The organism is Nocardia sp. NPDC050630, from assembly GCF_044457245.1.
Classification (GTDB): Bacteria; Actinomycetota; Actinomycetes; order Mycobacteriales; family Mycobacteriaceae; genus Nocardia.
On the sequence record NZ_JBITGN010000003.1, the window covers coordinates 22,523 to 80,193 of the forward strand.

General features: G+C 65.1%; 39 protein-coding genes, 1 tRNA gene and 3 pseudogenes. 29 read left to right on the forward strand and 14 right to left on the reverse strand.

The genetic code is table 11. The annotated features are described in order from the left end of the window. Positions 1–199: 199 nt before the first annotated feature. Positions 200–808, reverse strand: a complete 609-nt coding sequence (locus ACIBG0_RS10460; protein WP_397031298.1) for a TetR/AcrR family transcriptional regulator — start codon at positions 806–808, stop codon at positions 200–202. Positions 809–934: 126 nt separating this feature from the next. On the opposite strand from ACIBG0_RS10460, the gene ACIBG0_RS10465 reads away from it, so the two are divergent. The 5 genes from ACIBG0_RS10465 (at position 935) to ACIBG0_RS10485 (ending at position 5,631) form a co-directional block, all read left to right on the forward strand. After that, the gene (locus tag ACIBG0_RS10465; RefSeq protein WP_397031300.1) at positions 935–2,050 is read left to right on the forward strand and encodes a hypothetical protein; all 1,116 of its coding nucleotides are present in this window, start codon (positions 935–937) and stop codon (positions 2,048–2,050) included. Continuing rightward, a complete protein-coding gene (locus tag ACIBG0_RS10470; RefSeq protein WP_397031302.1) occupies positions 2,050–3,078 on the forward strand; it encodes a phosphotransferase family protein in 1,029 nt (342 codons plus the stop codon). The genes ACIBG0_RS10465 and ACIBG0_RS10470 overlap by 1 nt, the downstream gene beginning before the upstream one ends. 54 nt (positions 3,079–3,132) lie before the next feature. Further along, complete coding sequence (locus ACIBG0_RS10475) at positions 3,133–3,732, forward strand: TetR/AcrR family transcriptional regulator (RefSeq protein ID WP_397031304.1); 600 nt, start codon at positions 3,133–3,135, stop codon at positions 3,730–3,732. Next, positions 3,729–4,742, forward strand: coding sequence for a TIGR03617 family F420-dependent LLM class oxidoreductase (locus ACIBG0_RS10480; RefSeq protein ID WP_397031306.1), 1,014 nt, complete (start codon positions 3,729–3,731; stop codon positions 4,740–4,742). The genes ACIBG0_RS10475 and ACIBG0_RS10480 overlap by 4 nt, the downstream gene beginning before the upstream one ends. Positions 4,743–4,818: 76 nt before the next feature. Then, positions 4,819–5,631, forward strand: a complete 813-nt coding sequence (locus ACIBG0_RS10485) for an enoyl-CoA hydratase/isomerase family protein (RefSeq protein WP_397031308.1) — start codon at positions 4,819–4,821, stop codon at positions 5,629–5,631. A 19-nt stretch (positions 5,632–5,650) separates the two neighbouring features. Here the strand turns inward: ACIBG0_RS10485 and ACIBG0_RS10490 are convergent, their stop codons facing one another. Next, the gene (locus tag ACIBG0_RS10490; protein ID WP_397031311.1) at positions 5,651–6,106 is read right to left on the reverse strand and encodes a MarR family winged helix-turn-helix transcriptional regulator; all 456 of its coding nucleotides are present in this window, start codon (positions 6,104–6,106) and stop codon (positions 5,651–5,653) included. A gap of 120 nt (positions 6,107–6,226) precedes the next feature. Here ACIBG0_RS10490 and ACIBG0_RS10495 point away from each other — a divergent pair, with 120 nt between their 5' ends. The 3 genes and pseudogenes from ACIBG0_RS10495 (at position 6,227) to ACIBG0_RS10505 (ending at position 7,447) form a co-directional block, all read left to right on the forward strand. Further along, positions 6,227–6,697 carry a PPOX class F420-dependent oxidoreductase gene (locus ACIBG0_RS10495; protein WP_397031313.1) on the forward strand — a complete coding sequence of 157 codons (471 nt, stop codon included), beginning with the start codon at positions 6,227–6,229 and terminating at the stop codon, positions 6,695–6,697. A 163-nt stretch (positions 6,698–6,860) separates the two neighbouring features. Continuing rightward, positions 6,861–7,206: pseudogene (locus tag ACIBG0_RS10500) on the forward strand (transposase); the annotation flags it as partial. 115 nt (positions 7,207–7,321) lie between these two features. After that, positions 7,322–7,447, forward strand: a complete 126-nt coding sequence (locus tag ACIBG0_RS10505) for a hypothetical protein (RefSeq protein ID WP_397031315.1) — start codon at positions 7,322–7,324, stop codon at positions 7,445–7,447. A gap of 717 nt (positions 7,448–8,164) precedes the next feature. On the opposite strand, the gene ACIBG0_RS10510 is transcribed toward ACIBG0_RS10505, so the two are convergent. Further along, positions 8,165–8,734, reverse strand: a complete 570-nt coding sequence (locus ACIBG0_RS10510) for a hypothetical protein (protein ID WP_397031317.1) — start codon at positions 8,732–8,734, stop codon at positions 8,165–8,167. A 602-nt stretch (positions 8,735–9,336) separates the two neighbouring features. Between ACIBG0_RS10510 and ACIBG0_RS10515 the strand changes: the two genes are divergently transcribed. Both ACIBG0_RS10515 and ACIBG0_RS10520 read left to right on the forward strand, forming a co-directional pair. Next, positions 9,337–10,053 carry a hypothetical protein gene (locus ACIBG0_RS10515; protein ID WP_397031319.1) on the forward strand — a complete coding sequence of 239 codons (717 nt, stop codon included), beginning with the start codon at positions 9,337–9,339 and terminating at the stop codon, positions 10,051–10,053. A 171-nt stretch (positions 10,054–10,224) separates the two neighbouring features. After that, positions 10,225–11,025, forward strand: a complete 801-nt coding sequence (locus ACIBG0_RS10520) for a hypothetical protein (RefSeq protein ID WP_397031321.1) — start codon at positions 10,225–10,227, stop codon at positions 11,023–11,025. A 652-nt stretch (positions 11,026–11,677) separates the two neighbouring features. Here ACIBG0_RS10520 and ACIBG0_RS10525 read toward each other — a convergent pair. Both ACIBG0_RS10525 and ACIBG0_RS10530 read right to left on the reverse strand, forming a co-directional pair. After that, entirely contained in the window at positions 11,678–13,033 is a 1,356-nt protein-coding gene (locus ACIBG0_RS10525; RefSeq protein ID WP_397031323.1) for a hypothetical protein, read from the reverse strand. Positions 13,034–13,222: 189 nt separating this feature from the next. Continuing rightward, a complete protein-coding gene (locus tag ACIBG0_RS10530; protein ID WP_397031325.1) occupies positions 13,223–13,567 on the reverse strand; it encodes a GntR family transcriptional regulator in 345 nt (114 codons plus the stop codon). Positions 13,568–13,772: 205 nt separating this feature from the next. Between ACIBG0_RS10530 and ACIBG0_RS10535 the strand changes: the two genes are divergently transcribed. The 8 genes from ACIBG0_RS10535 (at position 13,773) to ACIBG0_RS10570 (ending at position 19,266) form a co-directional block, all read left to right on the forward strand. Continuing rightward, a complete protein-coding gene (locus tag ACIBG0_RS10535; protein ID WP_397031327.1) occupies positions 13,773–14,042 on the forward strand; it encodes a hypothetical protein in 270 nt (89 codons plus the stop codon). After that, positions 14,039–14,566, forward strand: coding sequence for a hypothetical protein (locus tag ACIBG0_RS10540; protein WP_397031328.1), 528 nt, complete (start codon positions 14,039–14,041; stop codon positions 14,564–14,566). Before ACIBG0_RS10535 ends, ACIBG0_RS10540 begins: the two co-directional genes overlap by 4 nt. Beyond that, positions 14,563–15,312 (forward strand): hypothetical protein, encoded by a 750-nt coding sequence (locus tag ACIBG0_RS10545; protein ID WP_397031330.1) that lies wholly within the window; start codon positions 14,563–14,565, stop codon positions 15,310–15,312. Before ACIBG0_RS10540 ends, ACIBG0_RS10545 begins: the two co-directional genes overlap by 4 nt. A gap of 202 nt (positions 15,313–15,514) precedes the next feature. Continuing rightward, a complete protein-coding gene (locus ACIBG0_RS10550; protein ID WP_397031332.1) occupies positions 15,515–16,495 on the forward strand; it encodes a hypothetical protein in 981 nt (326 codons plus the stop codon). Beyond that, a complete protein-coding gene (locus ACIBG0_RS10555; RefSeq protein ID WP_397031333.1) occupies positions 16,492–16,869 on the forward strand; it encodes a hypothetical protein in 378 nt (125 codons plus the stop codon). The genes ACIBG0_RS10550 and ACIBG0_RS10555 overlap by 4 nt, the downstream gene beginning before the upstream one ends. Then, positions 16,866–17,591 (forward strand): hypothetical protein, encoded by a 726-nt coding sequence (locus ACIBG0_RS10560; RefSeq protein ID WP_397031335.1) that lies wholly within the window; start codon positions 16,866–16,868, stop codon positions 17,589–17,591. The genes ACIBG0_RS10555 and ACIBG0_RS10560 overlap by 4 nt, the downstream gene beginning before the upstream one ends. A 254-nt stretch (positions 17,592–17,845) precedes the next feature. Then, positions 17,846–18,052: a helix-turn-helix transcriptional regulator gene (locus ACIBG0_RS10565; protein ID WP_397031337.1), complete on the forward strand. Its 207-nt coding sequence runs from the start codon at positions 17,846–17,848 to the stop codon at positions 18,050–18,052. Between the two features lie 2 nt (positions 18,053–18,054). Further along, complete coding sequence (locus ACIBG0_RS10570; protein ID WP_397031339.1) at positions 18,055–19,266, forward strand: tyrosine-type recombinase/integrase; 1,212 nt, start codon at positions 18,055–18,057, stop codon at positions 19,264–19,266. A 15-nt stretch (positions 19,267–19,281) separates the two neighbouring features. Here the strand turns inward: ACIBG0_RS10570 and ACIBG0_RS10575 are convergent. From ACIBG0_RS10575 to ACIBG0_RS10590, 4 genes and pseudogenes are all read right to left on the reverse strand, one after another. Further along, positions 19,282–19,354, reverse strand: a tRNA-Arg gene (locus ACIBG0_RS10575). A 442-nt stretch (positions 19,355–19,796) separates the two neighbouring features. After that, positions 19,797–20,642: a DUF1542 domain-containing protein gene (locus tag ACIBG0_RS10580; protein WP_397031971.1), complete on the reverse strand. Its 846-nt coding sequence runs from the start codon at positions 20,640–20,642 to the stop codon at positions 19,797–19,799. A 174-nt stretch (positions 20,643–20,816) separates the two neighbouring features. Further along, positions 20,817–20,924 (reverse strand): annotated as a pseudogene (locus ACIBG0_RS10585) (hypothetical protein); the annotation flags it as partial. Continuing rightward, the gene (locus ACIBG0_RS10590; protein WP_397031973.1) at positions 20,921–21,154 is read right to left on the reverse strand and encodes an acyl-CoA dehydrogenase family protein; all 234 of its coding nucleotides are present in this window, start codon (positions 21,152–21,154) and stop codon (positions 20,921–20,923) included. The pseudogene ACIBG0_RS10585 and the gene ACIBG0_RS10590, both read right to left, overlap by 4 nt. 691 nt (positions 21,155–21,845) lie before the next feature. On the opposite strand from ACIBG0_RS10590, the gene ACIBG0_RS10595 reads away from it, so the two are divergent. The 4 genes from ACIBG0_RS10595 (at position 21,846) to ACIBG0_RS10610 (ending at position 25,970) form a co-directional block, all read left to right on the forward strand. After that, entirely contained in the window at positions 21,846–22,571 is a 726-nt protein-coding gene (locus ACIBG0_RS10595) for a ParA family protein (protein WP_397031341.1), read from the forward strand. Beyond that, positions 22,571–23,419: a hypothetical protein gene (locus ACIBG0_RS10600; RefSeq protein ID WP_397031343.1), complete on the forward strand. Its 849-nt coding sequence runs from the start codon at positions 22,571–22,573 to the stop codon at positions 23,417–23,419. The genes ACIBG0_RS10595 and ACIBG0_RS10600 overlap by 1 nt, the downstream gene beginning before the upstream one ends. Before the next feature lie 271 nt (positions 23,420–23,690). Continuing rightward, positions 23,691–25,466: an NlpC/P60 family protein gene (locus ACIBG0_RS10605; protein WP_397031345.1), complete on the forward strand. Its 1,776-nt coding sequence runs from the start codon at positions 23,691–23,693 to the stop codon at positions 25,464–25,466. A gap of 108 nt (positions 25,467–25,574) precedes the next feature. After that, positions 25,575–25,970, forward strand: a complete 396-nt coding sequence (locus tag ACIBG0_RS10610) for an ArsR/SmtB family transcription factor (RefSeq protein WP_397031347.1) — start codon at positions 25,575–25,577, stop codon at positions 25,968–25,970. Here ACIBG0_RS10610 and ACIBG0_RS10615 read toward each other — a convergent pair. Continuing rightward, entirely contained in the window at positions 25,952–26,308 is a 357-nt protein-coding gene (locus ACIBG0_RS10615) for a hypothetical protein (protein ID WP_397032024.1), read from the reverse strand. The two genes, ACIBG0_RS10610 and ACIBG0_RS10615, sit on opposite strands and share 19 nt — an antisense overlap. On the opposite strand from ACIBG0_RS10615, the gene ACIBG0_RS10620 reads away from it, so the two are divergent. Next, positions 26,189–27,211 carry a cation diffusion facilitator family transporter gene (locus ACIBG0_RS10620; RefSeq protein ID WP_397031349.1) on the forward strand — a complete coding sequence of 341 codons (1,023 nt, stop codon included), beginning with the start codon at positions 26,189–26,191 and terminating at the stop codon, positions 27,209–27,211. The two genes, ACIBG0_RS10615 and ACIBG0_RS10620, sit on opposite strands and share 120 nt — an antisense overlap. Before the next feature lie 219 nt (positions 27,212–27,430). Next, positions 27,431–29,068 (forward strand): long-chain fatty acid--CoA ligase, encoded by a 1,638-nt coding sequence (locus ACIBG0_RS10625; RefSeq protein ID WP_397031351.1) that lies wholly within the window; start codon positions 27,431–27,433, stop codon positions 29,066–29,068. A gap of 15 nt (positions 29,069–29,083) precedes the next feature. Here ACIBG0_RS10625 and ACIBG0_RS10630 read toward each other — a convergent pair whose 3' ends face one another. The 3 genes from ACIBG0_RS10630 to ACIBG0_RS10640 all read right to left on the reverse strand — a co-directional run bounded on the left by ACIBG0_RS10630 (position 29,084) and on the right by ACIBG0_RS10640 (position 31,488). Beyond that, positions 29,084–29,632 (reverse strand): hypothetical protein, encoded by a 549-nt coding sequence (locus tag ACIBG0_RS10630; RefSeq protein ID WP_397031352.1) that lies wholly within the window; start codon positions 29,630–29,632, stop codon positions 29,084–29,086. A gap of 353 nt (positions 29,633–29,985) precedes the next feature. Next, a complete protein-coding gene (locus ACIBG0_RS10635) occupies positions 29,986–30,378 on the reverse strand; it encodes an SCO5389 family protein (protein ID WP_062992881.1) in 393 nt (130 codons plus the stop codon). A 60-nt stretch (positions 30,379–30,438) separates the two neighbouring features. Then, positions 30,439–31,488: an NAD(P)H-dependent flavin oxidoreductase gene (locus ACIBG0_RS10640; protein WP_397031353.1), complete on the reverse strand. Its 1,050-nt coding sequence runs from the start codon at positions 31,486–31,488 to the stop codon at positions 30,439–30,441. A gap of 232 nt (positions 31,489–31,720) precedes the next feature. On the opposite strand from ACIBG0_RS10640, the gene ACIBG0_RS10645 reads away from it, so the two are divergent. The 5 genes and pseudogenes from ACIBG0_RS10645 (at position 31,721) to ACIBG0_RS10665 (ending at position 56,584) form a co-directional block, all read left to right on the forward strand. Next, entirely contained in the window at positions 31,721–32,548 is an 828-nt protein-coding gene (locus ACIBG0_RS10645) for a M23 family metallopeptidase (RefSeq protein ID WP_397031355.1), read from the forward strand. A 73-nt stretch (positions 32,549–32,621) separates the two neighbouring features. Beyond that, the gene (locus ACIBG0_RS10650) at positions 32,622–33,605 is read left to right on the forward strand and encodes a DNA-binding response regulator (protein WP_397031357.1); all 984 of its coding nucleotides are present in this window, start codon (positions 32,622–32,624) and stop codon (positions 33,603–33,605) included. A 247-nt stretch (positions 33,606–33,852) separates the two neighbouring features. Next, positions 33,853–41,136: an amino acid adenylation domain-containing protein gene (locus tag ACIBG0_RS10655; RefSeq protein ID WP_397031359.1), complete on the forward strand. Its 7,284-nt coding sequence runs from the start codon at positions 33,853–33,855 to the stop codon at positions 41,134–41,136. 125 nt (positions 41,137–41,261) lie between these two features. After that, positions 41,262–55,601 (forward strand): annotated as a pseudogene (locus tag ACIBG0_RS10660) (amino acid adenylation domain-containing protein); the annotation flags it as partial. Between the two features lie 203 nt (positions 55,602–55,804). Beyond that, entirely contained in the window at positions 55,805–56,584 is a 780-nt protein-coding gene (locus ACIBG0_RS10665) for a transposase (RefSeq protein ID WP_397031361.1), read from the forward strand. Here ACIBG0_RS10665 and ACIBG0_RS10670 read toward each other — a convergent pair. Then, the gene (locus tag ACIBG0_RS10670) at positions 56,553–57,428 is read right to left on the reverse strand and encodes an endonuclease domain-containing protein (RefSeq protein WP_397031363.1); all 876 of its coding nucleotides are present in this window, start codon (positions 57,426–57,428) and stop codon (positions 56,553–56,555) included. The two genes, ACIBG0_RS10665 and ACIBG0_RS10670, sit on opposite strands and share 32 nt — an antisense overlap. Between the last annotated feature and the right edge of the window lie 243 nt (positions 57,429–57,671).

Genomic DNA, 57,671 nt, shown 5'->3' on the forward strand with positions numbered 1-57,671 from the left:
GGGGCGCCGGCCGCCCGGGCGGGTGGGGGGGGGGGTGGGGGTCGCGCGGCGCCCGCGCTGGGGGGGGGGGCCACGGCGGTCTCGGCGATGTCGCGGTTTTCCAGCACGACCCCTGCGGAGTCGGGCTGTGCGATGCCGCTGGCGGCGGGCGTCAGCAGCACGACCGCCGCCACGGCGAGCAGGCGGCGATAGGAAGTTCTCATGTCGTACTTTCGTGGTGGACGGCCAGGGTGACCAGTGCCGCGGCGGTCTGGCGACAGAATTGTTCGCCGTCCTCGTCGCCGCGGGTGAGGGCACGCAGCAGCGTTGCGCCGCGCAGGAATTCGAAGATCAGGTCGGGATCGCAGCCGGGGGAGACCTGACCGGAGTCGATCGCCGCGTCGATGGTGGCGCGCAGCGCGACCCGGGCGAGGCCCTCGCCGCGTTCGCGCAGCCTGCGGTAACTCTGCTCGTCGTCGTGGTAGGCCGAGAGCAGCCCGGGGATGCCGGAGCGAGCCGCGGGATGGGTGGCGGCTGCGAAGAAGAGGCGGGTCCAGGCGAGCAGATCCGCGCGGATGTCGCCCGTCGGCTGCGGGACGACGCCGCTGTCGAGGGCGAAGATCGCGTCTTCTACGAGCTGGATCCGGTTCGGCCACCGGCGGTAGATCGAGGTGGCGACCACCCCGGCCCGGCGTGCGACACCTTGGATGGTGGTTGCCTGAAAACCTTGCTCCACCAGCAGTTCCTGGGTGGCGCGCAGCACCTGATCATCCAGTTGCGGGTCCCGGGGGCGGCCCGGTCCCGGTCGGGCCTCGCGGCGTTCACTCACCCTTCACTCCTCCTTCGGTGTCGGCCGAGCGTAGCTGAGAACGGGTCTTTTTTAAAAACGCTTCATAGTGTATTCGAATTAGCTAACTTGAACGTGTTCCACCCCCACTCTCGAAGGAAACCCCGCATGCTGACTCCCCAGGACGAACTGCTCTGCCATCAATTGCCGACGACGTTCGACCATGTCGTCCAGAGTGATTTGCGCTGGACCGAGCGGATCGTGCTCTACGGCTTCGACACCACCGGCCGGGTGAGCGTGATGACCGGCATGGCCCGCTACCCCAACCGCAATGTCATGGACGCCTACGCGATGGTCACTGTCGACGGCAAGGCGCATGTGACTCGCCTGTCGCGCGAGATCGGCGGCAACTACGACGACCTGGGCGCCTGGCAGGTGGGCCCCTACCGCTACGAGATCACCGAGCCGCTGCGCGGGGTGCGGGCCACCCTGGGTGCCAACGACCACGGTGTCCGCCTCGAGCTGAACTTCGCCGGACAGTTCCCCGCCTACGAGCAGGAACCCGCCTTCTTCCGTACCCACGGCCGGGTCCGCGAGGATGCGCGGCGCTACTACCAGAACGGCGAGATCTCCGGCTGGCTCGAGGTCGACGGCGAACGCATCGATATCGATCCGAGCACCTGGTGGTTCGGTCGCGACCACTCATGGGGTACCAGGCACGGCGGCGGTGGTGGCAGCCTCTCCGAGGGCGGTGGCCTGCAGCCCTCGGAGATCCCCGAGGGCGTCCTGTACTTCATGGGCATCTTCCAGTTCGACGACGAGTTGGTGCATTTCGCACAGCGCGAGACCGCCGACGGTCAGCGCTGGCATTTCGAGGGCTCCATCCAGCAGCCGATCGAGGCGCAGGCGGCGATTGTGCCGATCGTCAGCGTGACCCACGACCTGCGGTTCCGTGACGACTTCCGGATCGTGTCCGAGGGTTCCTTCACCACGAACGCCGCCGACGGCAGTACCCGTACTTTCACGGTCAGCGCGCTCCAGGACTTCTGGCCGGGATTGGCGGGCTACGACATGTACCGCGGATACGCGTCGGGTATTTGGAAAGGCCCGTTCTACAGCGACGGCTTCACCGTCGACCTGACCGATACCGACGAACTGCGCCAGGTCGGCATGCTCACCGAGACCTTCTGCAAGATCGAGAGCAGCGAAGGCAAAGTCGGGTACGGGCTGGTCGAGATGGTGTTCATGGGGCGCAACGCTCGCTACGGATACGAGGGCTACTGATGACCGCTCGACCCACGGCAGCCGATCTGTCGACCGCCGTCGTCCCCGTCCTGCGGTCCGGATTTCCCGGCGCGAACTCCGTCCGGGTGACGAATTGGTCGGCCAGCCCGCGCGGGCTGGCGACCGAGACCTTCCTGTTCGACCTCGAATGCGACGACGCCGAGCCGGTGTCGCTGGTGCTGCGCCGCCCGCCCGAGGTGGCGTTGTTTCCCGACTACGATCTACTGCGACAGGTGCTGGTCATGCGCCGGCTCGCCGACACTGCCCTCCCTGTTCCCGCCGTGCGTTGGCTGGATCGCGGCGCCGAAGCCCTCGGCAGTCCGTACTTCGTGATGGACCGGATCGAGGGCAGTGCGCCCGGTGACCTCCCGTCCTACCACTCGGCCGGGCTGTACTTCGACGCTGAGCCGGCCCAGCGCGCGAAGATGTGGCGGGGCTGTGTCGACACCATCGCCGAAATCCACCGGCTCGACTGGCGCACATTGAATATGGACTTCCTGTCGTTTCCGCAATTCGGCACCGCGCCGCTCGAGCAGATGATCGGTTACGTCGACGCCGCGCTCGACTGGGCTTCGACCACTCAGCCGCCCGCGCTGCGCCGGGCCGTGGACTGGCTGCGCGCCAATCTGTATGTACCCGAGCATGTCACGCTGTGCTGGGGCGACGCCCGCATGTCGAACATCCTCTACGACAGCGATTTCCGGGTCACCGGTGTCCTCGACTGGGAGATCGCCTACATCGGCGACCACGAGGCCGACCTCGCATGGATGCTGTTCCTGGATTGGGCGTGCTCGGAATTCCAAAACACCGAACGACTTCCGGGAACGCCTACCCGGGAGGAGACGATCGCACGCTACGAGGAACGCAGTGGGATGGCGGTGCGCAACCTGCGCTACAACGAGATACTGGCGGCCGTCCTGCTCAGCATCCCGTTGCTACGGATGGCGCACCGGCTACAGCTGCCGCCGGAGATCGATGTGACCGCGTTCTGCGTCGCACGGATCGAGCAACTGCTCGCCGGCGTGTAGGTGCGACATCGGATTTCAGTGGGCTCGAATAACGTTACAGGTTACTATGTAATGGTGACTTCGCAGACCTCGCCGCGCCCCGGTCGGCCGCGTGATGCCGACAAAGACCTCGCCGTGCTCATCGCGGCGCGGCAGTTATTGGCCGAAGTGGGATATCCGCAGACCACGGTCGTGGCGATCGCCAAGCGCGCCGGGGTGAACACACCGGCGATCTATCGACGCTGGCCGACTCGGCAGGCCCTGCTGGAGGAGGCCATTCACGGTCCGGGCGCGTACGCGCCGCCGGAGCCGACCGGGGACCTGCGGGCCGACCTCGCGACCTGGGTGCGCATCTTCCTCGCTCGCGCGGACAGCCCCGCCGCGCGAGCTGGAGTGCCGGGCCTGCTGGCCGATTCACAGACCGAAGAGGCGCGGCGGCGGCTGCTGGCGATCGGGGCCCCGGTGCGCAAGGCGTTCGCCGAGCTGCTCGGCGGCGCGGTCGACGACGGCCGGATCGCGCCCGGCGCCGATGCCGAACTCGTCTTCGAGATACTCGCGGGGACAACGACATTCCACGCGCTCTCGCGTGGCAGCGAGGAGGCCGAGCTGTTCGTGTCGAGGATGGCCGACGCGCTGTATGCGCTGGTGGCCGCGGGGCGGACGGCGCAACAATGAAGATCGATCTCCAGCTGAACGGTCGTCCCGACGAAGCGGTCTCGCGGGCAGCCGAATTGGTCGCGTGCGGCGCCGACGGTCTGTTCACCTTCGAAGGGCCCCACGATGTCTTCCTGCCACTGACCCTGGCAGCGACCGGTGCCGAACCCGTCGACCTGATGACCAACGTCGCCATCGCTCTCCCGCGCAGCCCCGTGCACCTGGCGCATGCGGCCTACGACCTGCATCTGCTCAGCCGCGGCCGGTTCCGGCTCGGCCTGGGTTCGCAGACTCGCGCGCACATCGACAAGCGGTACGGCGGCCAGTGGTCGCAGCCGGCGGCACGGATGCGGGAAGCGGTGCTGGCGGTCAAGGCCATCCTCGGCTCCTGGCAGTACGGCACGCCGTTGCGCTTCGAGGGCGAATTCACCCGGCATACCTTGATGCCGCCCACCTTCGACCCCGGCCCCAATCCCTATGGCATGCCGGAGATCTGCCTCGGCGCGCTCGGCCCGATCATGACCAGAACCGCGGCCGAGGTGGCCGACGGGCTGCTGGTCATGCCGTTCAACAGTGTCCGGCATTTCGCCGAGCGCACCCAGCCTGCCATCGCCGAGGGCCTGGCGCGCGCCGGTCGCGATGCCGCGGAGCTGGCGATCTATCCGCAGGTGATCGTCGCGATGGGCCGGACCGCCGGCGAACTCGAGGCCGCCGCCGTCGGTGTTCGCCGGCTGCTCGCCTTCTACGGATCGACGCCCGCCTATCGTCCGGTCCTCGATGTCGAGGGCTGGGGTGAGCTCCAGCCGGAACTGAATACGCTGTCCAAGCGCGGCCAAGTCACCGCGATGACCGAAATGATCGATCACCGGATGCTCGAGACTCTCGCCGTCTACGGCACGCCCGAAGAATGCGCCGCCGAGATCATGGCGCGCTTCGGTGCTGTCGCCGACCGGATCTGTTGCTATTTCCCGGGTTACGCCGTCGCCGACGCGCACATCAGGGACCTGGTCGCGCAATTGCAGGTCGCATGAGCGAGCGCAGCGAGCGAACATCAACACAGCTGACAAGGTCGGTCATGGCGGAGCCGAGCGTCAGCGAGGCGCAGGTATGAGCGACGTGCGGATCGACATCGCCGAGGGCGTCGCGGTGGTGACATTGGACCGGCCTGAGCGCCGCAATGCCTTCACCGCCGCGATGGGGCGCGCGCTCGGCCTGGCCTACCGCGATCTGAATGCCGACGACGATGTCCGGGTCATCGTGCTGACCGGCGCCGCCCCGGCCTTCTGCGCCGGAGCGGATCTGGCCGGCGGTGCGACGACGTTCGAAAAGCCCGACAACGCGGCATTTTCCGCATCACCGGTCGACCCGCCCGCCTTCGCCCTGCGAAAACCGGTGATCGCCGCGGTGAACGGGCACGCGATCGGCATCGGGCTGACCCTGGCGATGCAGGCCGACATCCGCCTGGTCGCCGACGCCGCCCGCTACGCCATTCCCCAGGTGCGCCTCGGCGTCGTGCCCGACGCGATGGCGCACTGGACCGTGGCCAAGGTCGCGGGCATGTCGGTCGCGGCCGACATCCTGTTGTCGGGACGGACTTTCGACGGCCAGGAAGCAGTGCGACTCGGCCTCGCCACCCGCTGCCTACCCGCCGCCGAGGTGCTGCCCGCCGCTCTCGCGATGGCCGCCGATATGGCCGCAAATGTCGCGCCGATGTCCGCGGCTTTGAGCAAACGACTGCTGTGGGACACCGCGATCCACGGCTACGACCCCACCCGCGTCGCCGCGCTCGAAACCGAACTGCACCTGCGGGTCATGGGCACACCCGACGCCGCGGAAGGAATGCGCGCCCGGCTCACCCGTCGCAAACCGGCGTGGTCTGCCCGACTGTCGAGCGAGTGGGAGGACTTGCCACAGTTCTGACCGCCCGGCCGGGCTATAACTACTTGGGTGTGGCCGGGGGAGCGGCTGCAATACAGACCGCAAGGTCGTTGCGCAGCCGACATTGTTCTTCCGCGGACAGCGGGGAGAACATTTGCCGTTCGATGGCGCGCACGGCCACGCTGGCGGCGTGCAGCTTTTCCTGCCCAGAGCTCGTGAGCTGTGTGGGCCGCACCCGGCCGTGGGGGGCTCGCTCGGGTCGGGTGAGCAGGCCGCGATCTTGTAACCCGCGCAGGACGAGGTTCATCGATTGGCGGGTGACGAACGCGCCACGGGCGAGTTCGGAGTTGGATATCCCGGGGTACTGGCCGAGCAGTTCGAGGCAGGCGTATTGCGACACGGTCAGCCGCAGCGGGCGCAGCACCGTGTCCATCGCGGAGTGCAGCGCGGCCTGGGCCTGTTTGAGGACGTAGCCCACCGACTGCTCTAGTTCGCCCACGGTCGCCTCTTGACTCATGTCAGTATGTTGACACAGAATCTGTATGTCAACATGCTGACATGCCGGAGGTGTGTGATCCTCACAAAAGGGTGCGGTCGCCCGGCTTTGGCTCCATATTCACGACAGCAAGGAGCAACGATGGCTGAGATCCGCAACAAGGCGGACGATATCGACGACATCAACCGGCGAACACGCAGCAGGAAGACACGGCCTGCCACGATCTCCAGCAGCCACGCCGACATCCTCTACAAGAAGGGCTTCGCGCACCTCGCGTCTCTGGGGCCCGACGGTGAGCCGCAATCACACCCGGTATGGTTCGACTTCGACGCCGCCCACGAGCAGCTGCTCGTCTCGACCGGCACCGACCGGCAAAAATACCGCAACATCCAGCGGGATCCGCGGGTGTCGGTCTCGATCCTCGATCCCGACGACCCCTATCGCTACCTGGAAGTCCGCGGCCGTGTCGTCAAGATCGAGCCAGATCCCGAGAAGGCATTCCTGGATCAGCTGGCGCGCAAGTACCTAGATCTGGACACCTACCCCTACGAGCAGAGACGGAATGTCGAGCGGGTGATCCTCCACATCCAGCCCGATCACGTCATAGCCTGACCTTGCGCCCCAGACCCCCGCAGACATGCTTCTCGAGCGGCGCCCGCGCGGCACGATGATCCGATCGATTCGGCCTGGCGTCCCGAGCTGAAGTTGCCGATGATCCCGTTGAATCGTTGACCGCCAAGCCAACTAATCGGTTGTGCCGCATGATGTTCGATTCGTGACCGATGAGTTGTCGAAACGCCTTGTGCCGGACGAGTTGTGGGCGCTGGCCGAGCCGTTGTTGCCCGAGTTCGCCCCGCGCCCGCCGGGCGGTGGTACCGCGCCGACGGACGAGCGAGCTGTATTCACCGCGGTGGTGTTCGTGCTGACCAGCGGCTGCGCCTGGCGGAGGCTGCCGCCCTCATTCGGGATGACGGTGCCGACGGCGCATCGCCGGTTCAGCGTGTGGACCGAGGCCGGCGTGTGGCGGCGCCTGCACCGGGCTGTACTCGAAGATCCACGTGCTGTCCGATCGCGCGGGAATCCCGCTGTCGGCGGGCATTTCGGCGGCCAACACCAACGATTGCGCTGCAAGAATGCTGCTGCTACGGCCGCCTGACTGAGGCTCCCCCGCCTCGCTCGCCGTTGTTCTCGGCATTCCTCGATCGACAGACCTGCGAATCGTTCAATCTCGTTCGGTTGGCCGAGATCCCGAAAGACTTGCGCGGCCTCCCCGAAGAAGTAGGCGCGATCGATGAATCGAGCCCATTCCGGCTCGGCGTCATGATCGACACTGTCGAAGATGCGCTCTGCCCGGACGATTGATTTGTTCGCGGCCGTCGCGTCGCCGAGGCTGGCCAGGGCGCGCGCTTCAAGGACGCTCAGATCGGCGTAGCAAGCCGGAGAGTTCTCTGGGGCAATGCCATGCAGCCCCGCGCGTGCCAGTGCAACAGCCTCGTACTTGTGCCCGAGCAGGTTCGCTTGATCCGCCATGCCAGCCAGGACGTGAGCGCCCAGGACCGGGTTCTCGGCGGGCTTGTGACAGTCGGAGAGATTGAATGAGGTATCGCTGAGCAAGTCCGTGCTCACCGTCGTCGTATGCCATCCAGCCGATCAGATACGCCTGCTCGGCAGCTGCGTCATAGAGGGCCTTCTGTACATCGGGCTCATGCTCGCGCCTGATCAGTGGAATCACAGTGGAATTCATTTCGGAAAATGCCGAGCTGACCTGCGGAAATGATGTGCCCTCGGCAGGATTCGAACCTGCGACACCCGCTTTAGGAGAGCGGTTTAGGTCTGATTTGCCCGAGTTGATAGGTGCATGCATTGTTGGGGAGCATGCTCTGACCTGCACATTTACCGTTGGTAACGTTGGCCCGTTTCGGCTATCTGCGGTAGTGCTGCGTACTCCTTGCGTACCCGAGCCACCCTTCTGGGACTTCTTGTCCGATGCCCGGCAGTTTGATGGCTGCCGGGCATCACGCGCGTTTAGCCGCCGGAGATGTCGCATCAAGAAGTGTTGATGAGTGAGTCGGAGTGAGATCAGACAATCGGCCGATGAAGACGCCACGGCCACCACCGCATCTTGGTGATCGTCGTGCCGCCTTCGTCGTATGAATGCGCATCGACATCCGCGCGGGCACTTCTTTGAAACTCGGATAATGCACTAGCGGCTGCCTCAAGCAAGGCGCCCGCCTCTTCGTCGTCGTGAGCCATTGTGTCGCGCCACCAGATACCGTCTTCGAGTGCGCCCAGCGACTGAGCGAGAACACGGCCCGAGTCTGCGACGACGGTCGATCCGATAAGGTCGACGATCGAAACATGATCACGGGTCTCATCAAGCAACTCTTGTACGCGCTGTGCGTTGGGTTCGCGCCCTTCGTCGACGACCAAGTACCACGCCCAAACCTTGAGCTCTTGGAGAGCCGCGGCGGCCGAAGTTAGCAGTTTGCCGTACGCCTCAAGCCGTTCGCTTCTTGATCGGGCACGTTGCTCCTGGGCGCGGTGCACTATTTCACGTTTGCTGGTTGCAAATGCGGCTAATGCCTGGGCTCCCAGTGAGGCACAGATCGTAGTGCTTGCCGTAACCGCTACCACCAGCCACTCAGCCATGCTGCGAGGCTACTCGGCGTATTGCGTCGGTCCGATGGATTGCCCGATGCAGGGCCCATACCCGCCATCGCTATCGGATACGAACCGTTCGGGGACTTGGTGCATGCGCATCACACTCAGCCTGACGCTGACTCGTCTGTTGTGGTCCTGCTATGAAACCGTCGCCTACGCACTCGACTTGTCTTCCGCACTGGGCGCGCCCTGTCGCGCGAACACGCCGCCTCCGGGTGGCGCAGCTCTAAACGCAATCCGCACCTGACGCAACCACTGGTCTGGCCGTCTACGGGGTCCACGCCTCCAGCCTCAGGGGTGGCCCGTTGGTCGTCAATGCAGGCACGTCCGGACCGGCGGTGCGCGACCAGCATTGTGCCGAGTTTGTCGATCTCGAGCCGGTATCCCCTGTGCACTGGTGTCAGTGAGGACGGTTGTCGACCAACCGGATCCGTTGCTACTCGGCGTTTGCCATCACGGCGTCGACACCCCAACTTGCCCAGCGAACGCCAGCGTCGCGGTTGTTGGTCTCGACGTGCTCTGGTGTCGAGTTGTCAAGCAGCGCAGCGTATTCCATGGCGAACTAGCCCCATGGTGGCATACTCCGCCGCATGGTTCTGTTTTCAGTCGAGATCTGGGGCACTGTTGGCCAGTGGTTCGGAGCAGTCGGTACAAGCGCCTCCGTCGCGGCAGCGGCAGGTTACTACATCGCCGACCAACGGCGGAGCAGTCGTGAACAAAGCCGCCAAGTAAAGATGTTGTTGTTTGGCACAAACCCAACCCTTAGAGTGAAGGTGCATAACCACTCGGACAAACCTATCTATGGAGTGAAAGCCTACTCCGAGATGGTTTCATTCTCGAAAATGGTCGCTCGCAAAGATATGTGGATATACGATCTCGACGAGCACCTTTTGGGCGAAAATGAATATGAGAGTGACGCTGATTTTATGTATAGGTACTGGCAGTCGGCACCTTCTCTATCAAAAGCGATCGGCAACATAGGTATAAGCGATTATCTCGATCCTGGCAATACGGTTGAGTTCGATTTCGGTGAACGGCAGCACGCTGCGATGGATTACTGGGTCGAATATACCGACGCCAGAGGCCAGCGGTGGAGAATTGAGCTTGGCGAAACGAAGCAAAAGAAGGTCCGGGGAGTCAAGCCGTTCGGCACCCGTGAGCCTACATTTGTTAGGCGAATAACCGACAGCTATTACTCTCAAATTTGGCGCGCCAAGGCATGGTGGTGGTGGTGGAGTAACCGAGCAGAGTGGGACGAGGGTTCCCCTCCGGACGAGCCGACGCGTTCCGACCATCTTGAAGCATAGATCAATGTCGGCTCGCCGCCCACCCTCCTTTTGATCAGGCATGGTGTCGCCTGACCTGCGTGTTCTTTGTTGGCAACGTTGGTCGGGTTCGGGCATCCGCGACAGTGTTGCATACTCCGTGCGTACCCGATTCGTAGGTCACCGATGCCGCCGCTGGGTAACAATGAGCAGGTGGCCGATGAGGAACCCGATCGAACAGCTGAGCTTGAGCATCTGATCTCTCTGGGAAAAAACGTGATTGCGTTTATCACAAATTCAGTTGACATGCTCAATAGAACTTATTTTGCAATCAATCTAGCGAACAATGCAAAGGCGCTAGCCTGGGGGACATCGAAGGCGATTTCCGCAATTTCTGACGCGCCTCAAGAGTTTCTGGACCTTCTGCAGACCTTGAAATCTTACTCTGACGAAATGGCTCAACAGCTAGAAGAAAGAGCGGGATGGCTGGAACTTCCATCCGATGGACTTCCACTTCTTCACGCAACCCAGCTAATCGGCGTATGGGGTGCGCTCGAAAGCTTTGTCGGGGACGTATTCAAGGCATCGATCAAATACCGGCGTGATCTTCTTGAGGGTAAAGCGTTTGAGAAGATCAGTCTCCCGGTCGGCCTCATCGCAAAGAGGGCGGACGACCTGTACTCGACGATCTACCAGCGTGTACTGCCTCCTGGAAGCGGCCAGATTGGCAAGCTGGAGGATGTGTTGAACATGGTCGGCCTGGGCGGGCCGATTGATCCCGACCTCAGGCGGAATTTGCTTAGCGCACATCAAATCAGAAACGTTTGGGCTCACAACGTGGGTCTTGTAGATGCGCATTTTGTTGAGCAGTGCCCGTATCTGGGATATGAAATTGGAGACGTCGTCGAACTTTCCGCTGATAGGTTCGGGGAACTAAATCAGGCGATCCTTGACTATGTCACGGTCATATTAGGCCGAATCCATGATCGCGGATTTGACCAGCAAGGCGCATAAACACCGCCGCCTAAACGGGAGGCCGTTGTGGTCCGGGATCTTCAACTTGCTTGATGCTTGGCGTCAAGGGTTCCCTCTTGCGCGGTAAATCTCTCCGGGACTGTGCCCTCCCACGGGTCCCCCGTTGTGGTCCGGTCCTCAAGTCACGACCGTCGCTTACGCGGACGACTTGCCTACCGCCCTGAGTGCGCTCGGCCGCACGAACACGCCACCAGAGGTGGCGCAGCACTTCCTAAACACAACATGCGCACCTGACGCAACCACCTACCCCACCCCTTTGTGGTCCCCTCTTCTCTCTCTCAAACTCACTTCTCACAACCTAACTTGACACACACTCGCTCTCGCTCTCCCCGTTCCTGATTCTCTATGAACAGCGAAGCCATAGAGAATCAGGAACGGGGAGAGCGAGAGCGATGCGCCGAAGGCGCAGGTAGGACTAGGTTTCGAAGTGACTCAACACGGGACCAAACAACTTCGGGCACTCTTCGGGCAGACTTCGGGCACTCTTCGGGCAGATAGGAGTTCGGATACGGACGAACTAGTCGAGCTGGGCGTGCTCTGCGGCGAAGAGCCGAGTCATCAGCGTGTCGCTATGCGCGGCAATGTGATCCGCGATCAAATGCCGTCTTGGAAACAAAGGGACTACTGATGGTTACGCCACGAGGCCAAGCATCAGCGAGGCATCGCGATTGAACTCTTGCACCTGGGGCACGTCGGCATACGGCCGCAACTTACGCTGCAGATCCGTTACGGCTTCCAGGGAACGTGATGAGTTGACCGTCGAAGTGAGTTGCACGACGACCTTCCCCCGGTCGGCTGCCGCCTCAACTTCATTGCGCTGCAAGAATGCTGCTGCTACGGCTGCCTGACTGAGGCTCCCTCGCCTCGCTCGCCGTTGTTCTCGGCATTCCTCGATCGACAGACCTGCAAATCGCTCAATCTCGTTCGGTTGGCCGAGATCCCGAAAGACTTGCGCGGCCTCCCCGAAGAAGTAGGCGCGATCGATGAATCGAGCCCATTCCGGCTCGGCGTCATGATCGACACTGTCGAAGATGCGCTCTGCCCGGACGATTGATTTGTTCGCGGCTGTCGCGTCGCCGAGGCTGGCCAGGGCGCGCGCTTCAAGGACGCTCAGATCGGCGTAGCAGGCCGGAGAATTCTCTGGGGCGATGCCATGCAGCCCCGCACGTGCCAGTGCAACGGCCTCGTACTTGTGCCCGAGCAGATTCGCTTGATCCGCCATGCCAGCCAGAACGTGAGCGCCCAGGACCGGATTCTCGGCGGCTTGTGACAGACGGAGAGATTGAATGAGGTATCGCTGAGCAAGTCCGTGCTCACCGTCGTCGTATGCCATCCAGCCGATCAGATACGCCTGCTCGGCAGCTGCGTCATAGAGGGCCTTCTGTACATCGGGCTCATGCTCGCGCCTGATCAGTGGAATCACAGTGGAATTCATATAGCTGATCAGCGCAGTTCGGGCATGTCCGCCACCGCGCATGACATCCATCTCCTGGAACAAACTGAACATGTTCCGGATGCCTGCAACTTGGTTCATACCGATCGCACGCGGACCGCGGTCTGAAGAGACCTCCTCGAAGGTCGCGAGTAGCCAATCACGGCTTGGCGCAGCGAGTGCGGCAAGGATGAAGGGTGCGCTGAACTGCCCGTTCGTGTAGGCGGTACCGAGGTCTTGAATGGTTTCGAGACTGGCGTCCGGATCGTGTGGGTACTGGAGGCCGCGCGATGCCACAGACTCGACTCCTTCCATTCCGATATCAGCTGGACGGATCCGCCGGCCAAGTCGCTCGGAGAGCACTCGACAGATGATGGTCGGCGTAATACCTCGGGGTTTCTGCCCCTTGGTCACCCAGCGGTTCACTGCCGTGTAGTCGTACCGAAGAGCCTCCCCCTCGTCGGCGCCGAGGTCGTTGATACGCTTCGCAAGCCCAGCCCACGAGATGCCAGCTTCGGTGATCAACTCGCGAAGTTCGAAGTTCGGCTCACTCATCAACCCACCTCTTTCACGATGTCCGTGACCTTGGGCGATGATACGCCCAAGGTGTTGGCTATCGCTGGGGATGACTGTTCGCATCGGATAGCGCTGTCGCACATGGGGTTTCACATGGTGTGCTGGCTATGCGGGGTGGGCTTTGCTGAATGCATGACACAGAACCCGATCGAACGAGCGGCTCCGAACCTACTGCGGTTCATTGCCCCGACGGGTCGGCGGGCGTTGGTCCAGCAGCTCGAACAGTTCTGCGACCTGAGTTTCAAGCTGGTGAACGCGGGTTCTCAGGTCCGCCTCTTGCACCGGTTCTTTGGCGCGGACGAACGTACCAACCCCTTGCTGCGATTCAATAAGACCGAGATCACGCAGTACATCCAACGCTTTGTCGACCGTGTTGAGGGCAACGCTGTATTGGGCCATCAGCTCGGCTTTGGTCGGCAGCAAGCCGCCAACTTCAAACGCCCCAGTGGCGATCTTCTGTCGAAGATCGTTTGCAATGGCCTGGTACTTCGTCGAGGCAGCAGACTCGCTCATGAAGTCAATGGTAGGGGGTGAATCAGCGTCACTCACGTTGCGCACTTGTCGACACATAACTGATTGACCTATGATTGACCTAGTTGACAACGATTGAGGCGTTGCAACAAAAACTCCCCGGCAGCGCGAACTACCGGGGAGCTCAGACGATCGAGTTGGGCGGCTACCCACTCGGTCATTACTTCAGGATTGGAGACCTTGAAGCATGTCCAGTGTAGATCGATGGTCAGCACCGAACCCCGTTGCTGGTGACGCATATGTAGGTGCGGGGGAATCGCATCGAACCGCGCCGCGTCGTGGTGAACCGGGTTTCGCCGAGCGGGAAGCCGTGGCGAAATGGATGGCCAGCAACGACGGCCGTGACCTGTCCGAGGTCCTGGCTTGGGTGGACAAGACCGCGCCCATCAAGGAGCGCGATCTCCGCGCCGCACCGACCAGCTGTGACCGCAAGGCGGATCGGAGGCGGTCGCGATGAGCCGCCCCTCGGATAAGCCGGGAACGGTACTGCGTGCACTTTCCCGGCGTCAGGATTGGACCGAAGACCGTTTCGCGCTCGAATACGACCGGGCGGCAGCGGCAGTCTGGGGCGATCGGGCGGGTTTGGCCCCGAACCATCGGACGATCCGCCGTTGGATGTGGGGCGATTCCAAGCCCCAGGAGCATCACCGCCCGGTGCTGAAACGAATGTTTCCCGGTTACGAGGTCGAGGACCTGTTGCAGCCGTTCGACCGGCGCAGCGGTGCACCACTTCCGGCCCCACATGCCGGACCGACCCGGACGGTTTCGCCTGATTCGACCGCTGATCTCGGGTCGTCGGCTCGGATGCAGGCACTAATTAGTTACGTCGATGCCTCCTCGCCGATCAAGGAACACGACATTCACCCGCCCGTCCCGGTGCCGAGAATGCCGTTCTACTCCTACACGACCGGCGGGCCTTGCTTTACGAGTTCAGTGGTCCGCGGTTACCTGCGCGACGGTGGTGTGGAGCGTTCCCGATGAGCACTCCGAATGAGCGTTTACGAGCCGCGATGCGCGAGGCGCAGCTGACACCGCAGACAGTGGCCGAAAGGCTGGAAGTCGACCCGAAGACCGTCGAACGCTGGATCAGTAGCGGTCGGGTCCCGTACCCGAAGCATCAGCATTCGGTATCGGTCATGGTCGGAGTATCGACCGATGATCTGTGGCCGGATCGGCCGAACAAGCCAGTTAACGAGCAGCTGCAGCAAGCCGTGCTCGACGCGGGAATGACTCCAGAACAACTCGCCCAGAAACTCCACGTCACTTCGACTCAGGTCCGGCGCTGGATACAACGAGGAACGGTTCCTTACCCGCGTCATCAGTCCGCGATCGCGGAGGCGGTGCAAGTGCCCGAGGATCAGCTGTGGCCAGACCGTCTCAGCTACCACGTTCGCGCCAAATCCGAATTTCGGCTCCGCACTGCGCCTCTGGAACCACCGAGCGCGCCGAAGCCCCACGTCGATCACCCGACGCGATATCCGGACCACGGATTCCGTGTCAGCGCGCGGATCAGGAACACGCCCAATGTTCTGACGCCTGCTCGTGAGCGGCCGCAACTGCCCGATCCACACGTGGCTGCCCGCGATGCCCAGACCCGGATGCGGGAGTTGATGAGCTGGATCGATACGAATTCGCCACTCAAGGAACGCGACATCCACCCACACCGGGAACCGGAACGGCCTCATAACAACTACAGCCGTGGATACGGCGTGGAGCGCAGCCGATGAGTCACCTACCCGCACAAGGTAATTCGTTAATCCATGCAGGAAGGGGGTCTACTCGATGACGACTACCCGTCAGGGTGGTCCGGCGTCGGACTCGCAGCACAGCGGGTCCGGCACCGCCGGTACCGCTAACGAAACTCCGCGCCGCCGTAGGGACCACAAGAAGAGGGGCAGCACCGCCGGTCGCAACCGGCTCATCCGCGAAATGCGTGCAGATGGAGCCTCCTACCAGGACATCCGCGACGCACTCAACATCTCGGCGAAGGTCGTCGAATCCGCACTCGGCGAAGTCGCGGCCCTGCACGCACAGGGTCGCACACACGGCGAGATAGGTGAGCTGGTCGGCTTGCCCCGCACCACCGTTCAACGACTGCTCCGCAGCGGTCGAGAACGCCGCGTGAACGCACGAGTGAACGACGCTGTTGCGTTCGCGGTCGATATGTACGGGGTTCAACTCGATGTCCTCGCCGAGTTCCTAGGAATGGATATCAGCCATACCTGGACCCTCGCTCGGCAGCTGCGTATGGACCGGTTGATGCTGCCGCAACTGATTCAGGTGCAGGCAGGGGAGAAGTGGTTGGTGCCGACGCGGGAAACCGCGGGCAGCTTCTTGGGCTGGATGCCTGCCACGCTGTGGCGCCCACCGCTCAAGGACGCCGAGCACTACCGGGCCGTGGCTCAGGCCCGGGTCATGTTTGTCGGCACCGATCCGCACGCGTGGATATCGGAGCGCCGGTTGCGTCACGACGCGGAAGTCGCTGCGTGGCAGTCGGGTTCGCGTCGTCGGCGCGAGACCGGCCACATCCACGACGGCCGGTTCCTCGGCGTTGTCGACGGCACCTACGGGTGGTGGGCGCTGGAAGTCGAGTTGACCGCCAAGAGCACCGCGAACATGGACAAGGCGCTGAAGGGCGCTCTTCGTGCCGCCCGCGACGCGGACCCACCCATGGTCGGACTGCTGTACCTGTGCCGAGGCAAGGACGTCCTGCGCGTCGTCGATGCCGCGCACGACCGGCTCCCGCGTGAGCTGCGCCCGGCGTCGTTGCTGTTCGCGGTCGGCGACTTCGACGAGGAATGGGCGAAGTTCCGTGCCACCCGCGCCCAGATGAAGGCCGCCGGCCGAACCCCGAACCCAAACCATCGCCGCCGCCGACGCGGCGCGAAAACCACCGAGGACCTTCGATGATCATCTCCTTTTGCGCCACCATCGGGCGCTCGGCCCGACACCTGGGCCGCCGGACTCGCTACGAGTTGACCCACCACATCCGATTGCGACTGTGGCTGCTGCGCACCGAACTCGCCGCACGCGGCATCGCGCATGCCTACCACGGCGGCGACGGCATCGCCGTCTACAGCGACAGCCAATGGTTTGATGTCTACCCCTTCATAAGGCACGGCCGCCGCCTCACCTGGGTCGTCGACCACCCCCACACCGACCCGGACGATGAGCATCCCGGTTGGGAGATCGGCTGGCGCAATGGTTTCCGATTCCCCGTCTCCGCGCTCCCGCAGATGTGGGCGGACTTCACCGGCGACAACATCAAAGTGGAGGCGAAATGACCGGCTCCGCTGTCCAGAAAACTGGACACCGCGATATCCGCACCCAACGGGAAGACCGCGCACTCTGCGGGCTGGTGCAGCAGCGGGCCATGCAAGTCGACGTGCTCGCCGAGTTCCTCGGCACCGGCCGCAACCACGTCTACGAACTCGCCGCCAACTTCCGGACCGCGGGCCTGGTGCATCCGCTGCGACGCATCGGCGCCGGACCGAAGTGGATCGTGCCGACCCGCCGCGCGGTGACTTGGTTCTTTGGCCACTCCCGTCCGGACTGGCAACCCTCCCCCTTGTGGTCGATCCGCGGTCGCGCCGTCGCCCGCACACGCATCGCACTCGGTGCCACAGCACGCGAGGAATGGGAGTCCGAGCGCGAACTCAGCTACCGAGCGCACCACCCACGCCGCTACCCCTATGACGGCCAAGTTCTGCGCACCGACGGTGTCAACGAGGCCGTACTGGTGATCACCACCGCCGACACCAGCGCCGCCGACCTGGTGCAGCAGGCGACACGAGCGGGCCAACGCGCCGTCGACGACCGGTGCGCACGGCTACTGATCGTGCACACCGAACCAGCCGGTGCTGCCCTGGTACGCGCCGCTGTCACCTCCGCACCACTGTCTGTCACCCTCGGCGTCACCACCGTGACACTCGAGGCGCTCACCCGCGACGGCCGCGCCGCCCTCCGGGATATCCGTGCAGGTCAACGCATGAAGTCGGTGGCGTAATGCCATCGAACGAGCTGCGCACCACCGCAAACTACCGGCGGGTAACACAGTCCATCGCGCGAGTTGTTGACACGACAAGCAGCACCGCGCGCACCGGGGGTGACAACCCGCGCACCACTCTGCGCACCGGGTGTGACACCGGCGCGCACCACACAACATCTGCTGGTGCGTCATGCACCACCAAACGCACCGGACGTGCCAGCAGCGCACCGGCTGTGGCACCCCACGCACCAAACCGAACCGAGGAGACCACCATGACCGAGCGCTACCTCCAGGCCGCCGACTGCGAAGCACTGACCGGCATCCCCGCCGCAACCTGGCGTTACTGGGCACACATCGGCAACGACATCGGCCGCCGCAGTTTCAAACTCGGCCGCCGCCGCGTCTGGCGGCTCAGCGTCGTCGAAGCCTGGATCGCCGACCAGGAAGCCGCCCAGATCCAGACCGGAGGAGCCGCGTAACCATGGCCGCACGACGGAACCGCCGGGCCGGAGTCGAAGACCTCTGGACCAAGGACGAGCGCCAGCCAGACGGCACGGTCCGGCGCGTTCCGTCCAAACTGGACGGCAAGGGCAAACGCTGGCGCGCCCGCTATGTCGACGGCGCGGGCAAGGAACACACAAGGCGATTCGCCCGCAAGGCCGACGCGCAAGCGTGGCTCGACGGGCAGACCGCAGCTGTCGTCACTGGCGTACACGCTCCACCCTCAGCGGGCCGCGTGACGGTCGCGGTCGTGGCCGAAGCGTGGCTGGGGGCCAATCCCGACTGGGAAGAGTCGACGCGCTCGCGCTACAAGTCCGTCGTACGCAAGCATATCAAGCCCACGTGGGGAACTGTGCGCCTAGCGGACCTGGACCACGACGCCATTCAGAACTGGGTGAACGATCAGGTCGACGGCGGCACTGCGGGCGGCACCGTCCGGAAGAACCTCGGCGTGCTATCCCGAATCTGCGACTACGCGGTCAAAACCCGTCGTATCGCTGTCAATCCGTGCTCCACCGTGAAGCGGCCGAAACAGCGCCTCGCCAAACGTCGCTACCTTTCCGGTGTCGAAGTGGAACGGCTGGCCGAATGCGCGGGCGAAAACTGGCTGATGGTCATGGTTCTCGCCTACTGCGGACTACGGTTCGCCGAACTCGCAGGGTTGCAGGTGTCCGCAGTCCACATGCTCCGGCGGCGACTCCAGATCGAACGCACGATCACGGAGGTCGACGGCGTGCTCGTGGTCAAGGCCCCGAAGGATCACCAGCGGCGAAGTGTCCCGTTCCCGGAATTCCTCACCAAGCCGATGGCCGCGCACCTGGCGGGCAAGGGCCTCGATGCTGAGGTTTTCACGTCGAGCCGCGGTGCCGTCCTTCGTGTCCGAAACATGCGCCGCGCCTGGTGGAACAGCGCTGCAGCGGCGGCAGACCTTCGCGGGTTCACTCCGCACGAGATGCGGCATACCGCCGCGTCCTTGGCGGTCTCGGAGGGTGCCTCAGTGCTCGGCGTGCAACGGATGCTCGGGCACGACAAGCCCAGTACAACCCTGGATTACTACGCCGATCTGTTCGACGACGATCTCGACGAAGTGGCGAACAGATTGAACTCGGCGCGAACCAACTTCGCTACTGCGTACTCTCTGCGTACTCAAGGCGGTGCAGAGGTGGTCGACCTTCGGAAAATGCCGAGATGACCTGGGGAAATGTTGTGCCCTCGGCAGGATTCGAACCTGCGACACCCGCTTTAGGAGAGCGGTGCTCTATCCCCTGAGCTACGAGGGCTTAACTGGTGGTGCCGGGGCACCGATCGGGACGTCGGGGAGTCTACCGGGTCGGGGGCGAGGGGGCCGCATCGATTTGGTTGGGGGCGTCATCGGGGTCGAGATCGGTTGGGGTTGACGGGGAGAGGGGGTCTGTCTGAGACTGTTGGTGGCACGGGTCTGTTCTATCGGAGCGGCAGGCATGCCGGGGTGGTCGGTCCCGGTCGTGGGTCGGCTTCCGAGGTGTGGCGGCGAGAAGAGTGCCGAACTCCGGAGCTGTCGACCCTGCAGTCGCCTCTGGTGCGGAGCCGACCTCCGCCAGGCGTCGGCCCCTGGCGTGAGGTCGGTTTCTGGGATCCGGCTCGCGAAAGTTGTTCCCCGTTTGGGATCACTCGCGAGACAAAGGCGTCTCAGACAATTAAGGGTCGGTTGTGCTCAGGGAGCGACTCGTGCCGCTCAGTGCATCAGAAACCGCCATCGAACCCGCCCCCATCGAACCCGCCGCCGTCGAAGCCCCCACCATCGAACCCGCCGCCGGAGTCGTACCCACCGCCGGAGTCGTATCCACCGCCGGAGTCGTATCCACCCTGATCGTCGGAGTACCCGCCCTGATCCCCTGAGTCGTAACCCTGATCCCCACTCGGCGCGTCGAGCGCGTCCTGATACCCCTCGCCGTAACCACTTTCGAACCCCTGCACGTCATACCCCACCCCGGACATTCCGGAGAACAGTGAGGAGAACAGCAGTGCCGACCCCAAACCCCAAGCGCCGCCGAGCAATGCGGGCCGCCACCACGGCTCGGAATACCAGCCCGCGGGCACCGGCCGCCCGGCGACGCGCCCGCCCGGATAGTAATTCGGCGTCTCCGTGGAGGGATTCGGCGATGCGGCGACTTCGCGGCCCTCGTATTCGACGACGCGCTTCTCGGTGACCCGCCCGGCGGTGTCCTGACCGTCCAGCGCCGGAATTATCGGGCCTGGATCCATCAACATCGCGGTGCGCGCCGCGCGGATGTAGTACATGCCCTCGACCGCGGTCTGCTTCGCCAGCCGCGCCTGGGCAGGCGTGCGCGCCTGCTCGATCTGTGATCCGGCCGCGATGTGTCGCTCCGAGGCGTCGGCGAGTGCCTGCTTCGCCGCCTCGTTGCTACCGCTGAGGTTGTAGACCTGACCTGCGAGCCGTTCGATCATCTGCCTGGCGTCGGCGGCCGCATCGTCGAACTCGCGTGCCGCGCGCTGTCTGGTCTGCTGCGTCTGATAGATGACGTAGGCCGCCGCGAGCAGGATCACAACGCCGATCAGTACCCACAGCATCGCTCGTGCCCCTTCGTCATCGGTGCAGGTCATCGCCGAGTTTACTGGTGGATTGCGGAGACTCGGCTGAGCTTGGCGGCGGGCGGTGTCCCGCCGTGTCCATTGTCCGGCGAGCTGGCGGGCGATGACCAGACGTTGGATCTGATTGGTGCCCTCGAAGATCTGCGTGCCCCCCGGCCTCGCGCATAACGCCACCGGGAAGTCCCGCGTGTTGCCGTAGCCGCCGAAGGCCTGCACTGCATCGGCGGTGACTTTCATCGCGGCGGCGGTGGCGATCAGTTTGGCGACACCGGCCTGACGCGAGTAGGGGAGTCCGGCATGCGACGTCGAGGTAGGTCGCGCGCCGAATCCAGCGCGGCGGCGATATCGGCGAGAACGAAACCGAGGCCCTGATGGTCGATGATGTGGCGGGCGAAGGCCCCTCGTTGCTCGGCATAGCGGGGGATTGTCGATGGCGTGCTGCGCGAGGTCGTCGCGATCGTCGCGATGCCGAGGCGACCTGAGTCCAAGCGGTGTATGCAATCGAAAGTCGTTGTCCCTCAATGACTTTCAGTCAATTGATGGGTAAATAGGCGGCGGCATTCCGCGCAGGCCAATCCTTCTCCTCGACCTTACGTGAACTCAGACCCGCGCTGGGTGCCAGGAACAGGAGATGCCGCGCGACGCCTCGTCGGTCCCGGTGAACGGGGTGTAGAAGTCGGTGCGGCCGCCATGGAGGTTCACGCCTTCGAACCTTGGTCCTGTACCCGCCCTCTCGCACGTCCGCTGATCGCGGCGGCGATCGGGCCGGCCGGTCCGCCCCGATGCGGCGCAGTGCCTCCAGGATGGTGCCGAGTGGGCGAACCCGGGCTGCTCGTCACCGTCGGCGGTGCGCCGGGTCACCTCGATCGGTTCGGTGCACGAAAGGATTCGACCACGCGAGTCTCGAGACATTGTCAGCGATTTCGCGGTGAGCTCGATCGGATCGCAGGCCTCCGGCGTCGGCAATATCCGGTCAAGGGGCATATCACCTGTCTTTCCGTTCGATGGGGCGCGCCAGTGTGCCGGGTGTGTCCAATTGGACACAGCTTCGCCGCCCAAATCGCGCACAACGCACGCGCGCGCGTAAATGGCGGGTCCGCAATCAGCGGGAATTCATCTTCACTATGCGAAACTTGGGACCGCCACAGTTCTGCACTCCTCACCCCCGGAGGATTGTCCATGAAGAATTCTGTTGCGCCACTGGAACTACCCGAGCCGTTGGTCATAACGCTCGGAAATCTCAAAGGCGGCGTCGGTAAGACGACATCAGCGTTTTTCTTGGCCGCATATTTCGCACAGGTCCACGAATTGCGTGTGCTCGTCATCGACGCCGATCCGCTCAGTCAGACCGGATATTCCTGGTACCGGCGCCTGCGCAAGGGCGGGATCGAAGTGCCGTTCAACCTCATCGCCTTCCCTTCGCGACATGTCGACGACTGTATTACCGACAATGCCGGGAAGTTCGACGTGATCATCATCGATGCCGGTGGTGAGTCGGCCGAGATATTCAAGGCCGCGATACCGCAGACCGATGAGCTGATTCTGTTGACCAGCGTCAGCCCCTCGGAGGTCAAGCGGGTGCCGAGTACCTATAAGGCGGCCGAGGAGGCCGCTGCCGATAGCGGCCGCGAGATCCGGGTACGGGTACTGATGACCAAGGTTCCGGTGACGATGAAGAACGGCAGGAACGTCTCGACCGAATACCGTACGCAGCGCGGAAATCTGGAGGATGCGGGCTATGACGTCTTCGAATCCTATTTGAGCGCGTGGAAGTGGTATCGCGAGGCCGCCGACGGGGAGGTCGGTGAGGGCGCCGAGAATCCGATCATGGATCTCGGTGAATATCGGCAGGTCGGCGAGGAGTTGGTGAGTCCGTACCGGGTCGCGGTGGAGGTACCCGCCTGATGCCTCCGCAACGTAGGAAGGGTTCGATCGGTAAGGGCTCGATCGGCGGCGCGAATCCGTTGGCCGATAGCGCCGAGCACACGCCCCCGGTGTCCCCGTTGCGGGATGCCCAGTGGCGAACGGTCCCGCTGAGCACGGCGTCGCTGGAGGTGATCGCGCCGCCGGCCGAGGCGAATGTTTTGACGATGCCGCTGCCAACGCCGAACGAAACCGCGCCGGATGGTCCGCTCGACGAGCGCGAGCAGGCGCAGTTGACGACCTGCGAATCCTCGATCGACGGCCTGCGGGTCGCCTTCTGGTCGGCCGGACGGGCACTGCAAATAGTTCGCGACGGTCGGCTCTACCGAGATCGGTATGCGAGCTTCGACGAGTATGTGGAGCAGCGCTGGGATATGCAGCGGTCATACGCCCACAAGCTGATTCGGGCCTGGCCGCTCGCCGCCAAATTGCATCCGGTCGCGCCCGCCATCAATGAGGGGCAGGTTCGAGAACTGTTGCCGGTGGCCGCCCAGCACGGCGACGATGCGGCGGTCACGGTGTACACCACGATTGCCGCTGCCAAGGATATGAAGGTCACCGCGGGCAAGCTTCGCGAGGCCGTCGCGCTGCTGCCCGAGCGGTTCGACAAGGATGAGGTGGTCGAATTACTGCAGGCGTGGCTGCGCGGAGATTTGCGCGAGCGATCGAATGAGCGGGCCGTCGATCTGTTCGCCGCGGTGGAGTCGCGGTTCGCCGCGCTGACGCGACGAGTTGTCAAGAGCTCGAACAATGATCCGGCGGCGGCGCGCGAATTCGCTGCGAAACTGCGCACTCTCGCCGAGCAGATCGAGGAGCAGATCATCGCCTGAGCCAATTCGGTGTGCCGTAATGCCTCGTCGCGGAAGCGGTTCCGCGGCGAGGCATTTCATTTTAGTTACACTTTCGTTATCGTTAATGCGCGTGTCGTGTCGCGGAATTGGTGATTATTGCGCGAAATATGGCGATCGGATCCGCTGGACGACAGATCACCGTGATGGTTTTCGAATTCATTCGAGGTCTTGGTGAAGTCCTACACGCCAATGCAGTTCGGCGTCGCACGGCCAGCCAGGAACTTCGATACGAGCATCGGAGGACCGGATCATGGCATCAACTACGGAGGGTCGATATTCTCGTTTCCTGCGGCGCGTGCTCCCATGGGCCGTCGGCGCGGGACTCATCGCAGGCGCGGCAATCGCCGCGACACTGCTCGCAGGAGGTCAGGCGTCAGCCCAACCGCTGACCGTTCCGGGTGTCGGAACATTCGAAGTCCCGGATCAGTTTTCGATTCCCGGCACAGAGGTCCCGACGGATGGGCGAGCGTTGCCCACACCGATTCCCGCGGTAGCGGATTCCGTCGCGCCTTCGGAAATAGCGCCGGCTGAAGTTCCGGGGAAGGAACTTTCGGCGCCACCCGCGGTGCCCGGTGCGGAACTCGATATGCCGCTCGGGGTTCCGGCCGATGAACTTTCTATTCCACCAACAATTCCGGGCGCGAAGTTTTCGACGCCTCTTGCATTTCTGAATATCGAGCGTTCAGCACTTCCACTGGCTTCTGCTATCGAGCTCGCTCCTTCGGGGCTCGCGCCTGTTGCGGTGCAGGGCAAGGAACTTGCGGCTCCGCTTCCGCGACCCGGTCTCGCGGTGCCCATGCGGGCCTTGGGCATCGCACGTTCGGCGTTTCCGCTGATTCCCGCTATTGAGGTTGCTCCTTTGGAGGTCGCTCCTGTTGCGACGCTGGGTAAGGAGCTTTCTGCGTCGTTGACTGTTTCGGATCGTGGGTTCGCGGTGCCGCTGCGGGCCTTGGGTGTCGAGCGGTTGCCGCTTTCGCTGATTCCCACTATTGAGGTTGCTCCTTTGGAGGCCGCGCCTGTCGCGACGCTGGGTAAGGAGCTTTCCGCGCCGCTGACTGTTCCAGTGCCCGGACTCGCGATGCCCATGCGGGCCTCAGGGGTCGAGCGGTCGGCGCTTCCGCTGAATCCCGCGGTTGAGAACCGCGCTGCTCCTTCTCGCGCCGCGCCTGCTGCGGTGCAGGGCGAGGAGCTTTCTGCGCCGCTGACTGTTTCGGTTCCCGGGTTCGCGGTGCCGCTGCGGGCGCTGGGAATCGAGCGGTTGCCGCTCCCTGTGATCCCCGCGGTCGAGAATCCCGTCAATGTCCCGGGGATCGCGCCTGTCGAGGTCCGCGGGAAGGAATTTTCGATTCGGCTGGCTATTCCGGGTACGGAAATTTCTATACCCATCGGGGTGCTCGGATTGGAGCGGTCGGCTCCGCTCGCGATACCGGGTACGGACCGGTCGGCACCGTCGGTGGGGCCGGGGGCGGAGCGCTCGCTGCCCCTTGCGATCCCGTGGGGTGACCGATCGGCTCCGGTGCCTGCCGTGGTTCCGGATGCTGAGCCTCCGGCACTCGCGACGATTCCGGGAACGGGGATAACTTTCCCCGCAGACATGTTCCGCAACGAACTCGCATTCCTCACCGGTGTTCTCGGCGTCAAGCCGCCTGTTGCGACACCGGGACCCGCGGTGTCGCCGCAACGCACCCACGGCGCGATCGCCGTCGAGGCGGCACGCGGCAAGGTAGGCACCGGATACAGCATGGGCGCGACGGGGCCGGATGCCTTCGACTGCTCCGGGCTGGTGCAGTGGTCCTACCGGCAGGCCGGTGTGAAGGTGCCGCGCACCAGCTATGAGCAGCTGTCGTCGGGAACCCCGGTTGCCAGGGACGAGTTGGAACTCGGTGATGTGGTGTCCTTCTACGGCGGTAGCCACTCGGCGCTCTATGCCGGTGACGACAAGGTCATCCACGCGTCCACCTATGGGACCGGCGTGATCATGTCGCCGATGTCGTCGATGCCCTACGCGGGCGCCCGTCGGTACTGACGCTGAACCAATGAGCTGGGACGGACCGGTCTGTCGGCGGGTTGTTGCCGTCAGGTCGGTCCGAAGGGGCCGGTTCCATCGAAGGCGGTTTAGTTCTATTATCTGCGTATGAATGCAGATATTGAGCCGATGCGACCGCCGATCGCGGAGGACCAAGTCCGCCTGGTCGTCGAAGTATTCCGCATGCTGGCCGATTCGACCCGCGTACAGATCCTGTGGGCGCTGGTGGACCAGGAGCTCTCGGTCAACGATCTGGCCGACCACATCGGCAAACCAGGACCCTCGGTATCGCAGCACCTGGCCAAACTGCGCATGGCACGCCTGGTCCGGACCCGCCGTGCCGGAACCACCATCTTCTACAGCCTGGAGAACGAACACGTCCGCCAGTTGGTCGTGGATGCGGTGTACAACGCCGAGCACGCGGGCCCCGGCGTACCCGCGCACCACCGCGGCGAGGGTTCCGTACGCCAACTGCCTTCTCGCGATCAGGCGGTGGCGGAATGAGTCACGAACGCAACCCCGAACGCTGGCAGAGCATTTCGCATGGCCACGGTGCGGACCGCGATCACGGGGACCACGGTGCTGCCGATGATCAATGGAAGGCGCGGGGTGCGGGCGATGACCACGGGCACGCGCATGGTGCGGATCACGACCACGACCGGGGTGCGGGCGATGGCCACGGAGCGCGCGGTGCGCATCTTGATCGCGGACACGCGCGCGGGGTGGGCCATAGCCATAGACACAGCCACGGTGTAGGCCACGATCACGCGCACGGTGCGCACCATGACCACGGTCACCCGGGTGGATTGCGCGGGGCGCTGCGCGAGATCTTCGTGCCGCACAGTCACGATGCTGCCGACAGTGTCGACGATGCGTTGGAGTCCAGTGTGGTCGGGATACGGGCGGTGAAGATCAGTCTGGTGGTGCTCGGGCTGACCGCGGTGCTGCAGGTTTTGATCGTGCTGGTTTCCGGCTCGGTCGCGTTGGCGGCGGACACCATTCACAACTTCTCCGATGCGCTGACCGCCGTGCCGCTGTGGATCGCGTTCGCGCTCGGTCGGCGGGCGGCGACGCGACGGTATACGTATGGGTTCGGGCGGGCCGAGGATTTGGCCGGGTTGTTCGTGGTCGGGATGATCGCGTTGTCGGCGATCATCGCCGGGTACGAGGCGGTGCGCAGGCTGATCGATCCGGTGCAGATCCAGCATCTGAGTTGGGTTGCGGCGGCGGGGCTCGTCGGGTTTGTCGGCAATGAGACCGTCGCGCTGTATCGGATCAGGGTGGGGCGGCGGATCGGCTCGGCGGCGCTGGTGGCCGATGGATTGCACGCGCGGACAGATGGATTCACCTCATTGGCGGTGTTGGTCGGTGCGGGTGGTGTCGCGCTCGGCTTTCCGCTCGCTGATCCCGTTGTCGGGCTGCTGATTACGATCGCGATTCTGGCCGTACTGCGCACGGCCGCGCGAGACGTGTTCCGCCGCTTGATGGATGGCGTCGAGCCCGTCCTGGTGAGTACCGCCGAGCAGGCGCTGGTCGCTGAGCCCGGTGTGCTCGGCGTGCGCAGCCTCCGGATGCGTTGGATCGGCCACCGCCTGCACGCGGACGTCGAACTAGATGTCGCTCCGACCATCACCTTGGCCGACGCCCACCGCTTGGCCCACGGTGCCGAGCACACCCTCACTCACGCCGTGCCCAAACTCGACACCGCCCTCGTGCACGCCTACCCCGCCCACGCCGCGGTCTGACCGGCCTTCGGCGTAGTCGAATGGCGGTTTTGAGCCGCGGGGGAACCGCCATTCGGATCGCCCCGCGAGATTGCGGGCGGGCTTGGCGAACTGATGGCACCTGCCTGCTGATGTGATCGGCGATGGGGGCGCTGGGCGCCCTACTCTTGGGTAGCATCCCCGGTGTGATGTGGCTCATGGTCGGCAGGCCGCCGTAGCCACCGAAGAAAAGGAGTACCGATGTTGAGCACCATGCAGGACGAGCCGTTGTCGCTGGCGACGTTGCTGCGCTACGCATCGACGTTCATGGGCGATTCCACCGTCTCGACCTGGACCGGCACCGGCGTGCGCACCATGACCTACCGCGAGCTCGGCACCGAATCGGCCCGCCTCGCAAATGCATTGCGCGGCTTGGGGATTGGTGACGGCGATCGGGTCGGCACCTTCATGTGGAACAACAACGAGCATATGGTCGCCTATATCGCGGTACCCGCGATGGGTGCGGTGCTGCACGCGCTCAATATCCGGCTCTTCCCGGAACAACTCGTCTTCGTGGCCAATCACGCCGAGGATCAGGTGGTGATCGTCGACGGCACGCTGGTGCCGATGTTCGCCCAGTATCTGCCCAATCTGAAGACCGTCCGCCACGTCATCGTGGCCAATGGCGATGCCGCCGCGCTGCAGGCCCCCGAGGGCGTCCAGGTGCATTCCTACACCGAACTGCTCGCCGCGCAGCCGGATACCTTCGACTACCCGGTGACCGACGAACGATCCGCTGCCGCAATGTGTTACACCTCCGGCACCACCGGTGACCCCAAGGGTGTGGTGTATTCGCACCGCTCCAACTGGCTGCACGCCATGCAGGTGTGCCAGCCGACCAGCATGGGCTTCTCCAACCGCGACTATGTGCTGGCCATCGTCCCGCTGTTCCATGCCAATGCCTGGGGCCTGCCGTACGCGGCGCTGATGTCGGGGGCGAATGTCCTCATGCCAGACCGCTTCCTGCAGCCCGGTCCGCTGTTGGAGATGATGGCCGCCGAGAAGCCGACCTTCGCCGCTGCCGTCCCGACCATTTGGGGCGGTGTACTCGCCGGACTGGCCGCCAAGCCGCAGGACATCTCGCATCTGCGTTCGGTGGTCGTCGGCGGTTCTGCGGTGCCGCCGTCGATGATGCGCGCCTTCCAGGAAAAGCACGGCGTTCGCATTCTGCACGCCTGGGGTATGACCGAGACCTCACCGCTCGGCAGCGTCGCGCATCCGCCCGCCGGGGTGGAGGGCGAGGACGAATGGGAGTACCGCTTCACCCAGGGCCGTTTTCCGGCGAGCGTGCAGGCCCGCTTGGTCGGCGATGACGGCCGCGTGGTCCCCAATGACGGCGAGTCGCTGGGCGAGTTGGAAGTTCGCGGGCCCTGGATCACGGGGTCGTACTACTCGCCGGATGGTGCGGTGATCGATCCCGATAAGTTCGACAATGGCTGGCTGCGCACCGGCGATGTCGGCAAGATCAGCCCGGACGGCTATCTCACCCTCGTCGATCGCTCCAAGGATGTCATCAAGTCCGGCGGTGAATGGATCTCCTCGGTCGATCTGGAGAACGCGGTGATGGGGCATCCCGCCGTCGCCGAGGCCGCGGTTATCGGTGTGCCGGACGAGAAGTGGGACGAGCGCCCGCTCGTCGCGATCGTGCTCGCGGAGGGGACCGAGACCAAACCGGAGGAACTGCGCGACTTCCTCGCCGACAAATTCGCCAAATGGCAACTGCCGGAACGCTGGACCTTCATCGCGGAGGTCCCCAAGACCAGCGTGGGCAAATTCGACAAGAAGCGCCTGCGTGCTCAATACGCCGACGGCGATCTCACCGTCACCACGCTGTCCTAGAACGACGAGCCCGCGTCACCACTTCAGCATCGGCAGTGGTGACGTGGGGTGCGTCCGGATTCGTTTGGCGGCCAGTTGGACCAACCGGCGGTGGAAGCCCTTGTCGGGGTATCGCTTCGCCAGTTCGCGGTAGGTGGAGCGGGGTATCCCGAAGCGTCCGAGCAGGCCGTATTCGAGGTCGATCGCGTCTGCTCGGCGCAAGATTTCGATCGGGTCGGTGGCCGCGCCCGCGGATCGGATCTTGTGGTGCTCGTCGATCATTGCGACGACCAGGTCCGCTAGGTCGGCGCGGTCGATCTGGTCGAGCCATTGCAGTGCTAGGTCGGCGGATGGCGCCAGGTAGTCGAAGGTGCCCGCGGTCCAGATGCCCAGATCGTGGAAGGCCGCGGCGGTGCGGAACTCCTCGCGAGTGCTCGGCAAGCTGCTCGAGCCGGTGTCGAGCAGATCGCATAGCTCCAGCACACGCAGCACATGGTTGGTGTAGGCACCGCGATCCGAGCCGAGTTGCGGCAGCCAGGGATGCAGCCGCCGATCGATCTCGTCGCGAAGATCGTTGCCGCTCATGTCCGTTCACATTACGCGTGGTATCGGACGTGACGTTTCCACTTCGAGGACTGAGAAGTCGATCTTGCCTCCCTCGACCATGTGGTGCATGCGCTCCACAGCGGCAGCGCGACGTCGACGGTCGACGATTTCACGCGGGGCTGCGTTGACCGTGTCTGCTCGGTGCTGGTGCCGAGACGCCTTGCTGCTTCGGCGAGGGTCTCCGCATCCAGGGCGATCGGATGCGCCATGGGGACCTCTGATATCCACTACGCGAATGGGACATCACCGCGGCGCGATCCGGCCACCATTGGCATGTGGCCGGACGCAGGTCGGCGCGACCGAAATCTCGGCCGCGCCGACCTGTCAACTGATCAGCAGTTGCGGAGTTCAGGGCTCTGGTTCAGCAGTTGGGCGCGAGTCCCGATGAAGGTGGTGTACGTTTCGCCGCCGACTGCGGCGATGGGGAACGCGGCGACGCGGTGGCAGTTCTGGAAGGCCAGTTTCACCTTGAAGTGGCGTTCCAGGCCGCCGCGGATGGCATCGGAGGCCATGGCGCGCAGCAGTTGTCCACGCGCCACCTCGTCGGGTGGCGGAACGACATTGTCGGCGAATTCGGCTGTGCCGGAATGCAGCTCACCGGCCACCCGGCTGACGACCTCCCAGGCGTACGGGAGGGAGACCCGCACGACCTCGACGAAGTCGGCGTCGTCGACCTCGCCGCGTTCGGCGCGTTCGAGTAGGGCGGTGGGAACATCGAGGGACATAGCGCTCTCCTGACCTGGATGGCTGGTGCGATGCCCCTCGATTCTAAACGGAAACTGTTGTCAACAAGACTGGATTCGTCCCGAAAGCGCTGTGGTCAGCGCGGTTTTCGCATCGGCGGCCAGGGTACGGACCAGTTCACCAGCCGGTAGCTCGGGTGCCAGTGGGTAGGTCTGGCCTGCCCACATGTTCACATTGGCCGGATTGCCCGCCGTCCGTGCGGCGGCCCGCAACGGCGCTGTGGCGTAATGGATTTCCGGATAGGCGACAGGTGCCGTAGCGGAATGTTCGTCCATGAACCGATTGCGCAGCCCGCGCGCCCGGCGCCCGGTGAAGGCGCGGGTCAGCATGGTCGGGGTGTCGGCGTGATGCAGTGCGGCGCGATGCACCGGATTGGTGCCCGCCTCCGGCGAGCGCAGGAAGACGGTGCCCAGTTGCGCGGCCGTCGCACCGGCCGCGAGTGCCGCCGCGATCCCGGCACCGGTGGTGATGCCGCCGGTGGCCACGATCGGCCGGTCGACGGTCGCGCGGAGAATCTGCAGCAGTGCGAGCACGGTGAGCGGATCGGTGGCGTCATCGTCAACACGATCGATGAAGGTGGCGCGATGCCCACCCGCCTCCGCGCCCTGTGCGATCAGCACATCGGCACCCGCCGCGACCGCGATGCGGCCCTCGGCGGCCGAGGTCACCGTCACCCACACTTCCGAACCGACCTCGTGCAACCGCGCGACCTCGGCGGCGCTCGGGCAGCCGAAGGTGAAGGTGACCACCGGGACCGGCGCTTTGACAAGCAGCTCGAGCTTGGCGTCCCAATCGTCGGTGTCGTACTTCGGCGTGCCGAGCTCATGGGTGTGTCCCAACTCGGCGAGGTAGTCGGCGAAATCCTCGGGTGCGGTCGCGGGACCGGGGGTGAAGAGGTTCACGCCGAATGGCGCGGTGGTCAGTTCGCGGGTGGCGGCGAGTCGCGCTGCGGTATCGGTCGCGGTGAGGTATCCGGCGGCCAGCAGGCCGAGGCCGCCCGCCGCGGAGACCGCCGCCGTCAACTCGGGCGTGGACGGCCCGCCCGCCATCGGCGCAAGCACGATCGGAACGCTCAACTCGTTGAGGATCACCCGTCCATTGTGGCCTATCGGTCACGGCTGCGTGACACCGGCCCAGGGGTCTGACCAGGTCTTAAACGGGGATTTTTGCCCAATAGGTTGCGAAATGGTCACGACGCGGTAGAGTTCCCGTCACAACGGATGCCGAAACGTTACAAACGTCGGAGCCCGTTCAGCCACTGTAGGTCGAGCGCTAGGACCAGCTTTGTCGCAGCATCGGGTAGGCCCCAGTTCCATAACCGTCATGAGCCTCATCGGCGACGGCGTTACGGGTCGGCCGACGCGGCATCGCGCCGAGCCGTCGACCACCGAACGTGTGAAGATCGCCGCCGGTGCGGCCGTCGCCGCCGGCGCTCTCATCGGCACCGCGGCTCAGGTCGCGCCTGCCATTGCCGCCCCGCTCCTGCCGGGTGCGCACGACGGGGACGAGGAATCCGCCGCTCCCATCACGTTCAAGGGCACGGCGGAGTTACCTGTCGAAGAGATCAAGGCCGCGGCACCGGTCGCCGAAGTCGCGCAGGCCGACGCGGCCACTCCGGTGGCAGCGCCGATCGCGGACGCGGTCGCCAATCCGTTCGGCATCAGCAATCTGCCGCCGGAGATCGCGGGCCCGCTGGCCCAGGTCGAACAGATCCTCAAGGGCGCGCAGCAGCAGTTCGCTCCGGCTCCCGCGGTGCGTCCGGTGGCCGGTGAGATCAGCTCCGGATTCGGTTCCCGCTGGGGCGAATTCCACTACGGCCTCGACTTCGCCGATCAGCTCGGCGCGCCGATCCATTCGGTGAGCAGCGGCACCGTCATCGAGGCTGGCCCGGCCTCGGGCTTCGGCCTGTGGGTGCGGGTCAAGCAGGACGACGGCACCATCGCGGTCTACGGCCACGTCAACGAGATGTTCGTGCACGCCGGGCAGCATGTGAACGCTGGCGATGTCATCGCCACCGTCGGTAACCGCGGCAATTCGACCGGACCGCATCTGCACCTGGAGATCTGGGATCAGGGCGGCAACAAGGTCGACCCGATGCCGTATCTGGCGGCCAAGGGTGTGCCGCTGCAGTGGGGCCCGTCGGCGCACTGATTTTGTTGCCCGGCTTGATAATCCGACGATCACAACGGTCCCGTGGGGACCGTATGGTCGTTAGGCTCAGGCGATGACTGCGCTGGGCGATATCTTCGAGCCTGGATCACCGCATGGGCGCACCTACGCCGTGCTGGTGCATCATCCGCGATCGAGCCTGGGCGAGGTCGCCGAATATCTGGGCGTCTCGAAGGAGACCGCCGCCGCATCGCTGGAAGTATTGACCCACCTGCAGGCCGCGGTCAGTCAACTGTCGGTCGACGGCGAGGCCATCTGGGACGCGCACGCTCCCGAATCGCTATCCGAAGCCGAGGCGCGGCGCAGGCAGCACGAGATCAACCAAATGCACGCCGCGGCCGCGCGACTGAGCGAGACGTTCCGATCGGTGCGCCGCTCACCGCGCACCAATGGCGCGATCGTGCCGGTTTTCGAACGCCTGGAGATGCTCGCGGATTTCGAGGAGGTCCAGACCTCGGCCCGCAGCACGGTCAAGGTAATCGAACGCGGTCCCTATCTCAGCGATCCGGAACGCGAGCGACAGCTTTTCCTGCTCAAGCGCTCTCGGATCGGTGACGGCATCCGCTACCAGACGCTATATCAGGACACTATTTACCAGGATGCTGAAAGATTGCGGCATGCCCTGTCCACCAACGCTAGTGGCGCACAGGCACGCACCCTACCCGAGCCGCCGTTCAAGCTGATCATCAGCGATGACGAGCGAGCGAGCCTGGTGCTGCACGCGGACGAGCGCCGCCCGGATCCGATGGGTTTGCGCATTACCGGATCGCCTGGATTGCGGTTGCTGGTGAAGACTTTCGATGTGCTGTGGTCGCTGGCGGCGCCGATTTCGGTGAATCCGTCCGCCGACGAACTCGATGAGCGGGATAAGGCGATTCTGACCCTGATGGGCCTGGGTGCGACCGATGACACCATCGCTCGCCGACTCGGCATGTCCCGTCGAACCGTCGTGCGGCGCACCGCGCGGCTGCTGGAGCGGCTCGGCGCGAGTACCCGGTTCCAGGCCGGCGTGCAGGCGACCAGGCGCGGATGGCTGTAGCGCGATCAAGTGAACGCTCGAGTGGACAACATGGGACGAATGCTGAACGATCAATGTCCCGGGAAGTTTGAGGGCTTGTGTCACAACGGATTCGGAGCTAGCACCGTGCACTCCGTGTTCGCGGACAGTTAGCTCTCTTCGATACGGTTACCCGATTGCATTGCGCAGGAGCGGATGCGGCGGCGGAATTCCGCGTGCCTCGATTCGCCTCTGGCATATGTTCGATGTGAAAGGCTAATGGTTGAGAATGGATAGAGCGAGTAGATCTGTTCGGACCAACCGTCGGCGCCGCGTCAGCGCCCCACTCTTCGGACAACTGCTCACCGCCGCCGTCGAATCCGCTGCCGATGCGGTGGCGGTTCGCTTCGACCCGACCGGTGATCCGGCCGACCAGCGCGAGTTGACCTACCGCGAATTCGACGCGGCATCTTCGCGGCTGGCCTGGGAATTGATTGCGCGGGGCATCGGACCCGGTGACATCGTCGCTACCGCGCTGGCCCGCTCGGTCGAGTCCGTGCTCGCGGTGTGGGCGATCGCGAAGACGGGTGCGGCCTACGTTCCGGTGGATCCGGCCTATCCCGCGGAGCGGATCGCGCATATGGTCTCGGACTCCGGCGCAGTGCTTGGCCTGACCACGTCGGCGCATCGCGCGGCGCTGGGCACATCGGTCGATTGGGTCGAGCTCGATGATCCGGTGGTGTCCGAACGGATAGCCGCACAGCCGGAGCGCCCGGTCTCCTATGCCGATCGGGTGCGGCGGCTGGACGAACGACATCCTGCCTATGTCATCTACACCTCCGGTTCCACCGGGCGGCCGAAGGGCGTCGTGGTGACGCATGCCGGGTTGGCCGGGCTGGCCGCCATCGGTCAGCGGTATGGGCTGACAGGTGACTCGCGGGTGACGCATCTGAGTTCGCCGAGTTTCGACTTCTCGCTGATGGAGCTGCTTTTCACATTCTCGGCGGGTGCGACGCTGGTGATCGCACCGCCGACGGTATTCGGCGGTGCCGAGCTCGCGGACCTGCTGCGCCGGGAACGGGTTACCCATCTACTGATCACTCCGGGTGCGCTGGAGTCGGTCGATCCGGCCGGGCTGGACGAACTGCGGGTCGTGGTGACCGGTGGCGACAAGCTCGGCGCCGAACTCGTCGAACGCTGGGCGCGCGACGGGCGGGCCGTTTTCAATGCCTATGGCCCGACCGAGGTCACGGTCATGGTCACGACCGGTCAGATGGAACCCGGTGCGCCGGTCACCCTCGGCGGCACCGTCGCCGGGGTCGCGGCGTTTGTCCTCGATTCTCGCCTGCGGCCGGTGCCCTCGGGTGTTGTCGGCGAGCTCTATTTGGGCGGACCCGCGCTCGCACAGGGCTATCTCGGACGTCGCGGGCTGACCGCGCAACGGTTCGTGGCCAGTCCGTTCAGTGCGCAAGCCGGTGCGCCGGGTACACGGCTGTATCGGACCGGAGATCTGGTGCGGCGCAATGAAAACGGCGTGCTGGAGTATCTGGGCCGGTCCGATTTCCAGGTGAAGATTCGCGGTCTGCGCATCGAACTCGGCGAGATCGATAGCGCGCTCACCGCGCATCCGGATGTGGATTTCGCGGCCACGCTCGGCAAGACATTGCCTTCGGGGACGACCGCACTTGTCTCCTATGTGCTGCCACGTACCGGTGCCGCCGTCGATACCGCCGAGCTCGTGGCCACGCTGGAGCGCAAGCTGCCGAAGTACATGGTGCCCACGGCCATCGTGGTGCTCGACGAGCTGCCGCTGACACCGGTCGGCAAGCTGGATCGCGCCGCGCTGCCCGATCCGGTTTTCCAGGCGCGGGAGTTCCGTGCGCCGTCCACCCGGGAAGAGCAAGTCGTCGCTGAGGTATACGCGGACCTACTGCGTGCCGACGGTGTGGAAGTCGGTGTCGATGACGACTTCTTCGAACTCGGCGGCAACTCGCTACTGGCCGCGCAGGCGGCCGCGCGCATCGGTACCGCGTTGGGCACGCGGGTGCCGGTGCAGTTGGTATTCGAGGCACCCGGAGTCGCCGAACTCGCGCAACGGGTGCGGGTACTTGCGGCGGCCGGACACACTTTGCGCGCACAGCCGCGCCCGGATCGGATTCCGCTCTCCTACGCCCAGCAGCGCATGTGGTTCCTCAACCGCTTCGATCCGACCAGCGGCGTCAACAACATCCCGCTGGCGGTGCGGCTGTCCGGGGCGCTCGATTTCGAGGCGCTGCGTGCGGCGGCACGCGATCTGGTGGCGCGGCACGAGGTGCTGCGGACGGTGTATCCGGCGATCGATGGTGAGGGCATCCAGGTCGTCTTGCCGGTCGATGATGCTCGCGCGGTGCCGGAGCTCGAGATCGTGTCCGCGAGTGCGGCCGAGCTGCCCGAACTGGTCATCGGCGCGGCCGTCGCCGGTTTCGATGTCGCCGTCGCACCGCCGATCCGGCTGCGTTTGGTCGAGCTGGGTGAGACCGAGCAGGTGCTGGTGTGCGTGGTGCACCACATCGCGGCCGACGGTTTGTCCATGGGGCCGCTGGCACGGGACCTGATGTCGGCCTATTCACTTCGGGTGCGTGGCGCGGGGCCGCAGTGGCAGCCGCTCGACGTGCAGTACGCCGATTACGCGATTTGGCAGCGGGCGGTGCTCGGCGCTGAGGACGACGCGCAATCGCTACTGACGCAACAGATCGACTTCTGGCGCACCGAATTGGCCGGACTGCCCGAGCAATTGGCGCTGCCCACCGATCGGCCGCGCCCGGCGGTACTGTCCAGTAGCGGCGCCGTCTTCGCCTTCGAAATCGACGACGAGGTGCATACCGCGCTCGAACGGATTGCCCGCGAGCACCATTCGACGCTGTTCATGGTGGTACACGCCGCCTTCGCGGTGCTGCTGTCCCGACTGGCGGGAACCACCGATATCGCCGTCGGGACCCCTGTTGCCGGTCGTGGGGATGCCGCACTCGACAATGTCATCGGAATGTTCGTCAATACGCTGGTGCTGCGTGGCGAGGTCGACCCCGAACTATCGTTCGCCGATCTGCTGCGCAACTTCCGGCGCGCCGATGTGGCGGCCTTCGGACATGCGGATGTGCCGTTCGAGCGACTTGTCGAGCTGCTCGACCCGGTGCGTTCGATGGCGCGGCATCCGCTGTTCCAGGTGATGCTGACCTTCCAGAACATGGACCGGCCCGAGCTGGAGTTGCCCGGCCTCGCGGTATCCGGCATCGATCTCGGTGTCGTGCAGGCGAAGTTCGATCTCGAGCTGACCGTCGTACCGCGTGCGGACCACGGTGCGGCGAACGGTCTTTCGGCATCGTTCACCTATGCCACCGACCTTTTCGACGAGGCTACGGTGGCCGGGTTCGCGCAGCGCCTGCATCGGGTGCTCGCGGCGGTGGCCGATGATCCGCACCGGGTGGTCGGCGAGCTCGAGCTGCTCGCGCCCGCCGAGCGGCAGCGGATGCTGTGGGACTGGAACGACACCGCGCATCCGGTCGTTCCGGAACTGCTGCTCGACGGATATCGCCGTGCCGTGGCGGCACATCCGGATGCGGTCGCGGTGGTCTACGCGGGAACCGACCTCGCCCACCCGTCGCCCGAGGACCCCTCATCGAGTCGCTCCACGACCCTGACTTATCGCGAATTCGACCAGCGGGTCAATCAGCTCGCGCGCCTCTTGATCCAGCGGGGCGTCGGTGCCGAATCCCTGGTGGGACTGGCGGTTCGCCGTTCGATCGACCTGGTGGTCGGCATGTATGCGATCGTCACCGCTGGCGGCGCGTATGTGCCGTTGGATCCGGATCATCCGGCCGATCGGATCGCGCACATTCTCGACACCGCCGCACCCGTCTGTGTGCTGACCACGACTGCGGATGTCGTCGAGGTATCGGATACGCCGCTCATTTATCTGGATACCGTTGAGCTGACCGGATTCTCGGGCGATCCGGTGCTGCCGACAGAACTGCTGCGTCCGGTTTCGCTGGACAATCCCGCGTATGTCATCTTCACCTCGGGTTCCACCGGTCGCCCGAAAGGTGTCGCGGTAACGCACGCGGCCATCAATAACCAGATCGAGTGGATGCTCGCGCATTACCCGCTCGGTCCCGATGACGTGTATCTGCAGAAGACCGCCACCACATTCGACGTATCCCTGTGGGGTTACTTCATGCCGCTGCGCGCGGGCGCGAAGTTGGTAGTGGCCACACCCGACGGTCACCGGGATCCGACGTATCTCGCGGAAACGATTGCCGCGCAACGCGTCACAGTCACCGACTTCGTGCCGTCCATGCTGACGGTATTCGCCGCACATCTGCGGCACGGGTCCTGCCCGACATTGCGCGATATCTTCGTGATCGGCGAGGCATTGCCGCCCGAGACGGTGACCGCGCTGCGTGCGGTATCGGATGCGGCGGTGCACAACTTGTACGGTCCGACCGAGGCGGCGGTATCGATTACCGCATGGCGCGCGTCCGCGAGCGAGCAGACGACCGTGCCGATCGGCCTGCCGCAGTGGAATTCGCGAGTCTACGTGCTGGACGCGCGATTGCGGCCGGTGCCCGCCGGGGTGGTCGGTGAGCTGTATTTGGCCGGGGTGCAGTTGGCGCGCGGGTACGTCGCACGACCGGATCTCACGGCTGATCGTTTCGTCGCGGACCCGTTCACCGCTGGGTCGCGGATGTATCGCACCGGTGATCTCGTGGTGTGGCGGGAAGATCCGCGCCGATTGGAGTACTTGGGCCGCAGCGACTTCCAGGTGAAGTTCCGTGGTCAGCGCATCGAACTCGGCGAGATCGAGACCGCGCTGCTCGGCCAACCCGCGGTCAGTCAAGCTGCCGCGCTCGTGGCGACCGGTGATCAGCTGGTCGGATATGTGGTGCCGCGGCCGGGTCAACAGGTCGAACCGCAGGAGTTGCGGACGGCGGTGGCCGGAGTGCTTCCGGCATATATGGTTCCGGCCGCCATTGTCGTGCTGGACGCCTTCCCGCTCAACACCAGCGGCAAACTGGATCGCAAGGCACTGCCCGCGCCGACCTTCACCGCACGCGAATTCCGTGCGCCGATCACTCCAACGCAGGAGATAGTCGCCGCTGTCTTCGCCGACGTGCTCGGCATCGAGCGAGTCGGCCTCGATGACGACTATTTCGCGCTCGGCGGTAATTCGCTGCTGGCCACCCGGGTCGTCGCGCGCATCAATGATGCGCTCGATACGAATGTCGCTGTGCGCGACCTATTCGAGACCTCGACCGTTGCCGCGCTCTCCGCCGGAATCATCCCGGGTGCGGGCCGTGTCGCCGCGCGCGTACCGCTGACTCGGACCGATCGTCCGCAGCTGATACCACTTTCCCTTGCCCAGCAACGGATGTGGGTGCTCAATCGGATCGATCCGGAATCTGCGGCATACAACCTGCCGTTCGCGATCCGGTTGACCGGCGAACTCGATGTCGCGGCACTGCGACAGGCCGTCGAGGACGTGCTGGTGCGGCATGAGGCGCTACGTACCCGGTTCCCGACGGCAGGTACCGGCGGGCAGGCGTATCAGGAGATTCTGCCCGCCGCCGAGGTGCTTCCCGATGGACTCGAGGTCGAGACCAGCACCGATGTGCTCGGTCGGGTGGTCGAGCTGGTGTCGGCCGGATTCGATGTGACCGAACAGGTTCCGGTGCGGGCCCGACTACTGGCCGATGGGGACGAGTATGTGCTTGTCTTTGTGGTGCACCATATTTCGGCCGACGGTGCCTCGCTCGCCCCATTGGCGCGTGATCTGGTGACCGCGTATCTCGCCCGTCTCGGCGGTGCGGCACCCGGCTGGTCGCCGCTGCCGGTGCAGTATGCGGATTTCGCGCTCTGGCAGCGCAAGGTCGTCGGCACCGATGACGATGAGAACTCCGTGGCCGCAGGACAATTGGCGTACTGGCGCGAGCAGCTGGCCGGACTGTCGAGCGCACCGGTGCTGCCGCTGGATCGGCAACGTCCGGTAACGCCGTCGGGCCGTGGCGCATCGGTCGGCTGGACCATGCCAGCGCAGGTGCACGAGGGTCTGATACGGATTGCGCGCGAGCATCGATCTTCGGTGTTCATGGTGGTGCACGCGGCGCTGACCGTCTTGCTCGCCCGACTGTCGGGTGGTTCGGATATCGCCATCGGCACGCCCGTCGCCGGGCGCGGTCAGCGGGCGCTGGACGAGCTGGTCGGCATGTTCGTCAATACGCTGACCTTGCGCACATCGGTCGAGCGCGGCATGGCATTCGACGAGCTGGTCGAGCAGACGCGTGCGACGGATCTGGCCGCATTCGCACATGCGGATCTGCCGTTCGAGCGGGTGGTCGAGGTGGTCTCGCCGGGGCGGCCGTTGTTCCAGGTAATGCTCGTCTTCCAGAATCTCGAACAGCCGAGTCTGGAGCTGCCCGGACTGACCGTCGCGGCATTGGATGCGGGCGATGTGGTCGCGAAGTTCGATCTGCAGGTGGTCGTCGAACCGCGCCTGCGGGCGGATGGGACGCCGGACGAGCTGGTCACGGTATTCACCTACGCCACAGATCTATTCGAGGAATCGACGGTGCATGGGCTCGGGCGCATGCTGGAGCGCATTCTGACCGCGGTGGTCGCCGATCCGGGCGTGCGCATCGGCGGCATCGATATTGTCGACGGGCAGGAGCCGGTGCCCACCGCGACCGATGCCACGACGACCACCGATGGCACCGAACTGACCCACCTGCTGACCGCCGCGGTAGAGGATGATCCAGACGCACCCGCGCTGGTGTTGGGTGCGGAGGAAATGCCCTACCGCAAACTCGACGCCAAGTCGTCACAGCTGGCCAGGGTGCTGATCGGGCGTGGTTGCGGTCCGGGGACGGGGGTGGCGATACGGCTGGATCGCGGCGCCGACTGGGCGGTGGCTGCGTGGGCGGTGCTCAAGGCGGGCGCGGCGCTGGTACTGCTGCCTCCGTACGCCGCGCTGCCGGATGAGCCATCGGTGCGGATCGGCTTGACCACCGGTGCGCGTCCGGTCGGTGACGGCATCGAATGGCTGCACCTCGACGATGCCGCGACCAGCGCCGAAATCTCGGCGCAGTCGCTGCGACCGGTCAACCACGCCAATCGGACCGGGGTGCTCAGCGGGTCCGATCCGGCGCTTGTCATTGCCGCGACCGGGGTGCGGATGAGCTACGACGAACTGGCCACCGCGGCCGATCGCCTGCGCGTGCGCACCGGCCTGACCTTCGAATCGCGCACCTTCCAGCACGGCCGGTCCGATTCGGCGGCGAGGTTGCTCGAGGTGGTGAGCGCCGGTGCGACCGGGGCCGGATTGATCGTGGTGCCGAGCGTGCAAGACCTGGGTGCCTCACTCGCCGAGGAGTGGGTGACGCATCTGATCGCCGATCGGGCCGCGCTGGCCGCCATCGACACCGCCCAGCTGGCGGATCTGCGGGCGGTGGTGCTAGAGCAGGTCGGCTCCGCCGAGGTCGTGGTGCCCGAATCGGCCGAGATTGTGCCGTTGGACGAGCTGCTGCCGGTGGTGTCGAGCTGAGTAGATGACCGTGCATGGGGGTGGTGGAGATGTAACGACAAACGCTAGGAAGTAGTCCCGGAAATGTTCGGCTTGTTCGAAGGTGTGTTGGCGTTCGCGCGCGGTGCGCGACAGGGGTTCGGCGCATGACGCGGCCGAATCGCGAGCGGCCCAACCGGACTCGACGCCCCCGGATCAAGACCCTGCCGCAATTGCTCACCACCGCCGTGGAGGCCAATCCGGCCGGACCCGCGGTCGTATTCGCGGATGCGACGACGACATTGGCGCGGTTGAGTTATGCCGAACTCGATGATCGGTCGAACCGCTTGGCGCGCTTGCTGATCGAGCGCGGTATCGGGCCGGAGGATTTGGTCGCGGTCGGTATTCCACGCTCGGTGGAATCGATCGTTGCGGTGTGGGCGATCGCCAAGGCCGGCGCCGGATTCGTGCCCGTCGATCCGAACTATCCCGCCGATCGCATCGCCCACATGCTGTCGGATTCCGGTGCGGCACTCGGCCTTACCGTTGCGGCGGTGGAGCTGCCCGATGGTCCGGAATGGCTCGCCATCGATACCTTGGACATGGCGGCATATTCGGCGGAACCGATCATCTACGCTGATCGGCTCCGGCAGCTGCGCGCCGAGCATCCGGCCTATGTCATCTACACCTCCGGATCGACCGGTACGCCCAAGGGCGTAGTCGTCACCCACGCGGGGCTGTCGAATTTCTGTGATGAGCAGCGCGAGCGCTACACACTGACACCCGATTCGCGCACACTGCATTTCGCCTCACCCTCCTTCGACGCATCGGTGTTGGAGTTGCTGCTCGCGTTGAGTCGGGGCGCGACCATGGTCGTGGCCGCACCGACGGTGTACGGCGGTACGGAACTGGCCGCACTGCTGCGCCGAGAGCGAGTGACGCACGCCTTCATCACCCCGGCCGCGCTCGCCTCGTTGCCCGCCGATGGGCTGGACGAGCTGCGTGTCGTGGTCGCGGGCGGTGAAGCCTGTCCGCCGGAATTGGTGCAGCGCTGGGTATTACCGATCGCTGATGGCCGCATCCGGGAATTCTTCAATGGCTACGGTCCGACCGAGACCACGATCATGACGAATATCAGCGCACCGCTGGTGCCGGGCGAACCGGTGACCATCGGTGGTCCGATCCGCGGGATCACCGAATATGTGCTGGACTCCGAGCTCGCGCCGGTGCCGGGCCGGGTCGTCGGCGAGCTCTATATTTCCGGTGCGCAGGTGGCCCGCGGTTATCACGACCGACCAGGTCTGACCGCCGCTCGGTTCGTAGCCGATCCGTTCGGTGCGCCGGGTTCGCGGCTCTATCGCACCGGCGATCTGGTGCGGTGGACGGCCGAGCGCGAGTTGGAATACCTGGGGCGCAATGATTTCCAGGTGAAGATCCGTGGTTTCCGCATCGAACTCGGTGAGATAGACGCGGTGCTCGCCGCACACGACGGCATCGATTTCGTGGTTACCGTCGGTCACGAACAGGACAGTGGCGCCACGATTCTGGTGTCGTATGTGCGTGCCGTCGATGGTGTCGTGATCGATACGACGGAGCTGACCGAGCTGGCCGCAAGCAAACTGCCCGCCCATATGGTGCCGAGCGCCATTATGGTGCTCGATGAGATCCCGCTGACCCCGGTCGGCAAGTTGGATCGCCAGGCGCTGCCCGCGCCACAGTTGCGCACCAAGACTTTCCGCGCGCCGTCGGGTGCCATCGAGCCGGTAGTTGCCGAACTCTTCGCCGAGGTACTCACACTCGAAGTGCCGGTCGGTGCCGATGACGACTTCTTCGATCTCGGCGGCAATTCACTGATCGGCACCCAGCTGATGGCGCGCCTCGGTGCCGCGCTGGATGCCAGGATTCCGGTGCGTCTACTTTTCGAGACGCCGACCGTCGCCGGGCTTGCTGCCGCAGTGGCGGAACATGCCGGGGCTGGTGACCGCAAGGCATTGGTTGCCGGTCCGCGTCCGGAGGCGATTCCACTGTCGCTGGCTCAGCAGCGGATGTGGTTCCTGAATCGGTTCGATACCGGATCGGCGGCCTACAACATTCCGATCGCGGTGCGTTTGAGCGGTGCGCTGGACGTGGCCGCGCTGCGCGCTGCGGTCGCGGATCTCGTTGCGCGACATGAGGTTCTGCGGACGGTGTATCCCCACACCGACACCGGTCCGGTGCAGTTGACTTTGCCCGCGGATGAGTCGGCGCCTGAGCTGACGGTTCAGACCGTTGCCGCCGAGCAACTCGAATCGGCTGTGCGCGAATTTCTTTCGACAACCTTCGATGTGACCGCAGAGGTGCCGCTTCGGGTCGGCTTGTTCCAGGTCGAGGACGCGCAAGCCGAGTTCGTATTGGCGCTGGTGGTGCACCATATCGCGGGTGACGGCACCTCGATGGGGCCGTTGACGCGCGATCTGGTGACCGCTTACGCCGCACGGTCGGCCGGTTCTGTGCCCGGATGGGCACCGTTGCCAGTGCAGTACGCCGACTACAGCATTTGGCAGCGCGAACTACTTGGCCGTGAGGACGATCCGGAGTCGTTGGCGGCCGGACAGATCGCCTACTGGCGCGACGCACTCGCCGAACTGCCCGATCAACTGGACCTGCCGACGGATCGGCCGCGCCCCCCGGTGCAGTCCTTCGCCGGTGGCAAGGTTCCGGTGCATATCGATGCCGAAACCCACCGGGCGCTGGTCGAATTGGCGCGCGTCGAGGGCGCGACGCTGTTCATGGTGGTACACGCGGCCCTTGCGGTATTGCTGGCCCGGTTGTCGGGCACCGATGACATCGCCATCGGTACGCCCATGGCAGGTCGTGGTGAGGCGGCGCTGGACCAGCTGATCGGCATGTTCGTCAACACCCTGGTGTTCCGGACCAGGGTCGATGAATCCGTGCCGTTCACCGAACTGCTCGCGCGGCAGCGCGAGACGGATCTCGGGGCCTTCGCCAATGCCGATGTGCCGTTCGAACGACTCGTCGAGGTGCTGAATCCGGTCCGCTCGACCGCACGTCATCCGCTGTTCCAGGTGGGGTTGTCGTTCCAGAATCTGGCCGCGACGAGTCTGGAACTGCCCGGACTGACCGTGTCGGCGGTGGACTTCGATGCCGCGGTATCGCAGTTCGATCTGCACTGGATCATCGGCGATCACTACGACGAGATGGGCCAACCCGCGGGCATCAGTGGCGCCGTCACCTATGCCCACGATCTGTTCGACGAGCGGACGGTGCAAGGCTTCGTGGCTCGATTCGCGCGTTTGCTCGGCGAGATCACGGCGGCACCGCGCGCTGTCGTCGGTGAGTTGGAACTGCTCGACGCCGCGGAATGGACCGAACTGGTGTCCGGCCGCAATGCGACCGACCACGCGGTGGATGCGACGGCGACACTGGTGTCGCTGCTGGATGCGACCGTGGCCGCCACACCGGGCGCGGTGGCGCTGATGGCCGCGGACGGCGAACCGATGACCTACGCCGAGCTGGACGCGCGGGTGAACCGTCTTGCGCGGCACCTGATTTCCCGGGGCGTCGGGCCGGAGTCGCGGGTGGTGCTCGCCTTGCGCCGGTCGGTGGATCTGGTTGTCGCGATGTACGCGGTTGCCAAGGCCGGTGCCGCGTATGTGCCGGTGGATCCGGACCAGGCCGCGGAGCGGACCGATTACATTCTGGGTGCCGCGGCACCGGTCTGCGTATTGACCAATGCGGCAGCGGATTTCGATACCGAGCTGGCACCTGTGGTGCGACTGGACCGACTCGATCTCGGTTGGGTCGACGCGACACCGATCGCGGACGACGAGCGGGTCCGGCCGCTGCGCGCGGCGAATACCGCGTACGTGATCTTCACGTCGGGTTCTACCGGGCGGCCGAAGGGCGTGACGGTTTCGCATGCCGCGATTGTCAACCAATTGCTCTGGAAGACGACCGAATTCGTACTCGGCCCAGGCGACGCGGTGTTGCTGAAGACGGCCGCCACCTTCGATCTGTCGGTGTGGGAGTTCTGGTCGGCGGCCGTATTCGGCGGGCGTTTGGTGCTCGCCCACCCGGACGGGCATCGCGATCCGGATTATCTGAACGATCTGATGGCCCGGGAGTCGGTGACCACGCTGCATGTGGTGCCGTCGATGCTGGACGCGCTGTTGACCGGTCGGCTGCCGTTCACCTTACGACGGGTGCTGGTCATCGGTGAGGCACTGCCCGCGGAGTTGGCGCAGCGGTTCCGGGACACCTATCCGCAGAAGGAACTGTTCAATCTGTACGGGCCGACCGAGGCCGCGGTGTCGGTCACCAATCATCGGGTGACCGACAAAGATGCGGTATCGGTGTCGATCGGTGCGCCGGAGTGGAACAGCCGCGTCTATGTGCTGGATTCGCGGTTACGTCCGGTGCCGGTCGGCGTTTCGGGTGAGTTGTATTTGGCCGGTGCGCAGTTGGCGCGCGGATACTTCGGTCGGGTCGATCTGACTGCCGAACGGTTCGTGGCGAATCCGTTCGAGTCGGCTGCGCGCATGTATCGCACGGGTGACCTGGTTGCCTGGAATGCTGATGGCGAGCTGGAGTATCGCGGTCGCACCGACTTCCAGGTGAAGATCCGTGGATTCCGGATCGAGCTGGGTGAGATCGAGGCGGCACTAGTCGCACTGCCGCAAGTTACGCTGGCGGTAGTGCTCGCCGATGCCGATCAGCGGACCGGTGATCGACTCGTCGCCTATCTGGTTGGCGATGATATCGATGTGGCACAGGTGAAGTCGGCGCTGGTCCACGTGCTGCCGTCCTATATGGTGCCCGCTGCCTACGTGGTTCTGGCCGCACTGCCGCGCAACGCCAACGGCAAGCTGGATCGGAAGGCGTTGCCCGCGCCCGAGTTCGAGACCCAGGTCTTCCGTGCGCCGTCGACGCCGATCGAGGAGATCGTTGCCCGGGTGTTCGCCGAGGTGCTCGGGGTGGATCGGGTCGGAATCGATGACGACTTCTTCGCACTCGGCGGCAATTCACTGATCGCCACTCAGGTGGCGGCGCGGCTGGGTGCCGCGTTGGATACGCAGGTGCCGGTGCGGGTGTTGTTCGAGGCGACCACCGTCGCGGCACTGGCGGTCCGGGTCGAGCAGCGGGTCGGCTCCGGTCGCAGGCCGCCACTCGCCGCGGCTACGCGGCCGGACCGGGTGCCGTTGTCGCTGGCACAGCAGCGGATGTGGTTCCTGAACCAGTTCGATACCGATTCGGCCGCGTACAACGTGCCGGTAGCGGTGCGACTGTCGGGTGCACTGGATCTCGATGCACTGCGGTTGGCGGTTGCCGATGTGGTGGCCAGGCATGAGGTGCTCCGCACCGTGTATCCGACTCGCGACGGTATCGCCTACCAGGTGATTCTGCCTGTGGGACAGGCCGTTCCGGATCTGACAGCGGTCGATGTGGCTGCCGATGAGCTGCGGGATCGAATCATCGAACTGGTCAGTGCCGGATTCGATGTCACCGCCGAAGTGCCCGTGCGTGCTGAATTGCTGTGCTGTGCAGGCGAATACGTGTTGGTGCTGGTAGCCCATCATATCAGCGCTGATGGCTGGTCCATGGGCCCGCTGACCCGTGACCTGATGCTGGCCTACGTCGCTCGAACGGGCGGATCCGCTCCCGCATGGACACCGTTGCCGGTGCAGTACGCCGACTTCGCGCTGTGGCAGCGGGCGGTACTCGGCTCGGAGTCCGATCCGGAGTCACTTGCCGGACAACAGGTGTCATATTGGCGACAGGCTCTTGCCGAGCTGCCGGATGAGCTGAACCTGCCATCGGATCGGATTCGGCCTGCCGTCCCGTCGTTCGTCGGCGGCCGGTGCGATATCCCGATCGATGCGCATGTGCACGCGGGGCTGCTGCGCTTGGCCCGCGAGCACAATGCGACCCTGTTCATGGTGGTCCACGCCGCGCTCGCGGTCCTGCTGGCGCGCCTGTCGGGCACCGACGATATCGCCATCGGCACACCGGTCGCCGGGCGTGGCGAGGCCGAACTCGACGATGTCATCGGCATGTTCGTCAATACGCTCGTGCTGCGTACCGAGGTGCCGGGCGGCAGTACCTTCGCCGAACTGCTGGCCCATGCCAAGGATGTGGATCTACAGGCCTTCGCGCACGCCGATATTCCGTTCGAGCGGTTGGTGGATCTGCTCGAACCGGAACGATCGACGGCACGGCATCCGCTGTTCCAGGTGGCGCTCTCGTTCGAGAACCTGCCGGACAACTCGTTCGAGCTGCCCGATTTGCGGGTCGCCCCAGTGGATTTCGATTTCATCACCGAGAAATTCGATCTGTCGCTGGCGATTCGCGAGTCGAGTGCGGGTATGTTCGCCGCATTCACCTATGCGCGCGACCTTTTCGACGACGCGACGGTGCGCGGCTTCGCGGACCGGTTCGTGCGGCTGCTCACCGCGATCGTCGCCGATACGGAAACACCGATCGGTGATCTGCCGCTGCTGGCCGACTCCGAACTCGCCTTCCTGACCAGGGTACAACCGGATCACGTGATGGCTGGTGGGCTGCTGCCCGATCTGCTGTTGCGCGGGCTGCGCCTCGGGGCCGACCGTGTCGCGATCCGGTACGCGGGCCGCTCGATCAGCTACCGCGAACTCGATCGGTACTCGTCGCGGTTGGCCAGGGTGCTGATCGAGCGCGGTGTCGGCCCGGAAAGTCTGGTCGCGCTGGCATTTCCGCGCTCCTACGAGATGGTCGCCGCCGTGCTGGCCGTCGCGAAGGCCGGTGGCGCACATGTGCCGGTCGACCCGAACCACCCACTGGAACGGGTCAGGTACCTGCTGACCGACTCGGCCGCGGTCATCGGACTGACCTCGGTCGAATACCTCGCTGACCTCCCCGACGACGTGCCGTGGCTCGCGCTCGGCGATCGGGCGACGGAGGCATTGTGCGCCAACCGATCCGCCGCGCCGATCACCGATGCCGACCGGATCACCCCGCTGCGTCTGCACAACCCGGCCTATGTCATCTACACCTCGGGTTCGACCGGTATCCCCAAGGGTGTCACGGTGACCCACGCCGGACTCGGCGGCCTCCTGGAACATGCCATCGAGCTCTACCGTTTGGAGCCCAACCGCCGTTTCCTGCATATCTGTGCGCCGAGCTTCGACCCGTCGGTACTGGAATGGCTGTGCGCATTCTCTGTCGGCGCGACTCTGGTGATCGTGCCGTCCACCGTGCCCGGTGGGGACGAGCTCGGTGAACTGCTGCGCACCGAACAGGTCACGCACGCGATCATCACTCCCGCGGTCCTCGGCACGGTGGATCCGGCCGGCCTGGAGCACCTCGAGGTGCTATCCGTCGGTGGCGATGTCACGACACCGGAACTGCTGGCCAAGTGGCAGCCCGGTCGCAGGTACTACAACGGTTACGGCCCGACCGAGACGACCATTATTTCGTCGTATGCGCAATTGTTCGCGGGACAGCACATTACGATCGGTCGTCCGGTGCGCGGCATGTCCGCGCTGGTGCTGGACTCCCGGCTGCACCCGGTGCCGCCCGGAGTGACAGGTGAGTTGTATCTGGCGGGCGGCGCGCTTGCCCGCGGTTATCGGAACCGAGCCGGGCTGTCCGCGGAGCGTTTCGTGGCCGATCCGTGGGGCGAGCCGGGGGGTCGGATGTACCGCACCGGCGATCTGGTCCGGTGGTACGCGACTGCCACAGGGACCTGGGAACTGGATTATGTGGGGCGCAGCGACTTCCAGGTGAAAGTTCGCGGCTTCCGTGTCGAACTCGGTGAGATCGATGCGGTGCTCGGCAGCCACGACGATGTCGCGTTCGCCGTCACTCTCGGTCGCGAAACTGCCGCTGGTGCGACGGCACTGGTGTCCTATGTGCTTCCAGTGGCCGACCGTATCGTCGACCAGGACGGACTAACGGAATTCGCGGCGCGAGTACTGCCTTCGCATATGGTGCCCTCGGCGATCGTCGTCCTCGACGAGGTGCCGCTGACCAGCAATGGCAAGCTCGATCGCACAGCGCTACCCCAACCGCAGTTCACCGCCGCGGTATCGCGGGCACCTTCCAGCCCGCTGGAATCGCGGATCGCGGACTTGTTCGCGCAGGTCCTCGGCGTGCGGCAGGTCGGAGCCGATGACTCCTTCTTCGCCATCGGCGGCGACAGTATCGTCTCGATCCAGTTGGTTTCGCGGGCCAAGGCGGTCGGAATCGGCTTCACGCCGCGCGATGTCTTCGAGCAGAAGACCGTCGCCGGATTGGCGCGGGTCGCGGTGCTCGGTACCGATCCCGCGCCGGTCGTGCTGGCGGAGTTGCCCGGTGGTGGTGTCGGCGATATCCCGCTCACCCCGGTGCTCGCGGGCTTCCTCGAGAACGGTTCGTTCGGCCGATTCGCGCAGACCCTTGTGCTCGCGCTGCCGGAAGGCATCGACAGCACCGGACTGACCACCACGCTCACTGCCGTGCTCGATCACCACGACATGTTGCGGGCGCGGGTATGGCAGGTCGACGGACGGTGGTGGCAGCAGGTCGCCGCGCCGGGAACCCTCGACGCGTCGACGCTGTTGTCCGAGGTGCAAGTCTCCGACGAAACCGAGCTCAACCGAATCGGCAATGCCGCTGTGGCTTCCGCGCTGGCGGCACTGGATCCGGCCGCGGGCCGGATGGTCGCGTTCAGTTGGCTGCGCAGGTCGAATGCACGCGATCTGCTGGTCTTCGCGGCGCACCACTATGTGATCGACGGCGTGTCGTGGCGGATCCTGATTCCGGACCTCATCACCGCATGGGCCCAGCGCTGCGCGGGGATGGCCATTGCGTTGCCGCCGGTCGGAACATCGTTCCGGCGTTGGGCGCACGGCCTGGTCGAGGCGGCTGGTTCGCCGTCCCGGACGGCCGAGCTCGACTACTGGCGCACTGTGCTGGCCACACCGGATCCCTTGCTCGGTACGCGTGCGCTCGATCCCACCGTTGATACGCACGCGACGGTACGGCAGTTGACGGTCGAGGTGCCGGTCGATGTCGCCGATGCGATGCTGACCGCAGTACCCGCGCTGTACCGGGGCGGGGTCAACGACGGTCTACTCGCGGCACTGGCCATGGCGGTGCGGACTTGGCGCGCGCGACGCGGTATCGACCTCCCGGTCACCAGAATTCGACTCGAGGGCCACGGTCGGGAAGAAGCGACCGTGCCCGGCGCCGATCTGACTCGCACGATCGGCTGGTTCACCAGCGTGTACCCGGTTGCGCTCGATCTCACCGGCGTTGCCGACGAGACCGCGGCGGTACTGCGCTCGGTGAAGGAGCAATTACTCGCGGTTCCGGATCGGGGGATCGGCTTCGGGCTACTGTGCCAACTGAATTCGGGTCTGGCCGGTGATATCGGACAGATCGGCTTCAACTATCTGGGCCGGATAGCCGCCGGCGGCGCACCGGAGTTGTCCGATCCGGCCTGGCTCCCGTCCGGCGATCTGGGTGACCTCGACGACAGCCAGGATCCGGCACTGCCCGCATCGGCCGTGGTCGACATCAATGCGATCGTCGTCGATACCGAGGCCGGACCGCGGATGGACGTGGTGTTCAAGTACGCCGCTGAAATCCTCGACGCGGCGGCGGTTCAGGAACTGGCCGACGACTGGCTCACCGCACTGACGGCGGTGGCCCGGCACGTAGCCGACCCGGACGCTGGTGGTCTCACACCCTCGGACGTGCCGCTCGTGTCCACCACCCAGCACGAACTCGACAGCTGGCGGACGAACTATCCGGGCCTGGTCGAGGTACTGCCGCTGTCGCCGCTGCAAACCGGCCTGCTGTTCCTGATGGAAATGCTGGCGGAGTCGGTCGACCCCTACGTCATTCAGGTGGCCGTCGAACTCTCGGGCGAATTCGAACTCGACCGTCTGCGCCGCGCGGCACAGGCGGTGCTGGACCGGCACGCGAATCTGCGCAGCGCCTTCACGTTCGGCGCGAACGGTAAACCGGTGCAGCTCATCGCCGACGCGGTTCGGGTGCCGTGGCGGGTGGTCACCGAGGTGCCGGACACCGACCTGCCCGATCTGCTCGCCGCCGACCAGCGCACCGGATTCGATGCCGCGCTGGCGCCGCTGTTGCGATTCACGGTGTATCGCACCGCATCCGGGCGCACGCACCTGGTGCTGACGGCCCATCACATCCTGCTCGACGGCTGGTCCATGCCGCTGCTGATGAAGGATCTGCTGATCCTCTACGCGACCAGCGGCGATACCGCGCTGCTGCCCGCCGTGCGGCCGTATCGCGACTATCTGGCGTGGCTGTCGCGCCAGGACCGCGAAGCCACACTGCGCGCGTGGGAAACCGCGCTGACCGAGGTCACACCGACGCTGCTCGCGCCCGCGCTGGTGCGCCCGGCTGTGCTGGACGACGGATTCGGCCCGGACAACGGATTCGGCAGGGCCGCATTCGAACTGTCGGCGACCGAGACGGCCGCGCTGAGCTCCTTCGCCGCGGCGACCGAGGTCACCGTCAATACGGTGCTGCAGGCGGCGTGGGGCGTGGTCGTCGCGGGTATCACCGACCGTGATGATGTCGTCTTCGGCGTCACCGTTTCCGGACGTCCACCGCAGCTCGACGGGGTCGACGCGATGGTTGGCCTGTTCGTGAACACCATCCCGGTGCGGGTCCGATTCGATTCGGCCACAACGGTTTCGGAGCTACTCACCGCGCTGCAAGGCGAGCAGGCGGCGCTGCTGGAGCATCACTATCTCGGGCTGGCCGATGTCCAGGCGATCGCGGGTGGCAGCGAGTTGTTCGACACGCTGGTGGCCTACGAGTCGTACCCGATCGATGCCGATGGCCTGCGGCAGGCGGGTAGCGCCGTCGGCGGGCTGGTGGTCAGTGGTGTGAGTTCGGTCGACTACACCCACTATCCGGTCACCGTGCGGGCGGAGTTGGGCAGCGAGCTGCGAGTAGAGGTGTTGTATCGCCGCGATGCCGTCGCGGATTCGGCGGCGCAGGCGCTGACCGAGCGGTTGCGCACTGTGCTCGGTGCATTCGTCACCGCCGATTCGGTTGCGGCCGTGCGTGATAGCGCGGGGTCCGATGTAATCACCCAGGTTCGATACTGGCGCACCACGCTGGCAGGACTGCCGGATGAGTTGACGTTGCCCATGGACCGTCCGCGCTCGACCGTGCCCTCTTATGACGGCGGGCAGGTCGTGCTGCAGATCGGGGTGCACCTGCACCACGAACTGCGTCGGCTTGCCGAGGCCAGGAATACCTCGGTATTCGTGGTGGCGCATGCGGCTTTCGCGGTGCTGCTGGCGCGATTGTCCGGCATGAGCGATATAGCCATCGGTGCGCCGGCCTCGGGAATCACCCTCGACAACGCTGTGGTGCTGAGCAATCCGAGTGCGACCTTCGGTGAATTAGTCGCCGTCGGTCCCACCGACGCCGCCGGGGTCCCTGGGACCTTCGAGAACACCGTGGTGCTGCGCACCGAATACCACCCGAATGCGACGTTCGATGAACTGCTGGCGGCGGTCGGTCTGGTCGATGCCGCCGCATTCGCGCACGTCGATGTGCCGTTCACACAACTGGTCGAGATACTCGATCCGGTCCAGGTGACCGGCAGGCATCCGCTGTTCCAGGTCGCGATGGGGCATCACGCAACGGATCCGTTCACGGTGGACCTGCGGCTCTCGCTGAACGAGCGGATCGGCCCGCGCGGTGAAACCCAAGGCGTGCTGGCCGAATTCACCTATGCGACAGATCTTTTCGACACAGCGACGGTACAGGGCTTCGCCGATCGATTCGCCCGGATCCTCACCTCGGTCGTCGCCGATGCCGCCGTGATCGTCGGTGATATCGAGCTGCTCGGACCCAACGAACGCACCAGGGTGCTGCACGAATGGAATTCGCGCGGTGCGTGGGTGCCCGCCGCGACATTGCCCGATCTGATTGCCGATCAGGCCCGGCGCAGGCCCGACGCGGTGGCGGTTCGATTCGGCGATACCGCGCTGAGCTTCGCGGAGCTGCGGCGGCGGGCGAACCGGGTGGCCAGGGCGCTCATCGCTGCCGGTGCCGGGCCGGAATCGCTGGTAGCCGTCGCGGTTGCCCGTACCGAGGAGTTGCCGGTCGCACTGCTCGGCGTGCTCATCGCGGGTGCGGCGTATCTGCCGATCGATATCACCTATCCGGCGCAGCGGTTGGCCTTCGTGCTGTCGGACGCGGTGCCGGTCTGCGTGCTCACCACTGCCGAACAACGTGCCGATGTGCCGGTCGGCGAGTTGCCGGTGATATTGCTCGAAGAGACAACGGAATTCGATGACCGACCGGTCAGCGATGCCGATCGCATCGCACCGCTGCTCCCGGATCATCTCGCCTACGTCATCTACACCTCCGGTTCGACGGGTGTGCCGAAGGGCGTTGGTGTGGCGCATCGCAATGTGGTCGAGCTGTGCGCGAATACCCAGCCGCTGTTCGGTTTCGATGAGACTGATGTGTGGACACTGTTCCACTCGTTCGCCTTCGATTTCTCGGTGTGGGAGCTGTGGTGTGCGTTGGCCACCGGCGGCGCGGTGGTCGTGGTCGACTATGCGACCTCACGGGCACCGGAACTTTTCCGCGAGTTGCTGATTCGTGAACGGGTGACGGTGCTGAACCAGACTCCGTCGGCCTTCTATCAGCTCATCGAGGCCGATCGGGCGGCCGATGGGGATCGCGAATTCGCACTGCGGCATGTCGTATTCGGTGGCGAGGCATTGGATCTGCGGCAGTTGCGGCGCTGGTACGAGCGTCATGACCCGGATGCGCCGCGGCTGGTGAATATGTACGGGATTACCGAAACCACGGTGCACGTATCGTTCCTTGCGCTGGACAAGCAGCTCGCGGACAGTCCGGACAGCCACATCGGACGTGCGCTCCCCGGTTTGGACGGGTATGTGCTCGATGAGCGCCTGCATCCGGTGCCGGTCGGAACACCGGGGGAGATCTATGTGGCCGGAGCCCAGCTGTCCAGGGGATACCTCGGCAGGCCGGGGCTCGCGGCGGCGCGTTTCGTTGCCAATCCCTTCGGCGCGCCGGGATCTCGCATGTACCGCACCGGTGACCTCGGTCGCTGGGGCCACTCCGGACTCGCCTATGCCGGGCGCAGTGATCAGCAAGTTCAGTTGCGCGGCTTCCGAATCGAGCTCGGCGAGATCGAATCCGCGCTGCTGCGCTGTCCCGGTGTGAGCCAGGCGGTGGTGCTGGTCCGCTCGAGCGAACGTCTCGGGGATCAGCTCGTCGGGTATGTGGTGCCCGCGGCCGGTGCCAGCATCGATGCGGATGAATTGCGTGTGCAAGTGGCCGAATTCCTCACCGGGTATATGGTTCCCGCCGCCATCGTGGTGCTCGATGTCATGCCGCTGACGCCGAACGGCAAGCTGGACCGGCGCGCGCTGCCCGAACCCGCATTCGAGGCACGCCAGTACCGCGCACCGGCGACGCCGATCGAGGAAACAGTCGCTGCCGCCTTCGCGGAGGTGCTCGACCTCGACCGATTCGGTATGGACGACAACTTCTTCGAGCGCGGCGGCAATTCGCTGATCGCCACGAAGCTGACCGCGCGGCTGAGTTCGATACTCGGCGACAAGATTCCGGTGATGCGGATATTCACCGCGCCGACCCCATCGGACTTCCTGGCCGAGCTGGCTCGCCGGGCGGGTGGGCAGGTCGAGGGCGAGGTGGCCTTCGATGTGGTGCTGCCGCTGCGTGCGACAGGTAGCGCCGATCCGCTGTTCTGCATCCATCCGGTCTCAGGTATCGCATGGTCGTTCGCGGGACTGGCCGCCTACCTCGATTCCGACCGGCCGATCTACGGCATCCAGGCACCGACCCTGGCCGCACCCGCGGTACTGCCGGACACGATCGAGGAGTGGGCCGCGATCTACGTCGATGCGATCCGATCGGTCCAGCCGAAGGGGCCATATCACCTGATCGGGTGGTCGATGGGCGGTGTCTTCGCCCATGAGATCGCGGTGCAGTTGCAGCGAGCCGGACAGCGGGTGGCCACGCTCGCCGTGATGGACAGTTATATGGCCGATCCCCCCGACGAACGCGCGCAAGGTGCGGGCTCACCCGTGCCGGTGGCCGAGCTGATCGGCGGCCTGCTCGGCGAACAGGCCGGTGACCTCGGCTTCGCCGCCGATATCGACTTGGCGCAACTCGCCGAGCGGCTGGTCGAGCTGCCGGAGCCGTTCGCCTCCTTCGGCTCCGAGCGGTTCACGCGGGTGCTGGATACGGCGGTGCACTCGGTCGTGCTGCGCAATGACTACCAGCCCGCTCGATTCCACGGCGACGTCATCTACTTCACGGCGGCGTTGGACGATCCCACCGGCTCGATCGGCGCGTCGATTTGGGCCGAGGTGGTCGACGGCGCAGTCGACAACCGCGCCGTGCCAACAACCCACTGGCGCATGACAGCCGCCGAAGCCCTCGCCGAAATCAGCAACGTACTCACCGACCTCTGGCACCAACCCCTCTAGGCATCAAGATCAAGTGGCACTGGTGGCGGTGGCTTTTCGAGCGATGCCGCCCCAGTTTCCACGTGATCATGTGTCCAACCTGGGCCCGTCTGGGTGGCGGTGCGTGATAGTCAAGATGAGGTGGCGCTGGTGATGGTCGCTTCTGGCTTGGGCTCGAGGGGTGGTTGCAACAGCACCGTCGAGTTGATCGAAGGGGTTGTTGGATGGAGTCGTTGGGGCCGAGCCGGGGGGTGGTGCGCCGGTTCTGGGAGTTGGTCGGGGCGGGGGTGGGGCCGTCGGCGGCCGGGGCGGCTGTCGGCGTGTCGGAGACCACCGGGCTGCGGTGGTTGCGCGAATGTGGCGGGGTGGCACCAGTATTCACTGATCCGGTCACGACCGGGCCGCGGCCGCGGCTGAGCTCGACCGAGCGGGAAGAGATCGCTATCGGTGTGGCGGGCGGGGAGTCGATCAACTCGATCGCGCGGCGGCTGGGCCGCTGGCCCTCGACGATCTACCGGGAGATTCGCCGCAACGGCCCCCAGAACAAGGCGCGCCCGTCAGGGCGGGTCCGGTATCGGCGCACCCACCGGTTCGGTGCCCGCCGCAGCGGCCGGATCGCGGTGGTGGGTTATCGGGCCGGCATCGCCCAGCGCCGCGCCGAGATGCGGGCACGGCGTCCCAAACCTGGCAAGCTGGCAACCAACCGCGGTTTGCACGCCGAGGTGGCCGACCGGTTGGGACAGCGGCACAGTCCCGCCCAGATCGCTGGTGCGTTGCGCGTGGAATTCCCCGACGACCCGGAGATGCGCGTGTCCCACGAAACCATCTACAAGGCCCTGTATCTGCAGGGACGCGGCGCGTTGCGCCGCGAACTCCTCGCCAGCTTGCGCACCGGGCGCGGCCTACGCAAACCCCGCCACCCTGGCGAGGTGGTGGTCGCTTCTCGGGGGATGCCGCCCTGGTTCCACGTGATCATTTGTTCAGTTGTGCACCTTGGGTGGTGAGGGCGGCGCGGACGCGGTCGAGGACTACGTGGGGGCGGTGGTAGAGGAGGGTTGCGTTGATGCGGATTACGCGCCAGCCCAGGGCTTCGATGCGGGCTATGCGGTCGATGTCCTTGGTGCGCTGGGTGGGGTCGGTCCAGTGTTGGGCGCCGTCGTATTCGACGGCAACCTGCCATTTGCGCCAACCGAGGTCGACGCGCGCGACGAATTCGCCGTAGTGATTACGGATCACTAATTGTGTTGCGGGACGGGGTAAGTCGTCGTCGATCACGAGCAAGCGTGTGTGTGTCTCGGGTGGGGATTCGGCGCCTGGATCTACGACGAGGAGGGTTGTGCGCAAACGGTTGAGGAAACGTGCGCCCGGATGTTTCGATGCCAAGACCGCGACTTCACCTGGTTCGAGTCCGGTGGCCGCACACAGTGCGTCCAGGATCGGTACGGCCCGCTCGCGTGGCAGCCGCCGACCGAGGTCGAATGCAGTGCGCGCCGGTGTTGTGACCGTGAACCCGTCGACCTCACAGCATTCGCTCGGCTCGATAACCGAGCGGACGGCACGAATCCCGCAGGGCGGACGACAGTGTCCGCGCCTGGCGATCTCTGCTGCTTGATCTGCATCGAGCCAGCGAGTGCCGTGCATGGCGGCCGCCGAGCGCCCGATCAGAACACCATCACCCTTCGCCCAGTGCGCAGCGGCACGGGCGCGCCCTCTCGCATCGAGCGAGCACCCTTTGCGCACATAGACATCCGGAAACACCCGCACAAAGTTGTGCCGCAGCTCCCAGCGCGTAACCACCCCCGCCGCCACTGCCCAAGACCCCACAAACGGCTCATCCAATACCCCCATCCCCCCACTATCCCCACCCCCACCGACAACCCCCTCAACCCCCAGCTCGAACCTCTGCGACCCTCCGGCCTCGCCCAACGATCAAGATCAGGTGGCGCTGGTGGTGGGGGCCTCTCGGGCGATGCCGCCCCAGTTTCCACGTGATCATGTGTCCAACCCGGGGCCGTCCATGAGGGTGGTGGGGCTCAGGTGGTCGAGGGGGCGGTGGTCAGCCGTGGAGTATTGGCCACTCACTGGCAGATG

Excerpts from the sequence above, each read along its gene's own strand:
- ACIBG0_RS10555 (WP_397031333.1), top strand. The coding sequence starts at position 16,492 with ATGATCATCTCCTTTTGCGCCACCATCGGGCGCTCGGCCCGACACCTG.
- ACIBG0_RS10495 (WP_397031313.1), top strand. The coding sequence starts at position 6,227 with ATGGCTGAGATCCGCAACAAGGCGGACGATATCGACGACATCAACCGG.
- ACIBG0_RS10610 (WP_397031347.1), top strand. The coding sequence starts at position 25,575 with ATGAATGCAGATATTGAGCCGATGCGACCGCCGATCGCGGAGGACCAA.
- ACIBG0_RS10655 (WP_397031359.1), top strand. The coding sequence starts at position 33,853 with ATGGATAGAGCGAGTAGATCTGTTCGGACCAACCGTCGGCGCCGCGTC.
- ACIBG0_RS10535 (WP_397031327.1), top strand. The coding sequence starts at position 13,773 with ATGTCCAGTGTAGATCGATGGTCAGCACCGAACCCCGTTGCTGGTGAC.
- ACIBG0_RS10540 (WP_397031328.1), top strand. The coding sequence starts at position 14,039 with ATGAGCCGCCCCTCGGATAAGCCGGGAACGGTACTGCGTGCACTTTCC.
- ACIBG0_RS10510 (WP_397031317.1), bottom strand. The coding sequence starts at position 8,734 with ATGGCTGAGTGGCTGGTGGTAGCGGTTACGGCAAGCACTACGATCTGT.
- ACIBG0_RS10650 (WP_397031357.1), top strand. The coding sequence starts at position 32,622 with ATGACTGCGCTGGGCGATATCTTCGAGCCTGGATCACCGCATGGGCGC.
- ACIBG0_RS10605 (WP_397031345.1), top strand. The coding sequence starts at position 23,691 with ATGGCATCAACTACGGAGGGTCGATATTCTCGTTTCCTGCGGCGCGTG.
- ACIBG0_RS10480 (WP_397031306.1), top strand. The coding sequence starts at position 3,729 with ATGAAGATCGATCTCCAGCTGAACGGTCGTCCCGACGAAGCGGTCTCG.
- ACIBG0_RS10630 (WP_397031352.1), bottom strand. The coding sequence starts at position 29,632 with ATGAGCGGCAACGATCTTCGCGACGAGATCGATCGGCGGCTGCATCCC.
- ACIBG0_RS10625 (WP_397031351.1), top strand. The coding sequence starts at position 27,431 with ATGTTGAGCACCATGCAGGACGAGCCGTTGTCGCTGGCGACGTTGCTG.
- ACIBG0_RS10635 (WP_062992881.1), bottom strand. The coding sequence starts at position 30,378 with ATGTCCCTCGATGTTCCCACCGCCCTACTCGAACGCGCCGAACGCGGC.
- ACIBG0_RS10570 (WP_397031339.1), top strand. The coding sequence starts at position 18,055 with ATGGCCGCACGACGGAACCGCCGGGCCGGAGTCGAAGACCTCTGGACC.
- ACIBG0_RS10670 (WP_397031363.1), bottom strand. The coding sequence starts at position 57,428 with ATGGGGGTATTGGATGAGCCGTTTGTGGGGTCTTGGGCAGTGGCGGCG.
- ACIBG0_RS10490 (WP_397031311.1), bottom strand. The coding sequence starts at position 6,106 with ATGAGTCAAGAGGCGACCGTGGGCGAACTAGAGCAGTCGGTGGGCTAC.
- ACIBG0_RS10515 (WP_397031319.1), top strand. The coding sequence starts at position 9,337 with ATGGTTCTGTTTTCAGTCGAGATCTGGGGCACTGTTGGCCAGTGGTTC.
- ACIBG0_RS10600 (WP_397031343.1), top strand. The coding sequence starts at position 22,571 with ATGCCTCCGCAACGTAGGAAGGGTTCGATCGGTAAGGGCTCGATCGGC.
- ACIBG0_RS10470 (WP_397031302.1), top strand. The coding sequence starts at position 2,050 with ATGACCGCTCGACCCACGGCAGCCGATCTGTCGACCGCCGTCGTCCCC.
- ACIBG0_RS10550 (WP_397031332.1), top strand. The coding sequence starts at position 15,515 with ATGCGTGCAGATGGAGCCTCCTACCAGGACATCCGCGACGCACTCAAC.
- ACIBG0_RS10645 (WP_397031355.1), top strand. The coding sequence starts at position 31,721 with ATGAGCCTCATCGGCGACGGCGTTACGGGTCGGCCGACGCGGCATCGC.
- ACIBG0_RS10530 (WP_397031325.1), bottom strand. The coding sequence starts at position 13,567 with ATGAGCGAGTCTGCTGCCTCGACGAAGTACCAGGCCATTGCAAACGAT.
- ACIBG0_RS10525 (WP_397031323.1), bottom strand. The coding sequence starts at position 13,033 with ATGAGTGAGCCGAACTTCGAACTTCGCGAGTTGATCACCGAAGCTGGC.
- ACIBG0_RS10665 (WP_397031361.1), top strand. The coding sequence starts at position 55,805 with ATGGAGTCGTTGGGGCCGAGCCGGGGGGTGGTGCGCCGGTTCTGGGAG.
- ACIBG0_RS10465 (WP_397031300.1), top strand. The coding sequence starts at position 935 with ATGCTGACTCCCCAGGACGAACTGCTCTGCCATCAATTGCCGACGACG.
- ACIBG0_RS10545 (WP_397031330.1), top strand. The coding sequence starts at position 14,563 with ATGAGCACTCCGAATGAGCGTTTACGAGCCGCGATGCGCGAGGCGCAG.
- ACIBG0_RS10485 (WP_397031308.1), top strand. The coding sequence starts at position 4,819 with ATGAGCGACGTGCGGATCGACATCGCCGAGGGCGTCGCGGTGGTGACA.
- ACIBG0_RS10595 (WP_397031341.1), top strand. The coding sequence starts at position 21,846 with ATGAAGAATTCTGTTGCGCCACTGGAACTACCCGAGCCGTTGGTCATA.
- ACIBG0_RS10560 (WP_397031335.1), top strand. The coding sequence starts at position 16,866 with ATGACCGGCTCCGCTGTCCAGAAAACTGGACACCGCGATATCCGCACC.
- ACIBG0_RS10565 (WP_397031337.1), top strand. The coding sequence starts at position 17,846 with ATGACCGAGCGCTACCTCCAGGCCGCCGACTGCGAAGCACTGACCGGC.